This is a genomic window from Methanocaldococcus sp. (genome assembly GCF_024490875.1).
GTDB lineage: Archaea > AGJL01 > Methanococci > Methanococcales > Methanocaldococcaceae > Methanocaldococcus.
Genome location: NZ_JACCLX010000039.1, coordinates 1 through 43,955, shown reverse-complemented (window position 1 = coordinate 43,955; position 43,955 = coordinate 1). Strand labels below are relative to the sequence as shown.

Sequence of the window (43,955 nt, the reverse complement as noted above, 5' to 3'; positions counted from 1 at the left end):
TGTAGAAAGCTTCTTCTCCCTCCTTAAACGAAAAACTAAGTCCTTCTATAATAGATTCCCTAATAATTTCAAATTTATTACCATTATCTCCTGGCTTAATTCTTTCGCCTCCATCTATAACTACCTCTTATCCTTATCTTGACAATCTCTGATAATTTAGGAAAAGGTATATAAATATAATGTATTAATATATGAAATACCTAATTTATAAAATCTTTAAAAATAAATAATATATATCACAAGGTGTAACTTTTATATATGATTAGGAGTAAGATATTAAAATGTAAAAAAATAATGTGAAGGTGATCAAATGAAAATCTTAAAAAAATTATTATCAAAAAAAGGACAACTTTCAATGGAAGTAGGTATTTTAATTGCAGCAGCAGTTGCAGTTGCCGCTATTGCAGCATACTTCTATGTAAAGAATGTTCAAAATGCAGCAACAAGATCCGGAGCAGCGGTAAATCAAACAACTGGAGTTCTTAATCAAACAGCAGTTAATTATGCACAGAAAATACAAAATCTCTCATAAGAGAATAGATCTTTTATCTATTGGCCATTTATTTTAAATTTTTGGTGTTTTTTATGTTAATTAAAAAGCTCTTTTCAAAGAAAGGGCAACTGTCTATGGAAATTGGTATAATAATATTTGCTTCTATTATAATGGCTACTATTGTTTCTTATTATTATTTTTCAGGATATTTAGATTCAAATCCTAAAACTCCTGGAAAAACCGCAAATAAAACTATAGATGTATTAAATAATTTTTCTAAAAAATATGCTAATAGGTTAAAAAATATATAAAAATAATCTTTTTTAGACCGATTTTTATGTTATTCAATAGATAAATTCTTAAATATATTAATGTTGTATTTTAAAAATATATGGTGAATATCAATGTTAATAAGACCAAGAAGATTGAGAAAAAATCAAAAAATTAGAGATTTGGTTAGAGAAACTACTTTAACAAAGAACGATTTAATTATGCCTATTTTTGTTGATGAAAATTTAAAAGGGAATGAAAAGAGAGAAATAAATTCTATGCCTAACCAGTATAGATTTAGTGTTGAAGGGGCAATAGAAGAAGCAAAAAATATTGCAGATTTGGGAATTCCAGCAATAATATTATTTGGTATTCCAAAGTATAAAGATGAAATTGCAAGTTCTGCCTACGATAAAAATGGAGTAGTTCAGAGAACTATAAGAGGAATTAAAGAGGAGTTAGGAGATGAACTTTTAGTTATTGCTGACTGTTGTCTATGTGAATATACAAGCCATGGACACTGTGGAATTGTTAAAAATGGCAAAATATTAAATGATGCCACACTACCAATTTTAGCAAAGATAGCCCTATCTTATGCAGAATCTGGAGTTGATATTGTAGCCCCATCAGATATGATGGATGGAAGAGTTAGAGTAATAAGAGAAAGTTTAGAAAAAAATGGATATGATGATGTATTAATAATGAGTTATTCTGCAAAGTATGCCTCTTCATTTTATGGACCATTTAGAGAAGCCGCAGAAAGTGCTCCAAAGTTTGGAGATAGAAAAAGTTATCAGATGGATATTGGCAATTCAAGAGAGGCACTAAAAGAAATAGCCTTAGACATTGAAGAAGGGGCAGATATGATATTAATTAAACCAGCATTATCTTACTTAGATATTATAAGATTAGCTAAAAATAATTTTAATGTGCCTATTGGAGGATATTCCGTAAGTGGAGAGTATGCAATGGTTGAGGCGGCATCTAAAAATGGATGGTTAGATAGAGATAAGGTTATTTATGAAATACTGTTAAGTATAAAAAGATCAGGGGCTGATTTTATTATTACATACTGGGCTAAGTATGCCGCTGAAAAATTACTCTAAATAAAAGTTAAGGGAATAGTATGAAGATATTAAAAAATTTTTCAGTTCCTAACCTTTGTGACGCTGGGGCAATGCCTTTAAAAGACATTAAACCTATTTTAGAGAATCAAAAATTAATTTTTGGAGAAGTAATAACTGTAAAGATAAACTATGATGACTGGGGAACTTTAATTAAATCAATAAGTTTTGCTAAAAATAAAATTATAGTTGTTGAAGTTGTAGGAGAAAAAAAATATGAAACTGCTGTATGGGGTGGATTAGCCTCTTTAAATGCTAAAATTAAAGGAGTTAAAGGAGTAGTTATAGATGGTTGTGTTAGAGATTTAGAGGATATAAAATCATTAAAGTTCCCAGTTTTTGCAAAAAACTTTTGTCCAAATGCAGGAAAACCTTTAAATTGTGGAAAAATAAATGTTCCTATAACTTGTGGAAATGTTTTAGTTAATCCAGGAGATATTGCTGTTGGAGACTACAATGGAGTGGCAATTATAAAAAAAGAAAATCTCCAAGAAATTATTGAAAATGTTAAATATATAAAAGAAAAAGAGAAAAAGATAAAAGAAAGAATTTTAAGAGGTGATGATTTAAGAGACATTTTAAAATTAGAATAAAAATAAATTAAATAATAAATTTAATTGATATATTAAAATAATAAAATATTTAAAAGGTGATATATGTTGAAAATTCCGCGTAGTTTGAAGTTAGTTTTAGAAATACTAAATAAAGAATCAGGGACAAGATATATTGTTAGAGGACTTATAGATGGAACTTTATCAGCTCTTGGAGTGGTTATTGGAGCTAGTGGTTCCTCAGATCCGTCAGTTATTATAGCCGCAGGTCTTGGAGGAGGAGTGGCTAATGGTTTATCTAATATCTTAGGGGCATTCACAGCAGAAAAGGCATCGTTAGAGAGAGACAGAATTCAAAAGGAAAAAAACTTATTAAAGCATAGTGGATATTTAAAAAAATCTATAATTTACAAAAGGGCTATTAGAGAAACTATGATCTGTGGGCTTATTGATGGAATATCTACAACAGTAGGATCTGCACTACCAATTATTCCATTTTTTTTATTTGATATAAAAACTGCCTTATATTTAGCAGTGGCAATAACTATATGTCTATTATTTATATTGGGTGTATTTATTGGAAATATTTCCAAGGAAAATGTATTAATTTCAGGAATAAAAATGGTTATAGGGGCGATAATAGTAACATTTCTATGCTTTATGATAGAGAAAGCATTTTAATTAGGGGATACTATGAAAGCAAGAGAATTATTTGAAAAATTAAAAAAAGAACTTGATAATTTCAGTATATATGACATAATGAAAATTAAGTGTTATATTGAAAAAGATGCCAAGTATCTTCCAGATAAATATAAAAATCATTATGTTGAATCAATGATGAAATATCTAATTGAAACATTTAATGAAATTAAAAGGAAAAAAATTAACGAAATTAATGATGAAGAAATTGATGAAGAAAAATTAAATGAAATGCTTAAAAGGATTGAAAGTTTTAAAAAGTATAATACTGAGGATGAGGAAACATTTATAAATCTTTCTAAAATATTATGTCCTTATTTAACTTTCATTGCAAAAAAACCCTTACATCCTACATATTTAACATTCCCTGGAAATGTAAAAATTGTTAAAAAAGGTAATAACTATTATTGCCCTGTTAAAAATAAACAACTTAATGAGTATTCATTGTGCGAATTTTGTGTGGCAAAAAGTATTGATGAACTAAAAAATTAAATTATAATGGTGAAGAGATGAGGGTAGTAATTGTAGGAAGTGGAGCAGGAGGTTTAACAACAGCATCAACAGTTAGAAAATACGATAAAGATATTGAGATAGTTGTAGTAACCAAAGAGAAAGAGATTGCCTATTCTCCTTGTGCTATTCCTTATGTAATTGAAGGAGTTATAAAGAGTTTTGACGATATAGTTATGCACACACCAGAATATTACAAAAAGGAAAGAAACATTGAAATATTAACTGAAACCACTGTTATAGATGTAAGTTCAAAGGAAAATAAAATAATGTGCATAGATAAAGAAGGAAATAAATTTGAAATAGATTATGATTATTTAGTTTTAGCTACTGGGGCAGTTCCATTTATTCCACCAATTGAAGGGAAAGATTTAGAGGGAGTATTTAAGGTTAGAACTATTGAGGATGGAAGAAATATATTAAAATATATTGAAGAAAATAACTGTAAAAAAGTTGCTGTTGTTGGAGCAGGGGCAATAGGTTTAGAAATGGCTTATGGTTTAAAGAAAAGAGGTTTAGAAGTTTTAGTTATTGAAATGGCTCCTCAGGTTTTACCAAGATTTTTAGATCCAGACATGGCTGAAATCGTCCAAAAATATTTGGAAAAAGAAGGGATTAAAATTATATTGTCAAAACCTTTGGAAAAAATTGTAGGAAAAGATAGAGTTGAAGCAGTTTGTGTTGATAATAAATTATATAATGTTGATATGGTAGTAATGGCTACTGGTGTAAGACCAAATATAGAATTGGCAAAAAAGGCAGGATGTAAAATAGGTAAATATGCTATAGAAGTCAATGAAAAAATGCAAACATCAATTCCAAATATATATGCAGTTGGAGACTGTGTTGAAGTAACTGATTTTATAACTGGGGAGAAAACATTATCTCCATTTGGATCAACTGCTGTAAGGCAGGGAATTGTTGCTGGTAAAAACATTGCTGGAATTGAAGTAAAGTTCTATCCAGTTTTAAATTCAGCAGTTAGTAAAATTGGAGATTTAGAAATTGGTGGAACTGGATTAACAGCATTTTCTGCCAATTTAAAAAGAATTCCTATAATTATTGGTAAAGCAACAGCATTAACAAGAGCAAGATACTATCCAGGAGGGAAGAGAATAGATATTAAAATGATATTTAATGAAGATTGTAGAGTTGTTGGATGTCAAATAGTAGGAGGAGAAAGAGTATCTGAAAGAATTGACGCAATGTCAATTGCAATATTTAAAAAAGTTACATCTGAAGAACTTGCTAATATGGAATTCTGCTATGCTCCACCAGTTTCTATGGTGTATGAGCCTTTATCTTTAGCCGCAGAAGATGCATTAAATAAACTTATTAAAAAATAACATTTACTTTAAAATTTAACGAGGGTTGTGTTATGGTTATAAAAAAAATTCTAAAAAAGATTAAAGGTAATAAAGACCTTCCTACACCCGTTGAAGTTCCTGAAGAGGAAGAATATATTGTCATTGGAGAAGAAAAACCTTCTTATATATTAGAAGAAAAAGAATCTCAAGAAGAAAAAGATAAAATAAAAGAGGTTGAAGTTAAGGAAGTCGTAAAAATTGAAAAAATATATCCTAAATTGTATGTCATAAGAATTAAGCATCCCTTAGACTTTGAAAATATTAAAGATAAAATCCCTGAGTATGATGTTATAATAGTAAACTTAGAAGAGGTTCCATTTGAATCCATAATCAAAGAACTCAATGAATTTAGAGATTATATGAATGTTTTAAATTACAAATTGGGATTCATTGCTGAAAATGTATTATTGGCATATAAGGATGATGTTGTATTAGACAAATATGTCTCAGAAATTTCTGACGATGCGGAGAGTATAGAATAAACTTTTTTATTGTTTTTTTGGTGATTTAATGAGAATTGCCATAACTGGAACTCCGGGAGTTGGAAAGACAACAGTATCTAAGGTTTTAGGAGATAAGTTAGGAATAAAAGTTATAGATATAACTGAGTTTGTTAAAAAATATAAACTATATAAGGAAAAAGATATTGATATGGACTCTTATGTCATTGATTTTGAAAAATTAGAAAACTTTATTAAAAAAATTGAAGATAAAGAAAAAACTATAATTTTAGATGGTCATGTATCTCACTTATTAAATCCTGATTACACGATAGTTCTTAGATGCAATCCAGAGATTATTAAAAAAAGATTAGAAGAGAGAGGATATAAGCCAAAAAAGGTTTTGGAAAATGTTCAAGCAGAAATATTAGATGTTTGTTTATGTGAAAGTAAAGGCAAAGTTTATGAGATAGATACGACAAATAGAGATGTTGATGATATTGTCAATGAGATTATTGAAGCAATAAAACATAAAAAAGAGAGAAAGGGTATTGTAGATTGGATTAATCAATATTTTGACTATTTAACTTTAGAGATTAAATAATTTCCTAATAGTAGAGCATCAAAATCTGCCGTTAAAAAGCTTTTTATTGCATCCTTTTCGTTGCAAACTATTGGCTCTCCATGTATATTAAAAGATGTATTTAAAACTACTGGAACTTCAGTTATGTCATATATATATTTTATTAAATTATAATATGTCTCATTTGATTCTTTTTTTAATGTTTGTGGTCTTGTAGTTTTATCTACATGAACTACTCCTTCAATTTCTTTTATTTTATCTTCTTTAACTTTAAATATTTGCGTCATAAATGGAGAGTATCTTGGATTTATTAAATAATCCTCTATATACTCATAAAGTATTGTAGGAGCAAATGGCATAAACCAGTCTCTTTTTAATTTTTTGTTTATTTTTTCTTTATTTTCCTTTGTAGGTAAAGATATAATACTCCTATTTCCCAAAGCCCTTGGGCCAAATTCCATTTTACCTCTTGCTATGCATACAATATTATTTTCAACTATTAAATTACCAACAACTTCTGGAATGTCCTTTTCTTCAATAAAATCTATTTTGTAATTTTTAAGTTTGTTTTTTATATCTTCCAATATTTTTTCAATATTCTCGTTTTTAATTTGATATCCAAAGTATGTATTTATTAAATTAATTCTGTCTATTCTTTTATCTGATAAACTTGCTCCTAAACAAAGCCCTTCATCACCCATAAAAGGAGGGACAAATAGATTATACTTTTCAGCAATTTTTGAGTTTAACTTAACATTCTGAGCCACACCTCCAACAAACACAACATTATCTATATCAAATTCATAAGTTAAACTATTTACAGCCTTTAAAACAATATCTTCCAAAGTTTTTTGAGCAAATTTTGATATTTTTACTTTATCTTCAAAAGATAATTTATCTTTGTTATTTAGATAAGGAATCATAAGTTTTTTTAATGCTTTGGTGGCTTCATATCCAACAACTCCTAAATAGTTTTTAAATGATTTTATTTCCTCAATATAATCAATAACTTTTAAATTTATATTATCTTCACATTCAAAAGATGATAATGACATAACCTTACCTTCATCTTTCATTGGTTTAAAACATAGTAGTTCAGTTATTGATGCGTAAAAATCTCCAACTGAATCTATTAAATCACTTTGAGCAATAATTTCTAAATCATTTTTATTTGCAATAGACGCCAAAAAAGAGAGTCCATCCCCTCCCCCATCAATTGAAATAACTAAGGATTCTTTAAAATTTGATAATTTATATAGATATGAATGTGCCATATGATGATAAATGTATAAAAATTTTTTCTTTATTTTATTTTGAAAATTTTTTAATTTCTTTATTCTTTCTCCTCTCCTAAAAACTCCCCCAACAGAAACATATTCAATATTTTCAGTATCAACATTGCTTAAAATATAATTTATAGAGTTTTCTGGGAAACCCCTTTGATTTTTTTTTCTTGTAAATCTTTCTTCACTAATTGCATATAAAATATTATTTTTATCAATTAATGAGGCACTTGCGTTATGTCCATCACATAACCCTAAAATCATATAAACACCAAAAATTATAGTTCTCCAATAGCCTTTAACTTTCTTTCAATTGTATTTTCTTTATCTTTTCTTTCGTCAATTTTTAAACTACTTACAACTCTATCCACATCATTTAAAACAGTTGAATGTGCTTCTTTAAATACTTTTAAAATTTCATCTAAATCTCCTTCTAACACTGTGCCCATTGCGTTTGTCTCAACTTTTAAGTTGTATTTTTTAAAAATGTCAATAGCCTTTTTAACATACTTTGAAACACTTGCACCTTTTCCTAATGGGATTATTGAAACTTCTGCCACAACTTTTCTCACGATTATCACCTAATAAAAACAAAAATAGATATAAAATTTTAAAAATAGTATAAAAAATAAAAAAATTATAGAATTTATTCAAATTCTTTTAATGCTTCTTTTAAGATTTCTTTAACTTTTTCTAATTTCTTAGCCAACTCTTCATTCTCTTTTTTAAGTTTTTCAATTTCTTCTTCTAATTTCTTAATATTTGCCAATTTTTCTTCTATATCTTCTTTTCTTACGACTGCCTCTAAGAATTTCTCAACTTCTTCAATGTTCAATTCTCCTCTCTTTAACATCTCATAGGTTTCTCTTACTAATTTACCTGCCTTAGTTTCTCCTTTTAAGTGTTTTCTAATTGTTTGTTCAGTTCTTCCCAACTCATCAGCAATTTCCCTTATTGTGTAACCTGCCTTTTCTCTTGCTAAGGCCCCAGCGGCAATTGCTAATGAATCAACCCATGTAACTTTTTCAACAGGATCTTTTATTAACTCTAAAATTTCTGGTCTAAAAAGAGTTCCTAAAATTAAAACATGCTCTAATTTGTCTATTTCTGTTCTTGACGTTGGCACCAATGGAATCATATTTTATCCCCCACTTTAATTTTTATTGTCTACATATAATATATACCGTTAAAGTTCTATATAAAATTTTTGATTAAAATAAGAATAATTGAATATAAAACTTATCTAAGTTTTAAAACCTTGTCAGCATATACAATAATTCCATTATCAGTTATATCAAATGGATGTCTCTTTAATGAATGGCTTGTTCCTCTCATTTTCCATACAATTAGACTTCTTTTAAGTTCTCCGTTAATTTCATCTAAATCTAATCTTATAATTCCATCAACTGCATGTTCTACTCCTGGTCCTCCAAAACCTCTCTCTCCAACTGATATTTGAGAAGTAAATATTGCAGTGCAACCTAATCCAGCAATAACTCTCTTTAATAAAAATACGGTTTTCCTTGCCATCATTGGCTTAGTTAAGTATAATGTAGTAACTGAATCTATTCCAATTCTCTTAGCCCCAATATCATTTATTGCCGTTTTTAAAACATCTACCAATTCTCTCTCATCGTTAGGGTCATTTACAACATACTTCTCTCTCTTTGCGGCACTACCAATTCCATAAGTAAATGCATCTATTATAGCAAATTTCCCTTCTTCTTCTAACTTTCTAACATCCCATCCAAACTGCTTCATATTTTCTCTAATTTGGACAGGATGTTCCTCTAATGCTACTAAAACTCCTGGTTCGTTGTAATCTACTACTCCCTTGTATAAAAATTGTTGGCAGAATATTGACTTTCCAGTTCCTGGACCTCCTGATAATAATACAACATTCCTCTCTGGTATTCCTCCATGTAAAATTTCATCCATTCCAGGAATTCCTGTTTTTACTCTTCTCATTTTCTCACCTTATCTGTATTTGACTTATTTACAATATTATAATTTTATTTTAATATATATTTATAATTATTTATTTTTCTTTTTTCTTTAAAAATCCATAGTTATTCCCTGCAGGATGTTTAACTAATATTATGTTTCCAATGGCTGTGATTAAGTTAAATGGTAAAACGACTTTCTTTGAAGGATCAGTAACATAATCTTTTAAGCATCCATTTTGGATATCAGATACTATTAAACCACTAATTGCCCCTTTATTTAAATCAATCATTACATCATAAACTTTTCCTACATATACCGCAGATGTAGTATAAATTGGTCTATCTAATAAATCACTAACTCTAATTGCCATAGTTTCACCTTAATAATTAGAGAATTTTTTATTTAATGTTTATTTATTAATATTTATTTATAATTTTTTGTGTGATAGTTATGGAAGGTTTTAAAATTGCAATGAAAGTTATTGAAGAGATTGATAAAAAGATAAAGCCATTAATTGGTTGGGAAAAGGCTGAGGAAATTGTAAAAATAGGAGCAGATGGAACTCCAACTAAGAGAATAGATCTTATTGCAGAAAATATTGCCATAAGTATATTAGAAAAGTATGGAGGAGGCATTTTAATAAGTGAGGAAATTGGTTTAAAAGTTATTGGCAACGATTTAGAGCATATATTTATTTTAGATCCAATAGATGGAACATACAACGCTCTGAAATCTATTCCTATTTATTCAACATCTATTGCCATTGCAAAAATTAGAAGTGAAGATAAAAAATCAATTAGGGAGAATATTAACGATTTAAAATGGATTAAAAAGTTCATAGCAAACAACTATAGTATAAACGACTTATATATCGGAATTGTAAAAAATTTAGCTACTAGGGAAATATATTATGGAATTAAAGGATATGGTAGTTACTTAGAGAAGGACAATGAAAAAATAAGAATTAAAACCAAAAATATAAAAAATTTACGTGAAGCATCTATTGGACTATTTGTTTATGGATTATCTAATGACCTTTTAGAATTTTTAAAAGAGAAAAAAGTTAGGAGAATTAGATTATTTGGCTCAACTGCCTTAGAAATGTGTTATGTTGTTAGTGGTTCATTAGATGCCTATATAAATGTTAATGAAAACTCTCGACTATGTGATATTGCTGGGGCATATGTTATTTGTAAGGAGGGTAATGCTGTAATAACTAACAAAAATGGGAAAGAGTTAAATATAAGGTTAGATTTAATGGAAAAAACTTCTTTAATTGTTAGTAATAAATATTTACATAAAAAGTTAATATCTCTTTTTGGAAATAAGTGGATTATAAAGCCAATAAGTTTTGGGATAGTAGTTAGAGAAGATAAAAAAGAGGCAATTGAATTGGCTATAAAAGTTTGTGAGTATTTAAAAAATAAAAATATACCTTACTGCGTTGAGCCATTTTTGAAAGATATAGTTGGAGGAGAACCTTTTAATATTCAAAAAATGTCGCACATCATAGCAATAGGGGGAGATGGAACTATATTGAGAGCATCGAGATTAGTTAATGGTGAAGTAGTTCCAATAATTGCAGTAAATATGGGAAAAGTTGGATTTTTATCTGAATTTAGTAAAGATGAAATTTTTAAAGTAATTGATAAAGTAATTTCTGGGGATTATGATATAGAAAAAAGAAGTAAATTAAAATGTGAAATTATAAAAGATAATAAAGTTATAGAAACTCCATCTGCCTTAAATGAAATGGTTGTTATTACTAAAAATCCAGCAAAAATTTTAGAGTTTGAAGTATATATAAATGATAAACTCATAGAAAATGTTAGGGCAGATGGAATTATTATCTCAACACCAACTGGATCAACTGCCTATTCATTAAGTGCTGGTGGTCCCATAGTATCTCCAAATGTAGATTGCTTTATAATAACCCCAATATGCCCCTATAAACTATCTTCTCGACCTCTGGTAGTTCCAAGTTCAGATAAAATTAAATTAAAACTTAAATTAGATAAACCCGCTCTATTGGTAATAGATGGTAGTGTTGAATATGAAATAAATAGAGATGATGAATTAATATTTAAAAAATCAGATAGTTACGCATACTTTGTAAAGGGACAGAGTTTTTATGATAAATTAAATAGATGCTTTAAAGTAAAATAGAAATTATTTTTTAATTAATTCATTAACCTTTTCTTTAATATTTTTACTTTCCATTATAGAAGAGCCAATTAGTGCAGAATCTACAAATTTTAATATATAGTTTAAATCTTCCTTATTATAAATTCCACTCTCTCCAACTTTTATTTTATTGTTTGGAATTAATGGGGCTAATTTTTCAATTGTTTTTAAATCTATTTTCAATGTTTTTAAATCTCTATTGTTTATCCCTATTATTTTAGCCCCTGCATCTAAGGCTATATCTATTTCTTCCTCATTATGAGTCTCAACTAAACACTCTAAGTCATTCTCCTTAGCATAATCTAAAAATTCTCCAATGTCTTCTCCTAAAACAGAAACTATCAACAAAATAGCATTAGATCCAATTTCACTGGCAATGTCTATCTGATAAAAATCAACGATAAAATCTTTCATCAATATAGAAATATCAAATTTTCTCGCGACTATTAAATTATAATAACTTCCATTAAAGTATTTTGGTTCAGTTAAAATAGATATTCCACAACAACCTCCTTCAATCATTTCTTTTGCAATATTCTCAACATCTTCAAGATCTATCTTTTTTATATTTCCCTTTGATGGAGATGCTGGCTTAATCTCAGTTATTATAGGATTTTTTATCTCTTTTGTCTTTTTTATACTCTTAGATAATTTTAACTTTTTCTTTTTTTCAACATCTATATCTCTATTTTCAATAAAACTTCTTAAATCTTGAATTATATTTTTCCTTTTTTCTAATTCAATCATTTTTTTTCTATCATATACTATTTTTTTTAATATGTTCATAATTATCCCTTTGGATGGATAAAAAGTTAATTCTTTTTTTCTTCTTTAATATATTTTTCCAAGATTTTATTTTTTTTAGGTTCTTCTTTTTGTTTTTCTATAACAACATTTTTTGGAGTTATTAATAAATGCTCATCTCCTAAAATAATTACATTGCCTCCATTTTTTAAAACTTCATCTCTAATTTTTTTAATAATTTCAATAAATTCATCATCAATTTCTTTTTCTAAGTTTGGAGTTTTTGCAATTACTATATATCCTGCCTCAGCCAGAACTATGGCTGTTACAGCATCTTTCTCGTCTTCGATACTACATACTTTAATAACTATTTTTTCATCTTCTACTGAGGTTATTGGAAGTTCTTCAATATCTTGTAAATAATCGTCTATAGAAACTGGTGTGGGAGGATTAAGATTTTCATTATTTTTTCCTTTAAATAGTTTTTTTAATTTTTCCAGCATTAAATCACCTTTTTAAATATCTAATAATTATATCTAACAATTCTGGAATTCCTTCAAAAGTTTTTGCAGATACAAATATTGGTGTATTTTTTAATCTATTTTCTACATATTTTTTTAATATTTCTTTATCAACATTGGTTAATAAATCACATTTGTTAACTACAACTATAATAGGTTTTTGGTATCTAAACTTTAACATATGATGGAGTTTTTCAAAACTTCTTAATAATCCTATACTACCATCAATTACATGAATGACCATATCGGAATCGTTTATTTCTTTAAAAGTTTTTTCTAATATTTTTGGAGTCATAATTGGAGATTGTTTATCTGATGTAGTATATAAACCTCCTAAATCAACAAAAACTATATTTATAAACTCTGGATTTTCTTTACTTCTACCTATCTTTAACTTTCCCCAGTATCTTTTTATTGGCATTTTTGTAGTTCCACCAACTTCAGAAACTAATGAAACATACCTACCAAATAAAGCGTTCATTATAGAAGATTTTCCAGAGTTTTCAGGTCCTAATAGTACTATTTTGAAATTTCTATCTTCCATAATATCACAAAAAGATTTTAAATTTACTTATATTATAGTTTTCTTCATTTCAATATCTTCGCATAATTTAGGAGCTAAGTCGTGATGTTCAGCCAAACCTAACGCTGCCACAGCTCCAATAATTCCTCCTTCACCAGTAACTGGAATTATTTTTATATTGTTTCTTAAGGCGATAGATTTTGCTTCTTCTAATGTAACCATTTTCTTTTTTGCCTTCATAGTAAATAATTTCATACTTTTTGATGGAAATAGTCCATAATATACAGCCATTGCAGTATTATCTGATAAACTTCTCTCTTTTAACAATTTTTTAACAAATTTATCAATTTTATATTTGTATTCTAGATAAACAGCAAAACTTAAAGCAATTGAAACGCAATTTTGAGTTTTGTTAGGATTTCCCGGATATAGTTGGACAATTGTATGGTCTAAGTAATAACCTAACTTATGTTTCTCTACTTCTAAACCAATTTCGTGAGCCAAAACCCAAGTGGCTCCTTTCTCTTTTGTGTCTGTATCATCTATACCAATAATAACCTTCTCCATTTTTGGAGTTACCACTTCAGCCCTTCCTATTTTTGAACCACCACCCTTCTCTAAGATATTTACTTCAATGACATTTTCAGCCCCTTTTCTTAATTCAGTCCCTACTCCTCCTCCAGCTAATCCAGCATAGACGATATGAACTTTATCATTTTCAATATAAACTTCCTCAATTCCAGCGGCAGATAATGAAGGAACTAAATTTAATTTTTCTTTACCAATTTTAGTTACAAAATGATGTTTATTTCCATTTCTCCACGCTGATAAAATTAATGGAGAAGTTCTCTTATATTGATATATAACCCACTCACTGCCATTAGGACAAGGATGTTCCTCAACTATTTCAACAAAATTTAGAGCATCATCAACCATAGCTATAACTTTTTTATAATGAATATCATTATGATGCATAAAATCACCTAAATATTTATTTATCTCTAATAATAAATCTTGATATTGCCCTAATTATGTCTCCATCTGAAATTATTCCAACTAACTTGTTATTATCATCAACGACTGGAAGTTGATTAATAATTTCTGTCTTTCCAGTAATATCCATTTTTTTAATAGCCTCTAATATACTTGCATTTTTATCTATGGTAACCACATCTTTAGTCATTACATCCTCAATTTTAGTTTCTAATGTGTATCTATCCCTTATTAAATTGTATCCAATGTCAGTTGTTGTAACGATTCCTATAACTTTATTTTCGTCATTAACTACAGGCAAGGAGCTAATTTTATATTTTAACATTTTTTCAAATGCCTCTATAACACCTTCATCTTTTTTTGCTGTTATAACATTTTTTGTCATTATATCCTTTACTTTTATATCTTTTAGGGCATAAACCATTTATAACACCTATTGAAATTTTATTGGATTAATTTTTAGTATCTATTATTATATAATAAATAATATTGAAAATAAGATGCCTAAAGGCATCCCATTTCCTTATTGTTTATATATGCGAAAGTCTTTAATATATTGTGTTTAGGTCTAATAAGAATATTGAAGTTTTTCTATAATTTATCTAATAGCTATATTAAATGATTTTAATAATAATATGCATTATGTGGTAATATGAACTTATTTAAATACATTAGAAAAGATAAAAAAACCTTATTATTGCTTTTTAGTGGCATAGTTACATTTATATTTATATTTATTCCATTTCTCAGATTTGAAATGGTAGGAGTTCCGCACAAAATAAATGCATATCCAAGTATTTCCGCATTATGTGGTCTTGTGTTAGGTCCTATATATGGAGCTCTTGCGATAGGAGTTTCTACATTAATTTACTTTTTTATAAAACCAAAAGCGTTTTATTTTGGATTATATTCAATAATGCCTCCAGTACTAGCAACAATATCAGCAGGAGCACTATCAGAAGGTAAATGGAAGTATTCTATATTAATATTTATTGTGGGGTTATTAATATTTTATTCAACAAATGTTGGTAGAGTTGCATTTTATCATCCTATTTTAACAATTTTTGCTTTACTTCTTGTTGTTATTTGTAGAGATAAAATAAGCAAATTATTATTCAACAAAGATTTTAAAAAAACCCTAATTGGAGCTTTAATATTATCATTTACATCAGTTATGGTTGATCATCTTTATGGTTCTATTTTGGGAATACTGTATTTACATCTAAATGCAGAGGATTACATTATATCTATTCCCGAATATATAAAAGAAAGAATAGTTATGACAATCGTGGGAGCTATATTTGTAATTCTTGTATTAGAAATTAGTAAATGTTTCTTAAAAAATGCTACGAAATTAAAAGAAGAATTATTAAGAAAATACATTGATGAAGAAGTAAAATTAGGTCGTAAATTTAATGTAGATGAGAAATTACTAAAAAAGTATAATTTAAAAATACCCTCTGAAGAAGAGCAAAAAGAAATTTTAATGAATATTGTAGATATTATGGTATTAAAAAATAACAAAAAAACTAAAAAAGGTTAATTATAACAATGTACTTTCTTTTATTTTTTCAAGAACCTTAGGAATGTTTCTTTTCTTTGCTTCTTTTAGTTTTTCCAATACATTAACGATTTTATTAATTTCAGAGTTGAATTTTTTATCTGAATGTTTTAAATAGACAATTTCTTTTTTTGCGTAGGATTGTTCTACTACAGAACTTTTGTGAATGATAGAGATACACTCCAAACCTAATATTTTCTTAACATCGTTAACAACTGTTTCTGGCAACTCATCAGCTTTGTTTATTATAAATCCTACTGGCTCACTTTCTAAATAATTTTTTCCAATTACTATGGTATTAATAGCCCCCTGCAAACTTGGACCAAATGCAGTATAATCCAAAATTGGAACAAAGTAGTTAGAAAACCCTAACGCTAAGTATGTTTCAATACCACTTGATGTTGTTGGGGCATCTATAAATATATAGTCGTAATCTTTTAACTCATCAAATTTTTTTAGCACATCTATGTCAAATTTTAAGTAATCAGTAAGTGACTTACCAATTGACAATAATTCAAGATTTTCAATTAATGTTTTAACTATGGCATCTTTTATTGAACCTCCACTTTCTATTACATCCAACAAAAATACGTCTGATTTTATATTTAAAAGATGAGATAAGGATTTTGATCCTATATCTCCATCAATAAGCAAAACTTTCTTATTTTTTATTGCCAATGCTGCTGCAACATTTGCTGTAATGATTGTTTTTCCTACACCACCCTTTGCAACAGAAAATGTAACTATTTTCATACATTATTCACCCATTATCTTTCTTTATCTCCAAGCATTCCAATTATAATTTTTGGGATTTTTGCTTCTTCCCACTTGGCTTCCCATTTTAAAATATTCTCAATAATTTCTAAAGATTCTTCTCCTTTTTTAGTCAGATAATATTTATTTCCGATTTTTTGTATTAAATTTTCGTTCTCTAATTCACTTAATCTTTCAGCAAGAGTTCTTGTACTAACACTACAGCCATCCCTATCCATAGCTTCCTTTATGTTAGTAAAAGAATTAACCCCATCTTTAATTTTATATAATATTTCTATTGTTCCCTTTTTACCAAGAACTTGAAATATTGGCATAGTATCACACTTATACTAAATTATAAAACTAAATTATAAACAAAATTATAGCGCTATATAAAATTAAATGTTGAAATTATATTAAAACTTTAAGTAAATATAACTTAATTAAAAATCTAAAATTAAAAATCTAAACTAAATATTTTTACATTCAAATTTAAAGATAAATATTTTTTAAATTTATTTAATCCATAAACTTCTGTTGAATAATGTGTAGCATCAACAACAACTAAACCAAGATCCTCAGCCAAAATTTTTGAGTGGTGAGTTAAATCTCCTGAAAGATATACATCTGCCTTTTCAGAAACATATTTTATAGAGGATTGAGATAAACCATATCCTGATAAAACTGCTAATTTAAAGTTATCTCCTACTTCTTTACTCTTAACAACAATAGGATTTTTGTAGATATATTTTTTAGTTATATCCAAAAATTCTTCAAATGTTCCTCTAAATAGTCCAACTCTCCCAAGTCCATTATCATATAAAGGCTCAACATTCTCCAAATTATAAACTTCAGCTAAAGCATCATTTAACCCATTTTTGCAGATATCTAAGTTTGTATGGGCAGAGTATAAAATAATGTCATTTTCCATTAATATTTTTAGTTTTTTATAAATAATGCCTGTAAAATTTTTTATTGGGTCTTTTAATAATGGATGATGTGTAAATAAAAAATCTACTTTCTCTTTTTCGGCTTTTTTAATAACTGACAGTGAAGGATCTAAGGCAATGCCCATTTTTTCTATATCTTTGTCTAAGTTGTCTCCAACTTGTAATCCTACATTGTCTCCTTCAATTGCCAACTCCTTTGGTGCAAAACTTTCAATAAATTCTATAATTTCCTTGGCTTTCATAACCTTACCTCCAAAATATTTTTAAATTTAATATAACAATTTCTTTATTAAAAATATTTTCTCTAAAAATCAAAATTGGGATTTAAATGAAATATCTAATATTGAAAGTAACGAATAGATGTAATTTAAAATGTATTTACTGCTATGCTAACAATAAAAATAATAAAGATATGGATTTTAAAACAGCCAAAAACGCTATAAACTATTTAACAAATTTAGATAATAAGATAAAAATACAATTTACTGGCGGAGAGCCCCTATTAAATTTTAATTTAATTGAAAAAGTTGTTGAATATTGTAATAACAAATACAATGACTTTAAAATTGAATATGCAATTCAAACCAATGGAAGTTTAATTACTGAAAAAATGGCAGAAAAAATCAAGGAACTTAATATAAAAGTTGGAGTTAGTATTGATGGATTGGAGATAAATGATATTTTGAGACCTTATAAAGATGGAAAATCATCAACCTTAGACACATTGAGAGGAATGTATATTTTAAAATCTTATAATGTTCCTTTTGGAATAACAACAGTTGTTACAAATAAAAATCTACCATATTTAGAGGATTTTGTTAAATACCTAATTGCTTTTGGCGTAAAAAGTATAAGTTTTGACTTATTAAAAGTAACAAAAAAAGAAGATTTAAAGTTAATGCCAAATTTTGAGGAATTTAACAACTTACTAAATAAATTAAAAAGTTATCCAATCTATATAAAAAATTTACAAAAAAGAGATAAAAATAAATATTGCTATTTAAACTCTGGAGATTTGCTATTTGTTAATGAATATGGAGATGTTTATTTATGCCCTGCATTGGAAGGGTTTAAATGCTTAGGAAATATAAATAAAGATAATATAGAATTACCTAAGGTAAAAAGTAATCAATGTTTTGCAAGAGAATTTTTAATGAAACTATTTGGTGAAAATTATGGAAGAAGATGAATTTATAAAAATCTTATCAAATGAATTATTGAAAGGTAGTAAAATGCTATCAAAACATTGTCAAAAATGTGGTTATCCTCTATTTGAAAAGAATGGGAAAATATACTGCCCTGTATGTGAAAGGATTAAAGAGGAAGAGATAAAAACTAAGGATAAAGAAAAAGAATTAACTACTCAAAAAGATAAAGAGGATAAAAAAGTAGAAGTAAATATTGAAGAAATAATAAAAGAAAAAATAAATTACTTGGGAGAGAAATTAAAAAATGAAAATGAAATTAATAGAATTAAAGAAATCGCAGAAACTTTATATATTTTGATTAAAATCCTTAAGAAAATTAAATAACCATTTGGTGGGAATGTGATTTTAAAACTTAATGGATATGGATACAGTTCAAATTCTTACTTAATAAAAACTAAAAATAAAAATATTCTTATAGATCCAGGAATCGAAGAAAATTTTAGCATATTAATGGATGAATTGAAAAGATATGGCATAAAAGATATTGACTTAATTATAAATACTCACTGTCATTATGACCATACATCTGCAAATTACTTAGTTGAGGAATATTTTAACTGCCCAACAGTTATAGAGGATAAAGAAGTTAAACATTTAAAAAGTGGAGATAAAGTTACAGTTTCATCTTTATTTGAAAGAGACCTTAAACCTCCAAAGGAGATAATTCCACTATCAGAAATTGAGGAAGAATTAAAAAAATATGATTTAGAAGTTATAAGAACACCGGGACATACCTATGGCTCAATTTCAATAATATACAAAGATAGTTTAATAACTGGAGATACTATTTTTTCTTATGGCGTAGGAAGATGGGATTTACCTACTGGAAATATTATAGAGTTGAGAGATTCTATAAATAAGTTGGAAAGAATAGCGTATGAGAGAAATATAGATAAGATATATCCTGGACATGGAGATGTAGGAGATAGAATGGCTTTTAGTTATGCTAAGTTATTTTTGTAGAGGGAGATAATAATGAAAGTTATAATTCCAATATCTCCAATAAACTCTTTAAAAACCAGACTATCAGAATTTTTAAATGACGAAGAGAGAAAAAACTTATTATTTAATATGCTTAAAGACATTAAAAAAGCCTTAGAAGGTTTAGATATAGTGGTTGTTAGTAAAGATAAGGAAGTACTAAATTTTGCTAAAAATGAGTTAAACGCCCAAATTATAAAAGAAAAATATAATGGATTAAATAACGCTATAAAGCAGGCATTTAAAGAAATAGACGATGAGGAAATTATTATTATTCCCGCAGATGTTCCTTTAATTAATAAAAAGCATATTGAAGATATATTAAATCTATCTAAACATTATGACTTAATTATTGCCCCATCAAGAGGAGGAGGAACTAATTTATTATATTTAAAATCGAAGAATTTGATTGAAATAAAATATGAGGGTTTTAGCTTTTTAAAACACTTAGAAGAGGCAAAAAAGAGAAATTTAAAATATTATATTTATGACTCTTTTTTAATTTCAGTTGATATTAATACTCCAGAAGATTTGGGGGAGATATTTATACACGGAGATTCCTCTTTTACAAAAAAATATTTAGAGAGTTTAGGGATTACTGTGGAGCCAAAGCATTCATCTGCTGGTAGATTTATAATAAGGAGGGAGTAAAATGAGAAGATATTTAAAATTACATAGTATTAATAAAGCAAAATTTATAGTAAATAATTATATAGATAAATTAAAAAATGAGATTGAAGAGGTTAATTTATTTAACGCCATTGGTAGAGTTTTGGCTGAAGATGTATTTTCAGATGTTGATATTCCACCTTACGATAGAGCAAAGATGGATGGATATGCAGTTAAGGCAGAAGACACCTATGAGGCAGATGAAAATAATCCAATAGAATTGAAAATAATTGGCTCATTAAAGGCAGGAGAAATTAAAGACCTAAAAATAAATAATGGAGAATGTGTAGAAATAGCAACTGGGGCTGTAATTCCAAAGGGTTCTAATGCAGTTGTAATGGTTGAATACACAGAAAAAAAAGATAACAAAGTTTTAATATATAAGGCAGTCCCTCCTATGGAAAATATTCAATTCACTGGCTCAGATATAATGACTGGTGAATTAGTTTTAAGAAAAAACACTAAATTGACTCCAAGAGATATAGGAGTTTTAGCGGCAATTGGTAGAAACAAAGTTAAAGTTTATAAAAAATTAAAATTTGGAATTATCTCAACTGGCAACGAACTTATAAGTCCAGGAGAACCTTTAAAATTTGGAAAAATTTATGATATCAATACATATACATTGGCATCATATATAAAAAATCTTGGATATGATTTTGAATTTTTTGGAATATCTAAGGATGATGTAGAAGATTTAAAAGAAAAAATTAAAAAGGCATTAAAAAAATGCGACATAATTTTATTGAGTGGGGGAACTTCAGCAGGAGTTGGAGATTTAACTGAAACTGCTATTAAAGAATTAGGTGGAGAGATTTTAATTCACGGAATAAAGATAAAACCGGGAAAGCCAACAATAATTGGAAAAATTGATAATAAATTAATTGTCGGATTGCCAGGATATCCTACATCTTGCTTAACAATATTTGATGTTCTCTTTGGTGACAAAAAAAATGTTGTAAAGGCGAAGTTTCCTTTAAGATACATGTCTGCTATGGGTAGAGTTGAATACTTACCAGTTATTTTAGTTAAGCATAAAAATGGATATTCAGCATATCCTATAACTAAGGGTAGTGGAGCAATAACATCTCTATCAGAGGCGGATGGATACATTGTTGTAGAGGAGAATAAAGAAATCTTAGAGAATGAAGAAGTTAATGTATATTTATTTGGAGATGTTAAAGTTGGATTGAATATAATTGGTAGTCACTGTATAGGAATTGACTTAATTTTAAAAGAAACTAATTTATTGGCAAAGACAATAAATGTTGGTTCCTTAGGAGGATTGTTGGCAATAAAAAGAGGAGAGTCAGATATTTCAGGAATTCATCTGTTGGATGAGAAAACCAACGAATATAATATTCCATTCTTAGAGAGATATAAAATTAAAGATGCAGTTTTGGTTAGGGGGTATATTAGAGAGCAGGGTTTTATGTTTAGGAAAGAATTCAACTTTAAAACTATTGAGGACATTTTGAAAAATATATATAATTTGGAGTTTATAAATAGAAATAAAGGTTCTGGGACAAGGATATTGTTTGATAAGTTTTTAAAAGAAAATAAAATTAATCCAAAAGAGATTAAAGGATACAACATAGAGGCAAAAACTCATTCAGCAGTGGCAACAGCAGTGGCTATGAAAAAGGCAGATATTGGATTAGGGATAAAGACAGTTGCAGAACAGTATGGATTAGGATTTATAAAGTTAGCAGATGAGCATTATGATTTTTTAATTAGAAAGGAAAGGTTTAATGATGAAGATGTAAAGAAATTTATTGAAGGTTTAAAAAAAGTTAAATTGCCATTTGAAAAGCCAGAAAATTGTGGAGAAATTATATGGGAAAATTAAATGGTTCATAGTTTTGAGTATTAAACATATTTAATGAAGATAAAAATAAATCTCCTATTGTTTAAATTTTACTTAAAAATATACAAAGTGGGGATGGTTATGGAAAAAATAGAGGCATTAATAGACAATACATACAAGACCGTTGATGATAAAGCCATAATTTACCTTTATCTAACTAACTCTATATTAAAGGATAGAGATTTTAAACCATACTTTTATGTTGAGTTGAATAAAGATAAGATAGATTATGAAGATATTGAGACAATAAAAGATTTTCTTTTAAAAAATGATTTGTTAAAATTTGTTGAAGATTTTAAAGTAGTTAAAAAAAAGATATTTAAAAAAGAAAAAGAAATTTTAAAAATTATTGCCACTCATCCACAAAAAGTTCCGAAACTTAGAAAAGTTAGAGAATGTCCAATTGTTAAAGAAATTTACGAGCATGATATTCCTTTTGCTAAGAGATATTTAATTGATAAAGATATTATTCCTATGACATATTGGGATTTTGAAAATAATAAACCAGTAAGTAGAGAGATTCCTAAATTAAAGGCAGTATCTTTTGATATTGAAGTTTATAATAGAGATACCGAGCCAGACCCAGAAAGAGACTCAATATTAATGGCAAGTTTTTGGGACGAAAATGGAAGAAAAGTTATTACCTATAAAGAATTTGATCATCCAAATATTGAAGTCGTTGAAAATGAAAAAATGTTAATTAAAAAAATAATTGAAACATTGAGGCAGTATGATATTATCTACACTTACAATGGAGATAACTTTGACTTTCCTTACTTAAAAGAGAGGGCTAAATTATACAACATAAAAGTTGAGTTGGGAAAGGAAAATGAAGAAATAAAAATAAAAAGAGGGGGAATGGAATATAGAAGTTATATTCCAGGAAGAGTTCATATTGATTTATATCCAATTTCAAGAAGATTGTTAAAATTAACAAAATACACATTGGAAGATGTTGTCTATAATCTATTTGGAATTAAAAAGTTGAAGATTTCGCACAAAGATATTGCAAATTATTGGATAAATAATGATAAAACTCTAGTTGAATATTCCTTACAAGACGCTAAATATACATACAAAGTAGGAAATTATTTCTTCCCTTTAGAAGTGATGTTTTCAAGAATTGTTAATCAGACACCATTTGAGATTACAAGAATGACTTCTGGGCAGATGGTTGAATATTTACTAATGAAAAATGCATTTAAGGAAAATATGATAGTTCCGAACAAGCCAGATGATGAAGAATATAGAAGGCGTTTATTAACTACATATGAAGGAGGATATGTTAAAAGCCCAGAAAAGGGAATATTTGAGGATATAATATCATTGGACTTCAGAAGTTTGTATCCATCTATAATAATTTCCTATAATATAAGCCCAGATACATTGGACTGTGAATGTTGTAAAGATGAAAGTGAAAAAATATTAGGACATTGGTTCTGTAAAAAAAGAGAGGGTTTAATTCCAAAAACATTGAGAAATTTAATTGAGAGAAGAATAAATATTAAGAAAAAAATGAAACAACTAAATAAAGAAGATGAGGAATATAAATTACTAAATTATGAGCAACAATCTTTAAAGATTTTGGCTAATAGTATCTTACCAGATGAATATTTAACTATTATAGAAAATGATGAGAAATGTAAAGTGGTAAAGATAGGGGAATATATTGATAAATTAATGGAAAGATATGGAAGTAAAATTAAAGTCAGTGGAGATAGTGAAATCCTGAATTTATCAACTATAAACTTAAAAACATTCTCCTTTAATATAGAAAGTAAAGAAAGTTCTATAAACAAAGTTAAAGGATTAATAAGGCATAAATACTCTGGGAAGGCATATAAAATAAGGTTGAGATCTGGAAGAACGATAAAAATAACTGAAGGTCATAGTTTATTTAAATATGAAAATGGAAGAATTGTATGCATTAAAGGTAACGAAATAAAGGTTGGAGATTTAATTGTGGTTCCAAAAAAATTAAAATCTGCCAATAAAGAGATATATATAAATATTCCAAAAGGATTAGTTAATGCTGATGAAGAAGAGATTAAAAATATTCATATAAGAAAATACAAAAATAAGGAGTTTTTCGTTAAATTATTGAAAACTATTGAAAGTATAGAAAATAAAGAGTTTGATAAAGGATTTACTGACAGTTTAGAATATTTAAACGAACTTAACTTAATTACATTTAAAAAATATTCAAAAATAAATAAGATAACTGTTAATATATCAAATAAAAAGAAATTTGCCATTTATAAAAAGTATGTTGAGACATTTTTAAAATATGGGAATTTTAAAAAGAATTTTTGCAGTATCCCATATTTAAAAATAAAGGATTTCGTATTAAAATTGCCTGATAAAGAATTTGAAGATTGTGAAATTGGAGCATACTCTGAAAAGTTAGATGCAATTTTAAAGTTAGATGAAAAGTTGGCAAAGTTTTTAGGAGTTTTCGTTCCAAGGGGAGTATTATCCAAGATTGTACAAGATGACTACATTATTTACGAAGTGGCAGTTTATAAATCAATTCCTGAGCATCAAGAGAAGGTTTTAGAGATATTTAGGGAAGTTTTTGGTTCTGGTAGTATCTCTAAGGATAAAGTGAGGATGGAAAAAAAGATAGTTTATCTATTGTTAAAGTATATCTTTAAATTTGGAGATAAAGGAAAAGATACTAAAAAACGCATTCCAGAAGAGTTATTTTTTGCTAAAGAAAGTGTTATAAGAAGTTTTATAGAGGGCTTCATTATAGCAAAGAAAAACAAATTTAAAGAGCCATTAACATTTATGGCTAAGGATGAAGAATATTTATATCAATTAATGTTATTGTTCAACTTAGTGGGAATTCCTACAAGATTCACACCAGTTAAAAATAAAGGTTATAAATTAACTGTAATCCCTTCAAATACACGCAACTATCTATTTGATAAAGATTTAATGCTCGATAAAGTTAAAAGTATTGAAGAGTTTGAATATAACGGCTATGTTTATGATTTAAGTGTAGAAGAAAATGAAAACTTTTTAGTTAATAATATATATGCTCACAATAGCCATTATGGTTATTTAGCATATCCAAGAGCAAGATTTTACAGTAAGGAATGTGCAGAAATTGTTACATACTTAGGTAGGAAGTATATACAACAAACAATAGAAGAGGCTGAAAAATTTGGATTTAAAGTAATCTATGCGGACAGTGTTTCTGGAAATACAGAAATAATAATTAGAGAAAAAGGGGAAATAAAATTTACAAAAATTAAAGATTTATTCAAGAAAGTTGAATATAAACTTGGTGATAAAGAATATTGCACTCTACAAGATGTTGAGGCACTAACATTAGATGATAATGGTAAATTAGTTTGGAAAAAAATTCCATATATTATGAGACATTTAGCAAGAAAAAAGATGTATAGAGTATGGATTACAAATAGTTGGTATATAGATGTTACCGAAGACCATTCACTAATTGGCTACTTAAATACAAAATCTATAAAAAAAGTGAAAAAAATTGGAGAAAGGTTTATAGAAATTAAGCCTTGTGAAATCGGAAAAACTGTAAAGTCTTTAATAACTCTAAATGGAACTTTAATAAAAGATAGTGATTTTGCTATAAATATAGGAGTTAAGTTTTGGGAATTAATTGGATTATTAATAGGAGAGGGTAGTTGGGAAGATTATACAAATATTGCAAAATATTACTTACATTTGTCAGCAGGACTTGATAGAGATGAAATAGTTAATAAAATATTAGAACCTCTTAAAAAGGCAGGAGTTATTACATATTACTATGTAAATAGAAAGGGAGATGTTAAAATTTTGAGCAAGAAGTTAGTAAAGTTTATGAGAGTATTTAAAGATGAGAATGACAGAAAGATAATTCCAAAGTTTTTATACAAATTAAGAAGAAAATATATTGAAGCGTTTTTAAGGGGTTTTTTCAGTGCAGATGGTAGTGTAATAATAAAAAGAGGATATCCAGAAGTTATGCTAACATGTATTAATGAGGAACTGTTAAAAAGTATAAGGAAACTCCTATGGCTTGTAGGAATTTCTCACTCCATATTTAAAGATAGTGGAACATATTCAATGTATATATTCATTAAAAATAAGTGGTTATTCGCTAAAAGAATAGGTTTTTTAATTGAGAGGAAACAGAAAAAACTTATAGACCATTTAAAACCAAACAGTAGATATAAATCAACTTTCTTTGATTTTGATTTAGTTAATGTTAAAAAAGTAGAAGAAATTGACTACAATGACTATGTCTATGATATTGAAGTTGAGGAATCACATAGATTCTTTGCAAATGGAATTTTAGTTCATAATACTGATGGATTCTATGCAATTTGGAAAGAAAAAATTAGCAAAGATGAGTTAATAAAAAAAGCATTGGAATTTATTGAATATATAAACTCAAAACTGCCTGGAACTATGGAGTTAGAATTTGAGGGCTACTTTAAAAGAGGTATCTTTGTTACTAAAAAGAAATACGCCCTAATTGATGAGAATGGGAAAATTACAATTAAAGGTCTTGAATATATTAGAAGAGATTGGTCTAAAATAGCAAAGATAACTCAAAAAAAGGTTTTAGAGGCATTATTAGTTGAAGGTAATATAGAGAAAGCAAAAAAAATAATTCAAGATGTTATTAAAAATTTAAGAGAAGGAAAAATAAAAAAAGAGGATTTAATAATTTATACTCAACTAACAAAAGATCCCAGAGAGTATAAAACCACTGCCCCACATGTTGAAATTGCTAAGAAATTGATGAGAGAAGGAAAGAAAATTAAAGTTGGAGACATTATTGGATATATAATAGTTAAAGGATCTAAATCTATAAGTGAGAGAGCAAAACTTCCAGAAGAAGTAGATATTGATGATGTAGATGTAAATTATTATATAGATAACCAAATTTTGCCACCAGTTTTGAGAATTATGGAGGCTGTAGGAGTTTCAAAAAATGAGTTAAAGAAAGAAGGATCTCAATTAACATTAGATAAGTTCATACTATGAAATAGTTAAAAAAATAAATTTATTTTAAAAAGGCATCTAAAGTTAGTTGTTTCCCTTTGTCTTCTTTCTTTTTTTCTTTCTTACTTTCTTTTTCTTTTTTAGATTTTTTAGAAGTTTCTTTTGTTTCTTCTTTTAACTCTGTTTTTGTTTTATCTTCTCCATCTATTTTTTCCTCTGTTTTTATATTTATATCTTTTTTAATCTCTATTTTTTTTTCTATTTGAGTTTCTATATTTCCTTTAAGTTTCTCTGGGTCTTTTTTCTTTTTTCTTTCTAATTTTTTCTTTTCTTTCAATATTTTTAATATTTCAGATGCTAATTTATTACCTACTAAAACTTTTAACTCATCCTCATTTATATTAAAGTAATCGACTAAATCAGCGGCAATATATGGATTTTCTTTAGCAATTACTTTTAGCATTTGTAAGTCAAATCTCGCTCTCTTTGATGAAGTATGGGTTTTCTCTCCAATTTTCTTTAATATTTTATTTAATATTTCTCTCTCCGCCTTTGTCTGGGTTAGTAATCTAAATATTTTCGGATAACTGTATGGCGTCCATTTTCTATATTTCTCATCTTTTGATAAAGCAACACCAGCAGTCATTAATGTCGTTGCATACTTCCAAAAACTGTAATTTTGTCTTCTCATCACCCTACCTAAATATCTATCCGCCTTAGATAAATATTCAAAAGCCCTATTTATTTCTTCCAACTTTTCATACTCTTTTGGAACATTTTCGGCAATCCATTCTATTATAACATCTGGTGTTTCATCAACATTCATCAATGCAGTTGTAGCAACTCCATAGTTAGTAGTTTTTAAAATTATCCTTAGAGCATCAAAAATATTTGCCTCTCTATTTCTATCTGGTAATTTTTGAACAGCATCATAGCTTAAATCTCCAGACAAAGCTAATGCCTCCAAATCATTTATAGCACTTCTCAAATCCCCAGCGGCTCTTAGGGCTATCATTTTTAATGTTCTATCATCCACATCAAGTTTTTCTTTTTCAGCTATCCTCTTTAAAACTTTATATATGGCAGTTTTACTCAACGGTTTTAGTTGAACAACCTCTACATAAGGTAAAAGATTCCTTATTGATGTAGCATATGCATCATTTGCTATCAAAATTATTGGGTTTTTTGCCTTCTTTATAACTTTTATTAGTTCAGAAACTCCACCAGCATCTTCTTTTCCTGAAATTCCATCAACTTCATCTAAGATAATTAAAAATTTCTTCCCAAATATTGATGATGATGTTGCCGCATGACCAACAATTTTTTTTATTACTGAACCACTCCTTTTATCACTCGCATTTAACTCAATAACTTCAAAGCCATAATCATTTGCCAAAGCATAAGCCATTGTAGTTTTTCCACAGCCAGGAGGTCCAACTAATAAAATTGGTTTTGGTTTTTCTCCTTTTAAATAACTTTCAATCCAACCTTTTAATTTTTCTTTGACTTTTTCATTTCCAACAACTTCCTTTAAAGATTTTGGTCTATACTTTTCCACCCAACTTAACATAAAAATCCCTAAACTTTATTTTTTAAGAATTTTAAAGTCTAAAGATAAAACATACTCTCGTGGAGCATAACTTTTGACAATTCTCTTTTCTAATACTTTACAATCACATTTTTTTTCAAATAACTTTATTGCCTCGTCAAAATCAGAGCCAATTGTATAGTAATGTATAACTCCTCCCTCATTTACTATTTCTAATGCTTTATCTATAAATTTATGGGAGTATTTTGGCAAATTCATTATAACTCTATTTCCCCTAACTTCAACATCTCTAACATCGCTCAATATAGGAATTATTTTATGCTCTAATTTATTTAATTTTATATTTCTTTTTAAAAGTTCTATTGCATGTGGATTTATATCTATGGCATATATTTTTTTAGCGTTTCTGCATGCAATTGAAAAGGGTCCAACTCCTGCAAACATATCAACAACTATATCGTTTAAATTAACTTTTTTCATAATTCTTGCTCTTTCACCACTTAACCTTGGAGAGAAATAAACCTTCGCAATATCAACATACAATCTATAACCATTTTCTTTGTGTAGTGTTAAAGTTCTATTCTCTCCCGCTAAATGCTCCAACTCTCTAACTCTAAACTCTCCCTTAACCTCACTTTTTCTTCTAAAAACTCCTTTACATGGAATTAATTTATATGCAATTTCTCCAATCTCCTTTCTCGTTTTTTCATCAATTTCATCAGATATTTGCAAAATTACTAAATCTCCAATAACATCATAAGATAAAGATATTAATCCCTCATCAATCTCCTTTCTAAATCTTTTTGATATAACTTCTCTAAAACTTGGTTTTCTTTTAATCTCTTTTTTCTTTAAATCTTTTTCAACTATTTCAATATTTGGAATTAAATCTTTTAAATTAATATTCTTTAAATTCTCTTCATTTAATGGAATGTATAAAAAATCTCCCTCCTTTACTATTTTGTAATTTTTATTTAGCAATTTGTTTTCTAACAACAATCTTCTTATTTTTTCTCCTTCTTTGGCATAGACCTTTGCACATAAAACCAATTTCTCACCGTTTTAATGCCTTTAAATAATCTTTTAGATTTATTAATTTTTTATTTTTTATATCAAGTGTGTATAAATTGATTTGTAAATTCTTATATCTTTGTTTATTCTCAATAAGATTTATTAAATCAAAGAATTCTTTTGCGTGCAAGAAAGCAGTTATGTTTTCAATAACAATGTTAATTTTTTCATTTGGGTTGTATTTCTCTATCGTTTTGTGGATTTTTCCAAAGCCCTCTTCAAATAATGTTTCAATTTCGTAGTTCTCATCTCTATCAACAAAATACACATCAACAATTATATTCTTGTTCTTTCCTTCCTTTGGATGTTCGGTTTTGATGATGTTTTCTTTAATAGCATCCCAATCTTTTTCTTTGTCGTCTTTTTGAATTTTTTCATCTTTTTCAAGTTTTTTGATTAAACAATGAGTGACAAAGGATTTTACATTTATATGCTCTTTACTTTCGTTTTCTCCTTCATTTATGATTCCTAAGGTAGTATAATATTTATTGTTAATTTTTTCAAGTATTTCTTTATATTTTTCTTTGGCAAAATTAAGGATAGCATCCATTGGTGCAGTTTGCGGAGCATTTTCTATATCAACAAAACCAAAAAGTGCTTTTGTAATATTAATTTTTTCTTCAAAGGATAATTTTCTTGGGATTATTTCAATGATTTTTGCTTTTAAATTTAATTTGTTCCACTTTATTTCGTTTAGGATTGTTTTGTATTTTTCAAAGATATTTTCAGATTTTGTATAGAAAATAACAATTCCTCTTTCTTTTGAAAATATTGCCCATAATCTATCGGCAAGATTATCTTTATCTATGTCATTTTTAGAATCTAACTCTATAAGAAATATGTTTCCTTCATCGAGGTATCTTTCAATCTCATATTTGTTCCAATCCTCCTTTAAACTTAGCTTTTTAACTTCTGGGATTCCTCCATATTTTTCTCTACAAATTCTTAATAATAATGTCTCAAATGTTTGAATGTAGTTGTCATCTTTATAATCTTTAAATAAAACAATTAATGGTTCTCCTCTTTTTATTCCCTCAACATTACCACCAAATAAAAATTCTATAGGCTCTTTAAATTCTTCAATTTCTGTTTCTTTGGTTTCATTTGCGTTTGAAACAGTAGTATTTACTATTTCAATTTTTTCTGTTAATGTATCTTCTTTAATTCCTTTAATTACAGATTCTTGTTTTTCTTTCTGAATATTAAGAGTTTCTTTAATTCCCAAGTTTTTAGCCATTTTAAGTCCCCTAAAATCAGTAATATTTAGTGAAGGTTCTGAAATAGCAATCTTAGGAATACTAAAACTCTTTTCTATCTGTTTTAAGATTAGATAATCGCTATTTAATTTATTTTGAGTGTATTCAATTTCTGGATTTAAAATTTTAACTTTTGGAATGTATAAGTCATTTTTATCTTTTGAAATGTTAAATTCTATGTTAATTCCAGCATTTAAAAATGTAATATTTGGAAATATAGTCTCAAATTTTGGAATTAATAAAGAGTTTTCAGCTTTTGTAATGTTAAAGCTTTTATCTACATTTATATTTAAAAATTCATAATATGGAGTTGTTAGTTTGATGTTTGGTATTTTCAGTTCGAGATTTTTTCTTTGTAGAGTTATATTTTTCTCTAAAATAACATGTTTAAAGTTTAATTTTGCATTATCAAAAACAATTTTTGGAATTTCAAAAATTTTTGTCTCTTCATTGCTTATAGTTTTTTCTTTAAGTTCTTTTTGTTTTGAAATGTTGATGATTTGAGAACTTTTATTTTCTTTTTGTTGTTTTTTATCAGTTATTTTTCTTCTTTTTTCTCTATCTTTATATTTATCTTCATATTTTAATAGAATTTTTTCATTCATTTTAATCTCCTCAATCTGTATGGAAAGTCTCTTAAGAAATCACCATAATACATTAAAATAGGCAACTTTCCATAGTTAGTAATTTCCCAATATTCACTGTTCTCAATAGTTAAAATTATTGCAAGTTTTAAAAATAAGATAGGAGCAACTTTATTTAAAAAATCAAAAAGTAAAATTTTGGGTTTTGATAATTCTTCTTCATAAGGTATTTCATAATTATATTTAGTTCTATAAATTATTTTATTGTTTCTGTAATCATTTTTAGCATGATAATATCTATCTACAATTTCTTTTTTTGGCCATTTCACAATATATTTTTCATCTATTATAAAGAGATACACATCTTTTAAATTTATTTTTGCATTTTCAATATTTATTTCCTCAAATACATTTTCAAGGGATTTTTTAACAAGTTCTTTGTATGTTTCTTTTAAGTTCTCGGGCTTTTCAACAATATATTTAAAAATTTCATAAAATTTTTCATAACCCTCTTTATATTTTTCATATTCAAAATAATAATCATAATATTTTTCATAATTGAAAAAATCAAAGAAATGCCATAAAATTATTTGCATATTAAACAAACTATCTCCAATACTCCCTTTTTCATAATACCATATTGTATAATCTTTTTTAAATGCATCACTATTAACATCTGGAACAAACATAGGACAAAATCCTAAAAATTCTTTTATCTCCCCAAAATGCTCATTTAATTTTGGATATGCTGAAACTAAATATTTCCAATGGATTCCATAAGAACTTATAACAAAGAATGTGTAATAATTATAATTCGCACTAAAAGAAACGCATACTTTATAAAGTTCCTTTAAAATGTCTAAAATTTTATCTGGGTTTTGTATTATATCATCAATCTTAATAGATGTTTGAATATCAATTTTCAATTTTTCAATAATCTCTGAACTATAATTATACATCTCCTCTAAAAACTTAATAAATGCCCATTCATCTTTGTTTTTAGATTTTATTTTAATATCTTTTAATCCCTCTTCTCCAAGTTCTTTTATAGTGTTAGCAAATTCCTTTGGTTCAACATATATTCCAAACATTAAATAAATTAATCTTGCAAGGCTATTTTCTTTATAATTTCCATTTTCATCAATATCTCCAACAAAGAAAGGTAGTATCTTTTTCTCACATTGATTTACCATTTCTAAGGACATATCTACATAAAAATAAAGTTTATCTTTAAGTTCTAAAAGATATTTTGTATTTTCATAAATTGGGACGATATAATTTTGAATATATTCTTTCCATGCCTCTACATCCCAATATTTAAAATTTGGAATTGTATCATAATAAGAGTTCATTTTTCCACCACTATTAATAATTTTTATCTTTTAATATTTTAATATTAATGGTTTTTACGTTATCGAGCATCAAATTTAATACTTTACAAAAAAAATAATACTGTAAAATTAGTTTTCAAAAAAAAGAATTTTTATAATTTATCCAGAAAGGTAGACAAATCTTAAGGCAAAAGCTACTGCCAATACATAAACGAGCCAATGAACTTTTTTTGCTTTTCCACTAAATACTTTTAATATTGGGTAAGTTATAAAGCCCAGTGCTAAACCAGTTGCTATACTGAAAGTCAATGGAATTGATATTAATGTTATAAATGCAGGAATTGCCTCTGAAATGTCGTCCCAATCTATGTATTTTACACAAGTCATCATTAATGCCCCAACAACAACCAATGCTGACGCTGTTGCGTAGGTTGGGATTACCTTTACAATAGGATAAAAGAATAAAGCCAACAAAAACAGTAAAGCCACAATTATTGAAACAAAGCCAGTTCTTCCTCCAACTGCAATTCCTGCGGCAGATTCTATGTATGTGGTTACTGTTGATGTTCCTAAAATTGAGCCAATAACTGTTCCAAGAGAATCTGACATTAATGCTCTCTCAGCCCTTGGTAGTTTTCCATCCTTTAAATAACCTGCCTGTGAACTCAAAGCACTCAATGTCCCCAATGTATCGAATAAATCAACAAAGAAGAATGACAATACTATAGTTAGTAATCCTAAATTTAAGGCCCCCACAACATCCAATTTCATAAATGTTGGTTCTATTGATGGAGGCATTGAAACTATTCCATCTGGGAAGGGTGTTATTCCTAAAATCATCCCAATCAACGCAGTAATTATTATTCCCCACAAAATAGCCCCAACAATTCTTCTACAAAGTAAAATCCCTGTTAAAAATATTCCAAACATTGCCAGTAATGTTGATGGTTCTAATAAATTACCTAATGTAACCAATGTTGCTTTACTTTCAACAATAATTCCAGCATTTTTCAAACCAATAAATGCAATAAACAAACCAATACCAACAGCAGTTCCATATTTTATAGCATTTGGAATTGCGTTAAATATCATTGTTCTTATTTTTGTAAGTGTTAAAATTACAAACAATATCCCAGATATAAATACTGCTCCTAAGGCAACTCTCCAATCAATTCCCATTCCTAAACAAACACCATAGGTAAAGTATGCATTTAACCCCATTCCAGGAGCGAGTGCAAATGGATACCTTGCAAAAACACCCATTAACAATGTGGCTATCGCAGATGATATACAGGTTGCAACCATAACTGCCATAACTGCCCCAAAGTCCATCCCTGTAGCACTTAATATCTGTGGATTCACAAAGATAATGTATGCCATTGTCATAAATGTTGTTATTCCTGCCAATGTCTCAATTCTAAAATTTGTATTATACTTCTCAAACTCAAAATATTCTGCAATTTTCTCCAGCATGTAATCCCTCCTAAGTTTTGTTGAGATTTTATAACAATATTATTGTAGTATATTTAAATTACTGTATATTGACTAATATTATATTTATTTTTTCTTTACAGACTTTAGAACTCTATATCCTCCTTTAATTGTAACAGTTTCAACATTTCCAAAAACTTCTTTCATAAACTTTGCTAATGATTTAGCTCCTTGTTTTGTCTGTATAACTACCCAAATTTCTCCTCTATCCTTTAACATCTCCTTGCCTTCTTTAATAATTCTGTGAAGAACTTCCTTCCCAGCCCTTATTGGAGGGTTGGTTATAATTTTATCAAACTTACGGTTTTTAATATTTTCATATAAGTCACTGTAAATAACTTTTATATTTTGATTTTCTAAATTATTTAACTTTATATTTTCCTTTGCCAATTTTAAAGATCTTCTATTTATATCCACCATTGTAACTGACTTTACTTCATCAGCCAAAGATATTCCAATAACTCCATAACCACAACCTAAATCTAAGATATCATCATCTTTATTAACTTCCACATTTTCAATCAAAATTTTAGTTCCTTTATCTACCTTACCATGAGAAAAAACGCCAGAGTCAGTTTTAAATTTCAATTTTTTGCCTCTTAATATATCTTCAATAATTTTAATGTCTGATTTTGTAGTAGGACGTTCAGAGAAATAGTGCATTGTATCACCAAAATGTTTATAACTTTGTTTAAATTAAAATATTAATCTCCAACTATAAATAAAATTTTATGTAATTTTATCCTTAAAGGTGATATTAATGCATCTTTTGGATTTAGATTGTTTGAGTAGGGAAGATGTATTGAAAATTATTGACTATGGGATATATTTTAAAAAAAATAGAAGAAAACACGAAAAAGTTTTAGATGGTAAGAGTGTAGCAATATTATTTGAAAAACCCTCAACAAGAACAAGAATGAGTTTTGATATTGCTGTTTATGAGTTAGGAGGTCATCCTTTAATAATGAATCAAAATGAGATACACTTGGGTAAAAAGGAGTCAATAAAAGATACTGCAAGGGTTATGAGTAGATATGTAGATGCAATTGTGGCAAGAGTTTATAGGCATAGAGATTTAGAGGAGATGGCGAAGTATTCCTCAGTTCCAGTTATAAATGCACTAAGTGATATGGCTCATCCCTGTCAGATATTGGCTGATTTAATGACAATAAAAGAATATAAGGGAAAATTTAAAGGATTAAAAATTGCTTATTTGGGAGATGGCAACAATGTATGTAATTCTTTAATTTTAGGTTCTGCCTTAGTAGGAATGGATATATATGTGGGAACACCAAAAGGTTATGAGCCAAATGCCAAGGTAGTGTTAAAGGCAAAAGAAATTATTGAAGAGTATGGAGAAGGTTCTTTAACTTTAACTAACGATCCAATAGATGCTGCAAAAGATGCTGATGTGTTATATACTGATGTTTGGGTAAGTATGGGTGATGAGAAAAATAAAGAGGAAGTTTTAAAAGTATTTCCTCCATTCCAAATAAATAATAAATTATTAGAGTATGCCAAAAAGGATGTAATTGTTATGCACTGTCTTCCAGCAAATAGAGGTTATGAAATAACTGACGATGTAATTGATGGGGTGCATTCAGTTGTCTATGATGAGGCAGAAAATAGATTACATGTCCAAAAAGGAGTATTTAAATTTATATTTAAAGCATAGAGAGGGCTCTGCCTTCTATATACCTCCCATAAATTAGTCTTTATTTATTATCACCTCTCTCGCTAAAAATTTTTATTTTTTAATTTAGAGGATTTTTATCAAATTTCGAAGGGTCGCCTGTTTTGATTAATTTTAATATTTAATTTTATTAAATTATTAAGATTTTTTGGAGATTTTACTTAATTGTTTCTATCTTCAATTTTCCCCGATAATTAGGTTAATATTAAAAATTTTAAGGATTTTTAAGCAAATAAATAAAAATAGAAAAATTTATATATAAGTTCGGAGGTATATAAATAATAGCAGTTATTGACCCTCCGAACTATAACCCCTATATAAAGAAGTATAATAAAGTAATTTTAGAAAATTATCTCTTCAAATTGTGTCCTGTCTAAAATCACGCCCCAAAGGGGATGGAAACAATTTGTTTTAATTCATCGCTTAATCCTAATCTTTCTGGTTTAAAATCAAGCCCCAAAGGGGGAAATAAAAAGAGGCATTGCTTCTTTTAAGAAGCGATGCATAGGGAGTATAGCAATAGGGCGGAGCCCTATGGGTATAAAATCAGGCCCCAAAGGGGATAAAAATATTTAAAATTTTTAATAATATAAAATATTTATAGATTTATATATTCACATCTTTTTTAAAAGTAATACTGACCCTCGGGAAAATCTCTATCTGAATATTACAAAATCATAAAAATATCAAAAAAATATTATAATAATATGATAAATTCTAAAATCATAATATTATTATAATAAAAAACAGAATTTTCTTATGATATGATATTATCAAATCCCGAGAATGAATAATATGTTTATATGAAAATCTATAAGGATAATATTACGAATATATATCATAAATTTAAATTCTTTGATATAGTTGTAAATCTTATAGGCTTAAAAAAGGGCAGAAAATCCTTTATTACATACTGAATTTATAAATCTCCATATTCTCATACTTTTTAAAAGTAATACTGACCCCCGGTAAATTTTCAATTCAATATTATAAAATATGAAAAATATCTAAAAAATATTATAGTAATATTAAATATCCTAAAAATCGTAATAGATTATAATAAAAATTTTCTATTTTTTACGATTTAATATTATCGAATCCTGGGAAATTTTCTTGCTGAATATGATTTATTATGAAAATTTATAATATGTCTCACACTAATAGTAATCCAAATATTATAAAAATATCCAAAATTAGGGTAATTATTGCATTGATCATAACTATTTTAGTTCCTAACTTGGCTCCAAACAATGAAACATGTAGTGGCAAAGAGTGTTTTACATATCTTGTTGAAAATGTTAATACATTTCCAATAATTAATCCAATTAGAACCTCCTTTGAACTTAAAATATTTTCATTTAAAAAACCTCCTGCCATAACTATTGCGGCTTGAACATTTAAGACCTCAGTTAAGGCTAATATTCCAACATTCGGATTTAAATTTAATACACTTATTATTGGCTGGATTAATTTTTCAATATAGTTAAAGAAACCAACTTTGTATAGATATAAAACCAAAGTCATCATAAAAAACATTGTCGGTATAAATCTCTTAGAAAATTTTAATGTTTTTGTTAGTGATTTTTTTAAATTCTCTTTTTTATTCAACTTATTAATTTTTGGAACTTCATAAAAATCATTTTTTGAGATTGAAAAAAGATATAAAAATCCAATTATTGTTTTTGTAAATGCTACTCCCAATCTAATTAATATAAACAATACTCCTGTCCATCCTAATATTGGAATAACTACGGGAATAAAAAAAGTAAATATATGTGATAAAACCGATGGAAATGAATTTGCCAAAGAAGTTCCTATAAGTTCTTTCTCAGTTATTTTATTCTCTTTTAAACCTTCTGCTAAAATAGAATAGCCAACTGTAGGACTAAAAAAACACGCTAATATTGAAGAGATTGAAATAGAATTTATATTTAACTTCTTTAAAAATGGAAATAAATATTCACTTAGTTTGTTCATTGCTCCAATATTCATAATGTAATTTACAATAAACATCGTTAATAATACAACAATAGATATTTTTATCGTATAATATAGAGAAGTTTTGACGCACTCAAATAAAAGCATTATATAATACATACAAATCACCGTAATATTTGGAAAACTAAAATTTTTTTAGCCAATCTTTGACACTTAAATACCACTCATCCAAAAGTTTTTCCATCTTTTCTTTAACTTCTTTAAATTCAACTGGTCTATATATATATTTAAATCCACTCTTTTCTGTTATTTTTTCCCTCTCAACCAATCCACAATTCATTAAACTTCTCAATGCTTTTTGAACTGTTGTTCTATCTCTATCTACTCTTTCAGCAATTTCCATTACTGTTGCTTCTTTCATATCCAAAAGTTCAAAATAAATTCTAATTTCAATTTCCTGTAATCCTAAAATACATCTCATTAAATCCTCAATAGTAAATTTCTGCATCCTTGCTACTATGAGATTATCCAATTTATCACCTAATTAAAATCTCATCTTTTAATCTTTTTTTAATTTTTTCAATTCCTAAATTTTTAACAAAATCATACATTCTACCTTTTCCATACTTTGAATATAATCCAATTATAAAGTCAATAACTTCTATAACATCATCCTCTTTTTTAACATTTATTAAGAATTTTCCTTTTTTTGGAAACTTTCCTCCTTTTCCACCAATGAATATTGATATAACTCTATCTTTAATATATATAGCATTGCAGAGTTTGAGACATTCTCCCATTCCAATGCAATTTTCTTTTATAATTTTATTTACCCAATCTATTGCATCTATTTCACAAAAACCTCTACATTTTCCACATTCTTTGCATTCTTTTTTATTAATTTCTAAAATATATTTAAAACAAATGCCAATATCACAAAATTGGTAATGAGTACAATCATTTGGGCATCCACTTACATTTATTTTCAACTTTTTTGGAACCCAAATTCCTTCAAACTCATCATGAATAATTCTTGCCAATTTTATAGAGTCTCCAATAGAATTTGGACATTCAGTTCCAGTACATGCAACTATCTGCCTAATCCTCCTACCTGTTGAACCTAACTTTATTCCAACTTTATTTAATATTCTTTCAGCATCTTCTAAGTATTCAAACTTTATCTTTAACTCAATACCTTGTCTTGTTGTGATATGAATTTTATTTTCACCAAAATTTTTTGCAATATAACTTATAGCATCTAATTGTTCAGATGTTAAATAACCTGGCTTTAAAGATAATCTTATTGTGTATCCATCCTTTTTGGGAATAACTCCAAATTTGTAATTTTGACTGCAAAACATTACATATCACCACTATATTGATAGTAAGTTTTATATATGCAGATGTATCTAAAATTAAAGTGTGAATAAATTATTCACATATTACAAAAGGTGAGATTAATGTATGAATGGAAGTTAAATGAGATAGTTGATAGTGGTATCTGTGCAAGGTGTGGAACTTGTGAAGTTGTATGTCCAAACAATATAATAAAATTTGATGAAAAACCATATATTGAGGAGGAATGTTTAAGAAAAGGACATGGAATGTGTTATGATGTTTGTCCAAGAGTATCATCAGGAAAATACCAAATAAAAATCAGAGAGAAGTTTAAGGAAGAATATTACTATGGAAAAAGTGATATTGAAGGCCAAGATGGAGGAGTTGTAACCGCTTTTCTAAAATACTTATTAGAAAATGGAAAAATTGATGGAGCAATAGTTGTTGGAGATGAGTGCTGGAAGCCAGTTTCATTAGTCGTTCAAACTGCAGAAGATTTATTAAAAACTGCAAAATCAAAGTATGCGATATCAACCTTAGATGCATTAAGAAAGGCTGGAGAAATGGGATTAGAAAGAGTAGCAGTCGTTGGATTACCTTGCCAAATTAATGGTTTAAGAAAATTACAATACTTCCCTTACTTAGCCAAATATGATGGAGAACTTGGAAGAAATGGAAAACCTGTAAAATTACCAAAAATTGAATATCTCATAGGATTATTCTGTACTGAGAAATTTGAATATAACAACATGAAAGAAGTTTTAGCAAAGCATAATATTGAGATTGAGAAAGTTGAAAAATTTGACATTAAAAAAGGAAAATTATTTATTTATATAGATGGAGAGAAGAAAGAAATTGACTTAAAAGAGTTTGAAATATGTCCTGGCTGTAAAATATGTAGAGATTTTGATGCTGAACTGGCAGATGTTTCAGTAGGTTGTGTTGGAAGTCCTGATGGTTATTCAACAGTTATAATAAGGACTAAGAAAGGGGAGGAAATTAAAAATGCAGTTGAATTAAAAGAAGGGGTTAACTTAGAAGAAATTGAAAAATTAGGAAAGTTAAAATTAAAGAGATTTAAAAAAGAAGTTGAAAGAAGGAGAGAGAATAATGAATATATCTCATTCTACTGGACATCTGATTATGGTGGAATTGGAAAGAGATCTGATGGAACTTACTTTATAAGAATTAGGGCTAAGCCAGGAGGATGGTATTCTATTGATGAAATAAGAGAAGTATTAAACATTGCTGAAAAATACAATGCTAAAATAAAGATTACTGATAGAAGTGCTTATGAACTTCACGGCATTAGTGGATTTGATGTTGAAGATGCTGTTTTAGATCTAACAAATAAAGGATTTATAACTGGTTCAGAAGGACCATTAGTTAGAGCTACATTGGCATGTCCGGGAGGAGGAAACTGTAGTAGTGGTTTAGTAGATACATTTGAACTATGTAAAATCATTGAAGATAAATTCAAAGAAAGACCCGCTCCATACAAATTTAAGATTGCAATTAGTGGCTGTCCAAATGGATGTGTAAGACCACAAGTACATGATATTGGTATAGCAGGAGTTAAATTCCCTGCTGTTGATGAGAAAAAATGTAACGGTTGTGGAAGATGCTTTGAAGTTTGTAAAGTTGAAGCAATTTATATAAGAGGAGAAACTTCCTATACTAACTACAATGTATGTATTGGTTGTGGAAAGTGTATAAAAGCATGTCCAAATGAGGCAAGAGATGTTAAAGAAGAGGGATTTATGGTCTATGTTGGTGGTAAAACTGGAAGAGAAGTTGTTGAAGGAATCAGCATGAAGATGAACAGTGTTGATGAAATAATTAATTTAATAGATAAAGTATTAGTTGTTTATAACAAGTATGCTATAAAACCACAGAGAGAAAGATTAGCTGCAGTCATGAAAAGAGTTGGTCAAGAGACATTTTTAAAGGAAGTTATGAAATTAATGAAAAAAGAATCATAAATTAATTATATTTTTAAATTAATCGTGAATCCCTTTTTCAGTTATTCTAAACATTGCTTCAGCATCTGGTAAGTGTGGAGAATCATAGAGTTTAGCAACTCTTTTATCTCCTTTTGCTTTTCTTAAGAATATTCTAAATGTTGCTGCATGTCCTACTATATGTCCTCCAATTGCCTGCTCTGAAGGTCCAAATATTGCATCAGGTCTGGCAGATACTTGGTTAGTTACTATAACAACACAGTTGTATAAATCTGCCAATTTATTGAGTGTAGCCATATGCCTACCTAATTTTTGTTGTCTCTCTGCTAATTTACCTCTCCCTGTATATTCAGTTCTAAATGTTGATGTTAATGAATCTACAATTACTAATTTTATATTTAGCCCCTCTTTAATTAACTTTTCAACATTTTCTGCATAAAGCATTTGCATATCTGAGTTATAAGCTCTTGCGACTAATATATTGTTTAAAACATCTTTTCCATCTAATCCTAATGCTTCTGCCATTTGGATAATTCTCTCAGGTCTAAATGTTCCTTCTGTGTCAATATAAACTGCCTTTGGTTCGTTTAAAAACTCATCTCTTATTGAGTCATCTGCTAAAATTCTCTCTGGACATTGTAAATTAACACATGCTTGATGAGCTATCTGTGTTTTTCCAGAACCATACATTCCAGCAAATTCTGTAATTGACTGACTTTCTAAACCTCCACCTAAAATTTCATCTAAATTTTTGCTTCCTGTAGATAATTTCCAAATATATTTTCTTTGATCTAATATTTCACTTCCACTTTTAAATCCTAAATTACAAAGTTCTCTTGCGGCTTCTATAATTTTTACAGCCGCTTTTTCACTAATTCCATCAATTTCTGTAAGTTCTCCAATAGTTGCAGTTGCAATTTTCATAAAGTCAGAATATCCGGCTTCTTTTAACTTTTCAGCAATTGATGGTCCTACACCGGGTAATTGTGTTAAATCGTCCATATTATCACCATCAGCATAAATTTATAATTGTTAATATTATGATATAATGTAAGTAATAGAATGTTATAGTCAAAGGAGTATATGAATGTTGTTATTAGAATACATATTTTAATATATTTCAATGTATAAATAATAAAATTATAATTGAAAAATCTTTTATACTTAAAAATTTTCTAATTAAAATTTAGTGATAAAAGTTTATGGTGTGATATAATGATATCTAAATATTTAGTTAGAGATGTTATGAAAAAGGGTGTTGTAGAAGTATCTTTGGACACAAAGTTATGTGACGTCATTAAAACTATGGCAAAGTATGATATCTCCTCTGTTGTAGTTTCTGATGGAGAAAGGTTTTGGGGAATAATAACTGATACTGATATATTAAAGCATTATCATGAATTAGATAAAACAGCTGAAGAAATTATGACAGTAAATCCAATAACTATTAGTCCTGAAGCACCATTAGAAAAAGCAATTGATATTATGATAGAGCATAATATTCATCACTTGTATGTTAGATCTCCCTGTGAAGAGAAAATAGTTGGTGTTTTAAGTTCAAAAGATATTATAAAACTATTTTCTAAATTAATAGATTAATCTTATCTAAATAATATTTACATATTTTAATACATTAAACCGAAAAGTTTATATATGTGAAATGTAATGGATAATTATGCAAACATTCGGTGCCGCGGTAGTTCAGCCTGGGAGAACGCTGGACTGAAGATCCAGTTGTCGGGTGTTCAAATCACCCCCGCGGCACCATTTTATGTGCCCCCATAGCTCAGTTGGTAGAGCGACGGACTGTTAATCCGTAGGTCGCAGGTTCGAGTCCTGCTGGGGGCGCCATTAATTTTTAATCATCAGATTTTTTATTTTTTTATTGGGCCCGTAGCTCAGCCTGGTTAGAGCGCTCGGCTCATAACCGAGTGGTCAAGGGTTCAAATCCCTTCGGGCCCACTATATGCTCCGGTGGTGTAGTCCGGCCAATCATGCGGGCCTTTCGAGCCCGCGACCCGGGTTCAAATCCCGGCCGGAGCATTATATTACTATTTTTTATATGTTTAATGCAGGGGTCGCCAAGCCTGGCCAAAGGCGCTGGGCCTAGGACCCAGTCCCGTAGGGGTTCCAGGGTTCAAATCCCTGCCCCTGCACCATAGGTAGTGTGGCCGGGATGGGGTAGTGGCTATCCTGGGGGACTGTGGATCCCCTGACCCGGGTTCAATTCCCGGTCCCGGCCCTTTTTTATTTTTATTACTTTAATTGTTCTGAACCTAAAAACGATACATATGACGATGTTGGAATATTGGATGCAATGGAAGATGCGTCCCCGATCTAATAAGATCGGGGCTGAGGCAAGCCCACGACTGGGGTGGTGAAACCCCACAGCAACCAGTTGCAAGAAAGGTTTATCCTTTCTTGCGACCGTACTCCTAACTTAATTCCGGTTGATCCTGCCGGAGGCCACTGCTATCGGGGTCCGACTAAGCCATGCGAGTCATGGGGCTCCCTTCGGGGAGCACCGGCGCACGGCTCAGTAACACGTGGC

Annotated in this window: 43 protein-coding genes, 6 tRNA genes, 1 rRNA gene and 1 pseudogene; 28 read left to right on the top strand and 23 right to left on the bottom strand. The window is 28.2% G+C overall.

All coding sequences use genetic code 11. From position 1 onward, the window contains the following. The 10 genes and pseudogenes from HZY31_RS06935 to HZY31_RS06890 form a co-directional block, all read left to right on the top strand. Positions 1–142 (top strand): annotated as a pseudogene (locus HZY31_RS06935) (IS6 family transposase); the annotation flags it as partial. A 168-nt stretch (positions 143–310) separates the two neighbouring features. Then, the gene (locus HZY31_RS06930; protein ID WP_297318681.1) at positions 311–532 is read left to right on the top strand and encodes a class III signal peptide-containing protein; all 222 of its coding nucleotides are present in this window, start codon (positions 311–313) and stop codon (positions 530–532) included. A gap of 53 nt (positions 533–585) precedes the next feature. Further along, positions 586–804: a class III signal peptide-containing protein gene (locus HZY31_RS06925; protein ID WP_297318680.1), complete on the top strand. Its 219-nt coding sequence runs from the start codon at positions 586–588 to the stop codon at positions 802–804. 93 nt (positions 805–897) lie between these two features. Beyond that, complete coding sequence (gene hemB / locus HZY31_RS06920; RefSeq protein WP_297318679.1) at positions 898–1,869, top strand: porphobilinogen synthase; 972 nt, start codon at positions 898–900, stop codon at positions 1,867–1,869. 20 nt (positions 1,870–1,889) lie between these two features. Then, the gene (locus HZY31_RS06915) at positions 1,890–2,480 is read left to right on the top strand and encodes an RraA family protein (RefSeq protein ID WP_297318678.1); all 591 of its coding nucleotides are present in this window, start codon (positions 1,890–1,892) and stop codon (positions 2,478–2,480) included. A gap of 63 nt (positions 2,481–2,543) precedes the next feature. After that, on the top strand, positions 2,544–3,119 hold the full coding sequence (locus tag HZY31_RS06910) for a TIGR00267 family protein (RefSeq protein WP_297318677.1): 576 nt from the start codon (positions 2,544–2,546) through the stop codon (positions 3,117–3,119). 12 nt (positions 3,120–3,131) lie between these two features. Continuing rightward, positions 3,132–3,629: a DUF2115 domain-containing protein gene (locus tag HZY31_RS06905; protein ID WP_297318676.1), complete on the top strand. Its 498-nt coding sequence runs from the start codon at positions 3,132–3,134 to the stop codon at positions 3,627–3,629. Between the two features lie 17 nt (positions 3,630–3,646). After that, positions 3,647–4,993, top strand: a complete 1,347-nt coding sequence (locus tag HZY31_RS06900) for an FAD-dependent oxidoreductase (RefSeq protein ID WP_297318675.1) — start codon at positions 3,647–3,649, stop codon at positions 4,991–4,993. Positions 4,994–5,025: 32 nt separating this feature from the next. Further along, positions 5,026–5,496 (top strand): hypothetical protein, encoded by a 471-nt coding sequence (locus tag HZY31_RS06895; RefSeq protein ID WP_297318674.1) that lies wholly within the window; start codon positions 5,026–5,028, stop codon positions 5,494–5,496. Positions 5,497–5,524: 28 nt separating this feature from the next. Beyond that, complete coding sequence (locus tag HZY31_RS06890) at positions 5,525–6,058, top strand: adenylate kinase family protein (RefSeq protein ID WP_214399987.1); 534 nt, start codon at positions 5,525–5,527, stop codon at positions 6,056–6,058. Here HZY31_RS06890 and HZY31_RS06885 read toward each other — a convergent pair. The 5 genes from HZY31_RS06885 to HZY31_RS06865 form a co-directional block, all read right to left on the bottom strand. Beyond that, a complete protein-coding gene (locus HZY31_RS06885) occupies positions 6,034–7,584 on the bottom strand; it encodes a carbamoyltransferase C-terminal domain-containing protein (protein WP_297318673.1) in 1,551 nt (516 codons plus the stop codon). The two genes, HZY31_RS06890 and HZY31_RS06885, sit on opposite strands and share 25 nt — an antisense overlap. A 14-nt stretch (positions 7,585–7,598) precedes the next feature. Then, positions 7,599–7,892, bottom strand: a complete 294-nt coding sequence (locus HZY31_RS06880) for an MTH1187 family thiamine-binding protein (protein WP_297318672.1) — start codon at positions 7,890–7,892, stop codon at positions 7,599–7,601. Positions 7,893–7,966: 74 nt separating this feature from the next. Beyond that, a complete protein-coding gene (locus HZY31_RS06875; protein WP_297318671.1) occupies positions 7,967–8,458 on the bottom strand; it encodes a transcriptional regulator in 492 nt (163 codons plus the stop codon). 101 nt (positions 8,459–8,559) lie between these two features. Beyond that, positions 8,560–9,288: a KaiC domain-containing protein gene (locus HZY31_RS06870; RefSeq protein WP_297318670.1), complete on the bottom strand. Its 729-nt coding sequence runs from the start codon at positions 9,286–9,288 to the stop codon at positions 8,560–8,562. A gap of 70 nt (positions 9,289–9,358) precedes the next feature. Next, positions 9,359–9,637, bottom strand: a complete 279-nt coding sequence (locus HZY31_RS06865; RefSeq protein WP_297318669.1) for a PRC-barrel domain-containing protein — start codon at positions 9,635–9,637, stop codon at positions 9,359–9,361. Positions 9,638–9,717: 80 nt separating this feature from the next. Here HZY31_RS06865 and HZY31_RS06860 point away from each other — a divergent pair, with 80 nt between their 5' ends. Then, entirely contained in the window at positions 9,718–11,433 is a 1,716-nt protein-coding gene (locus HZY31_RS06860) for a bifunctional NADP phosphatase/NAD kinase (protein ID WP_297318668.1), read from the top strand. 3 nt (positions 11,434–11,436) lie between these two features. Here the strand turns inward: HZY31_RS06860 and HZY31_RS06855 are convergent, their stop codons facing one another. Genes HZY31_RS06855 through HZY31_RS06835 form a run of 5 tightly spaced genes read right to left on the bottom strand, consistent with a single transcriptional unit; the run spans position 11,437 to position 14,656 of the window. After that, the gene (locus tag HZY31_RS06855; RefSeq protein WP_297318667.1) at positions 11,437–12,237 is read right to left on the bottom strand and encodes an indole-3-glycerol-phosphate synthase; all 801 of its coding nucleotides are present in this window, start codon (positions 12,235–12,237) and stop codon (positions 11,437–11,439) included. A gap of 26 nt (positions 12,238–12,263) precedes the next feature. Beyond that, positions 12,264–12,698, bottom strand: a complete 435-nt coding sequence (sepF, locus tag HZY31_RS06850) for a cell division protein SepF (protein WP_297318666.1) — start codon at positions 12,696–12,698, stop codon at positions 12,264–12,266. 4 nt (positions 12,699–12,702) lie between these two features. Continuing rightward, positions 12,703–13,260 (bottom strand): Era-like GTP-binding protein, encoded by a 558-nt coding sequence (locus tag HZY31_RS06845; protein ID WP_297318665.1) that lies wholly within the window; start codon positions 13,258–13,260, stop codon positions 12,703–12,705. Between the two features lie 27 nt (positions 13,261–13,287). Beyond that, positions 13,288–14,214 (bottom strand): methanogenesis marker protein 11, encoded by a 927-nt coding sequence (mmp11, locus tag HZY31_RS06840; protein ID WP_297318664.1) that lies wholly within the window; start codon positions 14,212–14,214, stop codon positions 13,288–13,290. A gap of 16 nt (positions 14,215–14,230) precedes the next feature. After that, entirely contained in the window at positions 14,231–14,656 is a 426-nt protein-coding gene (locus HZY31_RS06835; RefSeq protein WP_297318663.1) for a CBS domain-containing protein, read from the bottom strand. Between the two features lie 228 nt (positions 14,657–14,884). Between HZY31_RS06835 and HZY31_RS06830 the strand changes: the two genes are divergently transcribed. Continuing rightward, positions 14,885–15,775, top strand: coding sequence for a hypothetical protein (locus HZY31_RS06830; RefSeq protein ID WP_297318662.1), 891 nt, complete (start codon positions 14,885–14,887; stop codon positions 15,773–15,775). Here the strand turns inward: HZY31_RS06830 and HZY31_RS06825 are convergent, their stop codons facing one another. From HZY31_RS06825 to HZY31_RS06815, 3 genes are all read right to left on the bottom strand, one after another. Beyond that, positions 15,776–16,546 carry a ParA family protein gene (locus HZY31_RS06825; protein ID WP_297318661.1) on the bottom strand — a complete coding sequence of 257 codons (771 nt, stop codon included), beginning with the start codon at positions 16,544–16,546 and terminating at the stop codon, positions 15,776–15,778. A gap of 14 nt (positions 16,547–16,560) precedes the next feature. After that, on the bottom strand, positions 16,561–16,881 hold the full coding sequence (locus HZY31_RS06820; protein ID WP_297318660.1) for a winged helix-turn-helix transcriptional regulator: 321 nt from the start codon (positions 16,879–16,881) through the stop codon (positions 16,561–16,563). A 122-nt stretch (positions 16,882–17,003) separates the two neighbouring features. After that, positions 17,004–17,738 carry a Nif3-like dinuclear metal center hexameric protein gene (locus tag HZY31_RS06815; RefSeq protein WP_297318659.1) on the bottom strand — a complete coding sequence of 245 codons (735 nt, stop codon included), beginning with the start codon at positions 17,736–17,738 and terminating at the stop codon, positions 17,004–17,006. A gap of 86 nt (positions 17,739–17,824) precedes the next feature. On the opposite strand from HZY31_RS06815, the gene HZY31_RS06810 reads away from it, so the two are divergent. From HZY31_RS06810 to HZY31_RS06785, 6 genes are all read left to right on the top strand, one after another. Beyond that, positions 17,825–18,685 (top strand): radical SAM protein, encoded by an 861-nt coding sequence (locus HZY31_RS06810; protein WP_297318658.1) that lies wholly within the window; start codon positions 17,825–17,827, stop codon positions 18,683–18,685. Next, the gene (locus HZY31_RS06805) at positions 18,672–19,028 is read left to right on the top strand and encodes an Sjogren's syndrome/scleroderma autoantigen 1 family protein (RefSeq protein ID WP_297318657.1); all 357 of its coding nucleotides are present in this window, start codon (positions 18,672–18,674) and stop codon (positions 19,026–19,028) included. The genes HZY31_RS06810 and HZY31_RS06805 overlap by 14 nt, the downstream gene beginning before the upstream one ends. A gap of 15 nt (positions 19,029–19,043) precedes the next feature. Next, positions 19,044–19,667 carry an MBL fold metallo-hydrolase gene (locus HZY31_RS06800; RefSeq protein WP_297318656.1) on the top strand — a complete coding sequence of 208 codons (624 nt, stop codon included), beginning with the start codon at positions 19,044–19,046 and terminating at the stop codon, positions 19,665–19,667. A gap of 12 nt (positions 19,668–19,679) precedes the next feature. After that, positions 19,680–20,336 carry a 2-phospho-L-lactate guanylyltransferase gene (gene cofC, locus HZY31_RS06795; RefSeq protein ID WP_297318655.1) on the top strand — a complete coding sequence of 219 codons (657 nt, stop codon included), beginning with the start codon at positions 19,680–19,682 and terminating at the stop codon, positions 20,334–20,336. Between the two features lies 1 nt (position 20,337). After that, a complete protein-coding gene (locus HZY31_RS06790; RefSeq protein WP_297318654.1) occupies positions 20,338–22,203 on the top strand; it encodes a molybdopterin biosynthesis protein in 1,866 nt (621 codons plus the stop codon). 93 nt (positions 22,204–22,296) lie between these two features. After that, positions 22,297–27,234 (top strand): DNA polymerase domain-containing protein, encoded by a 4,938-nt coding sequence (locus HZY31_RS06785; protein WP_297318653.1) that lies wholly within the window; start codon positions 22,297–22,299, stop codon positions 27,232–27,234. A gap of 19 nt (positions 27,235–27,253) precedes the next feature. On the opposite strand, the gene HZY31_RS06780 is transcribed toward HZY31_RS06785, so the two are convergent. The 6 genes from HZY31_RS06780 to HZY31_RS06755 all read right to left on the bottom strand — a co-directional run bounded on the left by HZY31_RS06780 (position 27,254) and on the right by HZY31_RS06755 (position 35,137). After that, positions 27,254–28,762, bottom strand: a complete 1,509-nt coding sequence (locus HZY31_RS06780) for a replication factor C large subunit (protein ID WP_297318652.1) — start codon at positions 28,760–28,762, stop codon at positions 27,254–27,256. A gap of 15 nt (positions 28,763–28,777) precedes the next feature. Next, positions 28,778–29,791, bottom strand: coding sequence for a tRNA (guanine(37)-N1)-methyltransferase Trm5b (trm5b, locus tag HZY31_RS06775; protein WP_297318651.1), 1,014 nt, complete (start codon positions 29,789–29,791; stop codon positions 28,778–28,780). 4 nt (positions 29,792–29,795) lie between these two features. After that, positions 29,796–31,673: a hypothetical protein gene (locus HZY31_RS06770; protein ID WP_297318650.1), complete on the bottom strand. Its 1,878-nt coding sequence runs from the start codon at positions 31,671–31,673 to the stop codon at positions 29,796–29,798. Continuing rightward, positions 31,670–33,004 (bottom strand): hypothetical protein, encoded by a 1,335-nt coding sequence (locus HZY31_RS06765; protein WP_297318649.1) that lies wholly within the window; start codon positions 33,002–33,004, stop codon positions 31,670–31,672. Before HZY31_RS06765 ends, HZY31_RS06770 begins: the two co-directional genes overlap by 4 nt. A gap of 138 nt (positions 33,005–33,142) precedes the next feature. Next, a complete protein-coding gene (locus HZY31_RS06760; RefSeq protein ID WP_297318648.1) occupies positions 33,143–34,456 on the bottom strand; it encodes an NCS2 family permease in 1,314 nt (437 codons plus the stop codon). Positions 34,457–34,540: 84 nt separating this feature from the next. Continuing rightward, positions 34,541–35,137 (bottom strand): class I SAM-dependent methyltransferase, encoded by a 597-nt coding sequence (locus tag HZY31_RS06755; protein WP_297318647.1) that lies wholly within the window; start codon positions 35,135–35,137, stop codon positions 34,541–34,543. A gap of 97 nt (positions 35,138–35,234) precedes the next feature. Here HZY31_RS06755 and argF point away from each other — a divergent pair, with 97 nt between their 5' ends. Next, positions 35,235–36,149, top strand: a complete 915-nt coding sequence (gene argF / locus HZY31_RS06750) for an ornithine carbamoyltransferase (RefSeq protein WP_297318646.1) — start codon at positions 35,235–35,237, stop codon at positions 36,147–36,149. A gap of 1,170 nt (positions 36,150–37,319) precedes the next feature. Here argF and HZY31_RS06745 read toward each other — a convergent pair. From HZY31_RS06745 to HZY31_RS06735, 3 genes are read right to left on the bottom strand one after another with little or no spacing between them, the layout of a single operon-like run. After that, on the bottom strand, positions 37,320–38,264 hold the full coding sequence (locus HZY31_RS06745) for a nucleoside recognition domain-containing protein (protein WP_297318645.1): 945 nt from the start codon (positions 38,262–38,264) through the stop codon (positions 37,320–37,322). Positions 38,265–38,289: 25 nt separating this feature from the next. Further along, positions 38,290–38,637: a helix-turn-helix domain-containing protein gene (locus HZY31_RS06740; RefSeq protein ID WP_297318644.1), complete on the bottom strand. Its 348-nt coding sequence runs from the start codon at positions 38,635–38,637 to the stop codon at positions 38,290–38,292. Positions 38,638–38,641: 4 nt separating this feature from the next. Then, a complete protein-coding gene (locus HZY31_RS06735; RefSeq protein WP_297318643.1) occupies positions 38,642–39,466 on the bottom strand; it encodes a hypothetical protein in 825 nt (274 codons plus the stop codon). Between the two features lie 99 nt (positions 39,467–39,565). Here HZY31_RS06735 and fsr point away from each other — a divergent pair, with 99 nt between their 5' ends. Next, on the top strand, positions 39,566–41,425 hold the full coding sequence (gene fsr / locus HZY31_RS06730) for a coenzyme F420-dependent sulfite reductase (RefSeq protein WP_297318642.1): 1,860 nt from the start codon (positions 39,566–39,568) through the stop codon (positions 41,423–41,425). An 18-nt stretch (positions 41,426–41,443) separates the two neighbouring features. Here fsr and radA read toward each other — a convergent pair whose 3' ends face one another. Then, entirely contained in the window at positions 41,444–42,406 is a 963-nt protein-coding gene (gene radA, locus HZY31_RS06725; RefSeq protein WP_297318641.1) for a DNA repair and recombination protein RadA, read from the bottom strand. A gap of 213 nt (positions 42,407–42,619) precedes the next feature. Here radA and HZY31_RS06720 point away from each other — a divergent pair, with 213 nt between their 5' ends. From HZY31_RS06720 to HZY31_RS06685, 8 genes are all read left to right on the top strand, one after another. Continuing rightward, positions 42,620–43,003 carry a CBS domain-containing protein gene (locus HZY31_RS06720; protein ID WP_297318640.1) on the top strand — a complete coding sequence of 128 codons (384 nt, stop codon included), beginning with the start codon at positions 42,620–42,622 and terminating at the stop codon, positions 43,001–43,003. 91 nt (positions 43,004–43,094) lie between these two features. Further along, positions 43,095–43,171: transfer RNA gene (locus HZY31_RS06715), tRNA-Phe, on the top strand. Positions 43,172–43,179: 8 nt separating this feature from the next. Further along, positions 43,180–43,255: transfer RNA gene (locus HZY31_RS06710), tRNA-Asn, on the top strand. Between the two features lie 36 nt (positions 43,256–43,291). Continuing rightward, positions 43,292–43,366, top strand: a tRNA-Ile gene (locus HZY31_RS06705). A 6-nt stretch (positions 43,367–43,372) separates the two neighbouring features. Further along, a tRNA-Glu gene (locus HZY31_RS06700) sits at positions 43,373–43,447 on the top strand. Positions 43,448–43,475: 28 nt separating this feature from the next. After that, a tRNA-Leu gene (locus tag HZY31_RS06695) sits at positions 43,476–43,563 on the top strand. An 11-nt stretch (positions 43,564–43,574) separates the two neighbouring features. Continuing rightward, positions 43,575–43,646: transfer RNA gene (locus HZY31_RS06690), tRNA-His, on the top strand. A 201-nt stretch (positions 43,647–43,847) separates the two neighbouring features. Beyond that, a 16S ribosomal RNA gene (locus tag HZY31_RS06685) occupies positions 43,848–43,955 on the top strand; the annotation flags it as partial.

Bases quoted from the DNA above. Each gene is read 5' to 3' on its own strand.
- HZY31_RS06755 (WP_297318647.1), bottom strand. From the start codon at position 35,137: ATGCACTATTTCTCTGAACGTCCTACTACAAAATCAGACATTAAAATT.
- HZY31_RS06720 (WP_297318640.1), top strand. From the start codon at position 42,620: ATGATATCTAAATATTTAGTTAGAGATGTTATGAAAAAGGGTGTTGTA.
- HZY31_RS06815 (WP_297318659.1), bottom strand. From the start codon at position 17,738: ATGAAAGCCAAGGAAATTATAGAATTTATTGAAAGTTTTGCACCAAAG.
- HZY31_RS06865 (WP_297318669.1), bottom strand. From the start codon at position 9,637: ATGGCAATTAGAGTTAGTGATTTATTAGATAGACCAATTTATACTACA.
- HZY31_RS06765 (WP_297318649.1), bottom strand. From the start codon at position 33,004: ATGAACTCTTATTATGATACAATTCCAAATTTTAAATATTGGGATGTA.
- HZY31_RS06805 (WP_297318657.1), top strand. From the start codon at position 18,672: ATGGAAGAAGATGAATTTATAAAAATCTTATCAAATGAATTATTGAAA.
- HZY31_RS06890 (WP_214399987.1), top strand. From the start codon at position 5,525: ATGAGAATTGCCATAACTGGAACTCCGGGAGTTGGAAAGACAACAGTA.
- mmp11 (WP_297318664.1), bottom strand. From the start codon at position 14,214: ATGCATCATAATGATATTCATTATAAAAAAGTTATAGCTATGGTTGAT.
- HZY31_RS06875 (WP_297318671.1), bottom strand. From the start codon at position 8,458: ATGATTCCATTGGTGCCAACGTCAAGAACAGAAATAGACAAATTAGAG.
- hemB (WP_297318679.1), top strand. From the start codon at position 898: ATGTTAATAAGACCAAGAAGATTGAGAAAAAATCAAAAAATTAGAGAT.
- cofC (WP_297318655.1), top strand. From the start codon at position 19,680: ATGAAAGTTATAATTCCAATATCTCCAATAAACTCTTTAAAAACCAGA.
- HZY31_RS06860 (WP_297318668.1), top strand. From the start codon at position 9,718: ATGGAAGGTTTTAAAATTGCAATGAAAGTTATTGAAGAGATTGATAAA.
- argF (WP_297318646.1), top strand. From the start codon at position 35,235: ATGCATCTTTTGGATTTAGATTGTTTGAGTAGGGAAGATGTATTGAAA.
- HZY31_RS06785 (WP_297318653.1), top strand. From the start codon at position 22,297: ATGGTTATGGAAAAAATAGAGGCATTAATAGACAATACATACAAGACC.
- HZY31_RS06905 (WP_297318676.1), top strand. From the start codon at position 3,132: ATGAAAGCAAGAGAATTATTTGAAAAATTAAAAAAAGAACTTGATAAT.
- HZY31_RS06900 (WP_297318675.1), top strand. From the start codon at position 3,647: ATGAGGGTAGTAATTGTAGGAAGTGGAGCAGGAGGTTTAACAACAGCA.
- HZY31_RS06745 (WP_297318645.1), bottom strand. From the start codon at position 38,264: ATGTATTATATAATGCTTTTATTTGAGTGCGTCAAAACTTCTCTATAT.
- HZY31_RS06870 (WP_297318670.1), bottom strand. From the start codon at position 9,288: ATGAGAAGAGTAAAAACAGGAATTCCTGGAATGGATGAAATTTTACAT.
- fsr (WP_297318642.1), top strand. From the start codon at position 39,566: ATGTATGAATGGAAGTTAAATGAGATAGTTGATAGTGGTATCTGTGCA.
- HZY31_RS06790 (WP_297318654.1), top strand. From the start codon at position 20,338: ATGAGAAGATATTTAAAATTACATAGTATTAATAAAGCAAAATTTATA.
- HZY31_RS06780 (WP_297318652.1), bottom strand. From the start codon at position 28,762: ATGTTAAGTTGGGTGGAAAAGTATAGACCAAAATCTTTAAAGGAAGTT.
- HZY31_RS06930 (WP_297318681.1), top strand. From the start codon at position 311: ATGAAAATCTTAAAAAAATTATTATCAAAAAAAGGACAACTTTCAATG.
- HZY31_RS06845 (WP_297318665.1), bottom strand. From the start codon at position 13,260: ATGGAAGATAGAAATTTCAAAATAGTACTATTAGGACCTGAAAACTCT.
- HZY31_RS06830 (WP_297318662.1), top strand. From the start codon at position 14,885: ATGAACTTATTTAAATACATTAGAAAAGATAAAAAAACCTTATTATTG.
- HZY31_RS06855 (WP_297318667.1), bottom strand. From the start codon at position 12,237: ATGAACATATTAAAAAAAATAGTATATGATAGAAAAAAAATGATTGAA.
- HZY31_RS06735 (WP_297318643.1), bottom strand. From the start codon at position 39,466: ATGTTTTGCAGTCAAAATTACAAATTTGGAGTTATTCCCAAAAAGGAT.
- HZY31_RS06820 (WP_297318660.1), bottom strand. From the start codon at position 16,881: ATGCCAATATTTCAAGTTCTTGGTAAAAAGGGAACAATAGAAATATTA.
- HZY31_RS06760 (WP_297318648.1), bottom strand. From the start codon at position 34,456: ATGCTGGAGAAAATTGCAGAATATTTTGAGTTTGAGAAGTATAATACA.
- HZY31_RS06835 (WP_297318663.1), bottom strand. From the start codon at position 14,656: ATGGTTTATGCCCTAAAAGATATAAAAGTAAAGGATATAATGACAAAA.
- HZY31_RS06915 (WP_297318678.1), top strand. From the start codon at position 1,890: ATGAAGATATTAAAAAATTTTTCAGTTCCTAACCTTTGTGACGCTGGG.
- sepF (WP_297318666.1), bottom strand. From the start codon at position 12,698: ATGCTGGAAAAATTAAAAAAACTATTTAAAGGAAAAAATAATGAAAAT.
- radA (WP_297318641.1), bottom strand. From the start codon at position 42,406: ATGGACGATTTAACACAATTACCCGGTGTAGGACCATCAATTGCTGAA.
- HZY31_RS06910 (WP_297318677.1), top strand. From the start codon at position 2,544: ATGTTGAAAATTCCGCGTAGTTTGAAGTTAGTTTTAGAAATACTAAAT.
- HZY31_RS06770 (WP_297318650.1), bottom strand. From the start codon at position 31,673: ATGAATGAAAAAATTCTATTAAAATATGAAGATAAATATAAAGATAGA.
- HZY31_RS06895 (WP_297318674.1), top strand. From the start codon at position 5,026: ATGGTTATAAAAAAAATTCTAAAAAAGATTAAAGGTAATAAAGACCTT.
- HZY31_RS06885 (WP_297318673.1), bottom strand. From the start codon at position 7,584: ATGATTTTAGGGTTATGTGATGGACATAACGCAAGTGCCTCATTAATT.
- HZY31_RS06825 (WP_297318661.1), bottom strand. From the start codon at position 16,546: ATGAAAATAGTTACATTTTCTGTTGCAAAGGGTGGTGTAGGAAAAACA.
- HZY31_RS06925 (WP_297318680.1), top strand. From the start codon at position 586: ATGTTAATTAAAAAGCTCTTTTCAAAGAAAGGGCAACTGTCTATGGAA.
- HZY31_RS06810 (WP_297318658.1), top strand. From the start codon at position 17,825: ATGAAATATCTAATATTGAAAGTAACGAATAGATGTAATTTAAAATGT.